The organism is Streptomyces sp. NPDC020983 (assembly GCF_044333485.1).
Taxonomy (GTDB): domain Bacteria; phylum Actinomycetota; class Actinomycetes; order Streptomycetales; family Streptomycetaceae; genus Actinacidiphila.
Window position 1 is genome coordinate 113,312 of record NZ_JBIRRA010000004.1, and the last position, 56,403, is coordinate 169,714.

The 56,403-nt window shown below is 74.7% G+C and carries 49 protein-coding genes and 2 tRNA genes (2 of these 51 only partly in view); 28 read left to right on the forward strand and 23 right to left on the reverse strand.

Features of this window, described 5'->3' with window-relative positions; genetic code table 11:
- The 3 genes from ACH4SE_RS09625 to bcp form a co-directional block, all read right to left on the reverse strand.
- Nucleotide 1 carries a 1-nt sliver of an HNH endonuclease gene (locus tag ACH4SE_RS09625; RefSeq protein WP_398542772.1) on the reverse strand. The gene continues 452 nt to the left of window position 1, outside the view, so just 1 of its 453 coding nucleotides falls inside the window; only part of the start codon is in view: it crosses the left edge, with 1 base visible at nt 1; its stop codon lies off the left edge, out of view.
- A 32-nt stretch (nt 2–33) separates the two neighbouring features.
- On the reverse strand, nt 34–660 hold the full coding sequence (locus ACH4SE_RS09630) for an HNH endonuclease (protein WP_398542773.1): 627 nt from the start codon (nt 658–660) through the stop codon (nt 34–36).
- A 76-nt stretch (nt 661–736) separates the two neighbouring features.
- Nucleotides 737–1,204, reverse strand: coding sequence for a thioredoxin-dependent thiol peroxidase (gene bcp, locus ACH4SE_RS09635; protein WP_398542774.1), 468 nt, complete (start codon nt 1,202–1,204; stop codon nt 737–739).
- A 96-nt stretch (nt 1,205–1,300) separates the two neighbouring features.
- Between bcp and ACH4SE_RS09640 the strand changes: the two genes are divergently transcribed.
- Together ACH4SE_RS09640 and ACH4SE_RS09645 are read left to right on the forward strand one after the other, a co-directional pair.
- A complete protein-coding gene (locus ACH4SE_RS09640) occupies nt 1,301–1,627 on the forward strand; it encodes a DUF3618 domain-containing protein (RefSeq protein ID WP_398542775.1) in 327 nt (108 codons plus the stop codon).
- Between the two features lie 49 nt (nt 1,628–1,676).
- Nucleotides 1,677–1,979 (forward strand): GroES family chaperonin, encoded by a 303-nt coding sequence (locus ACH4SE_RS09645; protein WP_398543182.1) that lies wholly within the window; start codon nt 1,677–1,679, stop codon nt 1,977–1,979.
- A 59-nt stretch (nt 1,980–2,038) separates the two neighbouring features.
- Here ACH4SE_RS09645 and ACH4SE_RS09650 read toward each other — a convergent pair whose 3' ends face one another.
- The 4 genes from ACH4SE_RS09650 to ACH4SE_RS09665 are packed head-to-tail and all read right to left on the reverse strand — an operon-like array spanning nt 2,039 to nt 5,638.
- The gene (locus ACH4SE_RS09650; RefSeq protein ID WP_398542776.1) at nt 2,039–2,935 is read right to left on the reverse strand and encodes a GNAT family N-acetyltransferase; all 897 of its coding nucleotides are present in this window, start codon (nt 2,933–2,935) and stop codon (nt 2,039–2,041) included.
- 17 nt (nt 2,936–2,952) lie between these two features.
- Nucleotides 2,953–3,903: an ATP-binding cassette domain-containing protein gene (locus tag ACH4SE_RS09655; protein ID WP_398543183.1), complete on the reverse strand. Its 951-nt coding sequence runs from the start codon at nt 3,901–3,903 to the stop codon at nt 2,953–2,955.
- Between the two features lie 60 nt (nt 3,904–3,963).
- The gene (locus ACH4SE_RS09660) at nt 3,964–4,842 is read right to left on the reverse strand and encodes an ABC transporter permease (RefSeq protein WP_398542777.1); all 879 of its coding nucleotides are present in this window, start codon (nt 4,840–4,842) and stop codon (nt 3,964–3,966) included.
- Nucleotides 4,835–5,638 (reverse strand): ABC transporter permease, encoded by an 804-nt coding sequence (locus ACH4SE_RS09665; RefSeq protein WP_398542778.1) that lies wholly within the window; start codon nt 5,636–5,638, stop codon nt 4,835–4,837. Before ACH4SE_RS09665 ends, ACH4SE_RS09660 begins: the two co-directional genes overlap by 8 nt.
- A 393-nt stretch (nt 5,639–6,031) precedes the next feature.
- On the opposite strand from ACH4SE_RS09665, the gene ACH4SE_RS09670 reads away from it, so the two are divergent.
- Nucleotides 6,032–8,305: a transglycosylase domain-containing protein gene (locus tag ACH4SE_RS09670; RefSeq protein ID WP_398542779.1), complete on the forward strand. Its 2,274-nt coding sequence runs from the start codon at nt 6,032–6,034 to the stop codon at nt 8,303–8,305.
- Between the two features lie 135 nt (nt 8,306–8,440).
- Here the strand turns inward: ACH4SE_RS09670 and ACH4SE_RS09675 are convergent, their stop codons facing one another.
- Complete coding sequence (locus ACH4SE_RS09675) at nt 8,441–9,547, reverse strand: aminotransferase class V-fold PLP-dependent enzyme (RefSeq protein ID WP_398542780.1); 1,107 nt, start codon at nt 9,545–9,547, stop codon at nt 8,441–8,443.
- Between the two features lie 97 nt (nt 9,548–9,644).
- Between ACH4SE_RS09675 and ACH4SE_RS09680 the strand changes: the two genes are divergently transcribed.
- On the forward strand, nt 9,645–10,949 hold the full coding sequence (locus ACH4SE_RS09680; protein ID WP_398543184.1) for a DUF445 domain-containing protein: 1,305 nt from the start codon (nt 9,645–9,647) through the stop codon (nt 10,947–10,949).
- Nucleotides 10,950–11,143: 194 nt separating this feature from the next.
- Nucleotides 11,144–11,995 carry a fumarylacetoacetate hydrolase family protein gene (locus tag ACH4SE_RS09685; protein ID WP_398542781.1) on the forward strand — a complete coding sequence of 284 codons (852 nt, stop codon included), beginning with the start codon at nt 11,144–11,146 and terminating at the stop codon, nt 11,993–11,995.
- Nucleotides 11,996–12,776: 781 nt separating this feature from the next.
- Here ACH4SE_RS09685 and ACH4SE_RS09690 read toward each other — a convergent pair.
- Nucleotides 12,777–13,259, reverse strand: coding sequence for a heme-degrading domain-containing protein (locus ACH4SE_RS09690; protein ID WP_398542782.1), 483 nt, complete (start codon nt 13,257–13,259; stop codon nt 12,777–12,779).
- A complete protein-coding gene (locus ACH4SE_RS09695) occupies nt 13,256–14,317 on the reverse strand; it encodes a Gfo/Idh/MocA family oxidoreductase (RefSeq protein WP_398542783.1) in 1,062 nt (353 codons plus the stop codon). Before ACH4SE_RS09695 ends, ACH4SE_RS09690 begins: the two co-directional genes overlap by 4 nt.
- A 59-nt stretch (nt 14,318–14,376) precedes the next feature.
- On the opposite strand from ACH4SE_RS09695, the gene ACH4SE_RS09700 reads away from it, so the two are divergent.
- The 5 genes from ACH4SE_RS09700 to ACH4SE_RS09720 all read left to right on the forward strand — a co-directional run bounded on the left by ACH4SE_RS09700 (nt 14,377) and on the right by ACH4SE_RS09720 (nt 18,430).
- Nucleotides 14,377–15,495 (forward strand): ROK family protein, encoded by a 1,119-nt coding sequence (locus tag ACH4SE_RS09700; RefSeq protein WP_398542784.1) that lies wholly within the window; start codon nt 14,377–14,379, stop codon nt 15,493–15,495.
- 144 nt (nt 15,496–15,639) lie between these two features.
- Nucleotides 15,640–16,419, forward strand: coding sequence for an HAD-IIA family hydrolase (locus tag ACH4SE_RS09705; RefSeq protein WP_398543185.1), 780 nt, complete (start codon nt 15,640–15,642; stop codon nt 16,417–16,419).
- Nucleotides 16,420–16,537: 118 nt separating this feature from the next.
- A complete protein-coding gene (locus ACH4SE_RS09710; RefSeq protein WP_398542785.1) occupies nt 16,538–17,182 on the forward strand; it encodes a hypothetical protein in 645 nt (214 codons plus the stop codon).
- A 5-nt stretch (nt 17,183–17,187) separates the two neighbouring features.
- On the forward strand, nt 17,188–17,838 hold the full coding sequence (locus ACH4SE_RS09715) for a class F sortase (RefSeq protein WP_398542786.1): 651 nt from the start codon (nt 17,188–17,190) through the stop codon (nt 17,836–17,838).
- A 31-nt stretch (nt 17,839–17,869) separates the two neighbouring features.
- Entirely contained in the window at nt 17,870–18,430 is a 561-nt protein-coding gene (locus ACH4SE_RS09720; RefSeq protein WP_398542787.1) for a DUF6886 family protein, read from the forward strand.
- Between the two features lie 22 nt (nt 18,431–18,452).
- Here the strand turns inward: ACH4SE_RS09720 and ACH4SE_RS09725 are convergent, their stop codons facing one another.
- The gene (locus tag ACH4SE_RS09725; protein WP_398542788.1) at nt 18,453–19,253 is read right to left on the reverse strand and encodes a GAF and ANTAR domain-containing protein; all 801 of its coding nucleotides are present in this window, start codon (nt 19,251–19,253) and stop codon (nt 18,453–18,455) included.
- A gap of 225 nt (nt 19,254–19,478) precedes the next feature.
- On the opposite strand from ACH4SE_RS09725, the gene ACH4SE_RS09730 reads away from it, so the two are divergent.
- The gene (locus tag ACH4SE_RS09730) at nt 19,479–22,421 is read left to right on the forward strand and encodes an FAD-binding and (Fe-S)-binding domain-containing protein (RefSeq protein ID WP_398542789.1); all 2,943 of its coding nucleotides are present in this window, start codon (nt 19,479–19,481) and stop codon (nt 22,419–22,421) included.
- 112 nt (nt 22,422–22,533) lie between these two features.
- Here ACH4SE_RS09730 and ACH4SE_RS09735 read toward each other — a convergent pair whose 3' ends face one another.
- On the reverse strand, nt 22,534–23,688 hold the full coding sequence (locus ACH4SE_RS09735) for a PP2C family protein-serine/threonine phosphatase (protein WP_398542790.1): 1,155 nt from the start codon (nt 23,686–23,688) through the stop codon (nt 22,534–22,536).
- A gap of 267 nt (nt 23,689–23,955) precedes the next feature.
- Between ACH4SE_RS09735 and ACH4SE_RS09740 the strand changes: the two genes are divergently transcribed.
- Nucleotides 23,956–25,365, forward strand: coding sequence for a M1 family metallopeptidase (locus ACH4SE_RS09740; RefSeq protein ID WP_398542791.1), 1,410 nt, complete (start codon nt 23,956–23,958; stop codon nt 25,363–25,365).
- Nucleotides 25,366–25,499: 134 nt separating this feature from the next.
- The gene (locus ACH4SE_RS09745) at nt 25,500–26,327 is read left to right on the forward strand and encodes a pentapeptide repeat-containing protein (protein ID WP_398542792.1); all 828 of its coding nucleotides are present in this window, start codon (nt 25,500–25,502) and stop codon (nt 26,325–26,327) included.
- Nucleotides 26,328–26,392: 65 nt separating this feature from the next.
- Here the strand turns inward: ACH4SE_RS09745 and ACH4SE_RS09750 are convergent.
- Both ACH4SE_RS09750 and ACH4SE_RS09755 read right to left on the reverse strand, forming a co-directional pair.
- Nucleotides 26,393–26,469 (reverse strand) — tRNA-Lys (locus tag ACH4SE_RS09750).
- Nucleotides 26,470–26,539: 70 nt separating this feature from the next.
- A complete protein-coding gene (locus ACH4SE_RS09755) occupies nt 26,540–27,295 on the reverse strand; it encodes an IclR family transcriptional regulator (protein ID WP_398542793.1) in 756 nt (251 codons plus the stop codon).
- 459 nt (nt 27,296–27,754) lie between these two features.
- On the opposite strand from ACH4SE_RS09755, the gene ACH4SE_RS09760 reads away from it, so the two are divergent.
- Both ACH4SE_RS09760 and ACH4SE_RS09765 read left to right on the forward strand, forming a co-directional pair.
- A complete protein-coding gene (locus ACH4SE_RS09760) occupies nt 27,755–28,870 on the forward strand; it encodes an LLM class flavin-dependent oxidoreductase (RefSeq protein ID WP_398543186.1) in 1,116 nt (371 codons plus the stop codon).
- A 252-nt stretch (nt 28,871–29,122) separates the two neighbouring features.
- Nucleotides 29,123–30,907, forward strand: coding sequence for a glycosyl hydrolase family 18 protein (locus tag ACH4SE_RS09765; RefSeq protein WP_398542794.1), 1,785 nt, complete (start codon nt 29,123–29,125; stop codon nt 30,905–30,907).
- A gap of 187 nt (nt 30,908–31,094) precedes the next feature.
- Here ACH4SE_RS09765 and ACH4SE_RS09770 read toward each other — a convergent pair whose 3' ends face one another.
- Entirely contained in the window at nt 31,095–32,876 is a 1,782-nt protein-coding gene (locus tag ACH4SE_RS09770) for a putative bifunctional diguanylate cyclase/phosphodiesterase (protein WP_398542795.1), read from the reverse strand.
- 322 nt (nt 32,877–33,198) lie between these two features.
- Between ACH4SE_RS09770 and ACH4SE_RS09775 the strand changes: the two genes are divergently transcribed.
- Nucleotides 33,199–34,542, forward strand: coding sequence for a M6 family metalloprotease domain-containing protein (locus tag ACH4SE_RS09775; protein ID WP_398542796.1), 1,344 nt, complete (start codon nt 33,199–33,201; stop codon nt 34,540–34,542).
- The gene (locus ACH4SE_RS09780; protein WP_398542797.1) at nt 34,535–35,833 is read left to right on the forward strand and encodes a M6 family metalloprotease domain-containing protein; all 1,299 of its coding nucleotides are present in this window, start codon (nt 34,535–34,537) and stop codon (nt 35,831–35,833) included. Before ACH4SE_RS09775 ends, ACH4SE_RS09780 begins: the two co-directional genes overlap by 8 nt.
- An 11-nt stretch (nt 35,834–35,844) precedes the next feature.
- On the opposite strand, the gene ACH4SE_RS09785 is transcribed toward ACH4SE_RS09780, so the two are convergent.
- The 3 genes from ACH4SE_RS09785 to ACH4SE_RS09795 all read right to left on the reverse strand — a co-directional run bounded on the left by ACH4SE_RS09785 (nt 35,845) and on the right by ACH4SE_RS09795 (nt 37,782).
- The gene (locus ACH4SE_RS09785; protein WP_398542798.1) at nt 35,845–36,273 is read right to left on the reverse strand and encodes an OsmC family protein; all 429 of its coding nucleotides are present in this window, start codon (nt 36,271–36,273) and stop codon (nt 35,845–35,847) included.
- Nucleotides 36,274–36,391: 118 nt separating this feature from the next.
- The gene (locus ACH4SE_RS09790) at nt 36,392–36,985 is read right to left on the reverse strand and encodes a histidine phosphatase family protein (RefSeq protein ID WP_398542799.1); all 594 of its coding nucleotides are present in this window, start codon (nt 36,983–36,985) and stop codon (nt 36,392–36,394) included.
- A 107-nt stretch (nt 36,986–37,092) separates the two neighbouring features.
- Nucleotides 37,093–37,782: a TetR/AcrR family transcriptional regulator gene (locus tag ACH4SE_RS09795; RefSeq protein WP_398542800.1), complete on the reverse strand. Its 690-nt coding sequence runs from the start codon at nt 37,780–37,782 to the stop codon at nt 37,093–37,095.
- A gap of 275 nt (nt 37,783–38,057) precedes the next feature.
- Between ACH4SE_RS09795 and ACH4SE_RS09800 the strand changes: the two genes are divergently transcribed.
- The 8 genes from ACH4SE_RS09800 (at nt 38,058) to ACH4SE_RS09835 (ending at nt 47,167) form a co-directional block, all read left to right on the forward strand.
- Nucleotides 38,058–39,020, forward strand: coding sequence for a phosphatase PAP2 family protein (locus tag ACH4SE_RS09800; RefSeq protein WP_398542801.1), 963 nt, complete (start codon nt 38,058–38,060; stop codon nt 39,018–39,020).
- A 114-nt stretch (nt 39,021–39,134) separates the two neighbouring features.
- Nucleotides 39,135–40,226, forward strand: coding sequence for a hypothetical protein (locus tag ACH4SE_RS09805; RefSeq protein ID WP_398542802.1), 1,092 nt, complete (start codon nt 39,135–39,137; stop codon nt 40,224–40,226).
- A 31-nt stretch (nt 40,227–40,257) separates the two neighbouring features.
- A complete protein-coding gene (locus ACH4SE_RS09810) occupies nt 40,258–41,889 on the forward strand; it encodes a hypothetical protein (RefSeq protein WP_398542803.1) in 1,632 nt (543 codons plus the stop codon).
- A complete protein-coding gene (locus ACH4SE_RS09815) occupies nt 41,886–43,244 on the forward strand; it encodes an AAA domain-containing protein (RefSeq protein ID WP_398542804.1) in 1,359 nt (452 codons plus the stop codon). Before ACH4SE_RS09810 ends, ACH4SE_RS09815 begins: the two co-directional genes overlap by 4 nt.
- 88 nt (nt 43,245–43,332) lie before the next feature.
- Entirely contained in the window at nt 43,333–43,725 is a 393-nt protein-coding gene (locus ACH4SE_RS09820; RefSeq protein ID WP_398542805.1) for a hypothetical protein, read from the forward strand.
- A gap of 111 nt (nt 43,726–43,836) precedes the next feature.
- Complete coding sequence (locus tag ACH4SE_RS09825; protein ID WP_398542806.1) at nt 43,837–44,439, forward strand: bifunctional DNA primase/polymerase; 603 nt, start codon at nt 43,837–43,839, stop codon at nt 44,437–44,439.
- 55 nt (nt 44,440–44,494) lie between these two features.
- Nucleotides 44,495–44,568: transfer RNA gene (locus ACH4SE_RS09830), tRNA-Lys, on the forward strand.
- A gap of 109 nt (nt 44,569–44,677) precedes the next feature.
- Nucleotides 44,678–47,167: a phosphatidylglycerol lysyltransferase domain-containing protein gene (locus ACH4SE_RS09835; protein WP_398542807.1), complete on the forward strand. Its 2,490-nt coding sequence runs from the start codon at nt 44,678–44,680 to the stop codon at nt 47,165–47,167.
- An 834-nt stretch (nt 47,168–48,001) separates the two neighbouring features.
- Here ACH4SE_RS09835 and ACH4SE_RS09840 read toward each other — a convergent pair.
- On the reverse strand, nt 48,002–49,546 hold the full coding sequence (locus ACH4SE_RS09840; RefSeq protein WP_398542808.1) for an alpha/beta hydrolase: 1,545 nt from the start codon (nt 49,544–49,546) through the stop codon (nt 48,002–48,004).
- 648 nt (nt 49,547–50,194) lie between these two features.
- Here ACH4SE_RS09840 and ACH4SE_RS09845 point away from each other — a divergent pair.
- From ACH4SE_RS09845 to ACH4SE_RS09855, 3 genes are all read left to right on the forward strand, one after another.
- The gene (locus tag ACH4SE_RS09845; RefSeq protein ID WP_398542809.1) at nt 50,195–50,578 is read left to right on the forward strand and encodes a hypothetical protein; all 384 of its coding nucleotides are present in this window, start codon (nt 50,195–50,197) and stop codon (nt 50,576–50,578) included.
- A 24-nt stretch (nt 50,579–50,602) separates the two neighbouring features.
- A complete protein-coding gene (locus ACH4SE_RS09850) occupies nt 50,603–51,472 on the forward strand; it encodes a spermidine synthase (RefSeq protein WP_398542810.1) in 870 nt (289 codons plus the stop codon).
- 146 nt (nt 51,473–51,618) lie between these two features.
- The gene (locus tag ACH4SE_RS09855; protein WP_398542811.1) at nt 51,619–52,305 is read left to right on the forward strand and encodes a response regulator transcription factor; all 687 of its coding nucleotides are present in this window, start codon (nt 51,619–51,621) and stop codon (nt 52,303–52,305) included.
- A gap of 100 nt (nt 52,306–52,405) precedes the next feature.
- Here ACH4SE_RS09855 and ACH4SE_RS09860 read toward each other — a convergent pair whose 3' ends face one another.
- The 4 genes from ACH4SE_RS09860 to ACH4SE_RS09875 form a co-directional block, all read right to left on the reverse strand.
- Nucleotides 52,406–53,890: a GH1 family beta-glucosidase gene (locus ACH4SE_RS09860; protein ID WP_398542812.1), complete on the reverse strand. Its 1,485-nt coding sequence runs from the start codon at nt 53,888–53,890 to the stop codon at nt 52,406–52,408.
- Nucleotides 53,891–53,985: 95 nt separating this feature from the next.
- Nucleotides 53,986–54,909: a carbohydrate ABC transporter permease gene (locus tag ACH4SE_RS09865; protein ID WP_398542813.1), complete on the reverse strand. Its 924-nt coding sequence runs from the start codon at nt 54,907–54,909 to the stop codon at nt 53,986–53,988.
- Nucleotides 54,910–54,912: 3 nt separating this feature from the next.
- The gene (locus tag ACH4SE_RS09870) at nt 54,913–55,914 is read right to left on the reverse strand and encodes a carbohydrate ABC transporter permease (RefSeq protein ID WP_398542814.1); all 1,002 of its coding nucleotides are present in this window, start codon (nt 55,912–55,914) and stop codon (nt 54,913–54,915) included.
- A gap of 163 nt (nt 55,915–56,077) precedes the next feature.
- Nucleotides 56,078–56,403: the 3' end of an extracellular solute-binding protein gene (locus ACH4SE_RS09875; RefSeq protein ID WP_398542815.1), read on the reverse strand. It continues 1,024 nt past the right edge of the window; only the last 326 of its 1,350 coding nucleotides appear in the window; its start codon lies off the right edge, out of view; it ends in the stop codon at nt 56,078–56,080.

Genomic DNA, 56,403 nt, shown 5'->3' on the forward strand with positions numbered 1-56,403 from the left:
CCTCGGCGGCATCCGGCGGTGTCCGCCGCCCGCTCACCGGCGCCGCCCGCGGTAGGTGTCGGTCGTGGCATGGCAGTTGGGGCACAGCAGCCGCAGGTTCTCGCGGCGGTTGTTGCGCCAGTCGCCGTCCGTGTGGTCCACCTCCAGGGGGAGGGGGCGGCCCTGCCAGAAGGGTTCCGTGCCGCACAGGGCGCAGTGTTCCGGGACGCCCGTCTCGCGCAGGGCGCGTTTGAGCTGGGTGCCCGGGAGGCGCCGGGGATGGTCCGCGGGAAGCTGCGCCAGGACCTGGGCCGGCGTCCTCCGCCGCGCTCCCCGTGCGGGTGCGGGCTTGGTGAAATGAGCCGTGCTGATGCCCAGCGCCCGGACCCGGCGGGCGATGTGCGTGTGCCGGCCGCCCGTCACGTCCAGGCCCAGGTGGCGCAGCGTGCCGGCGAAGGAGGTGGCCGCCGAGACGGCCGCCTCCAGGGTGTCCCGGCTCCACCGGGTGCCCTCGCGTTCGAGGTGTGCGGTGTCCACGCCCAGGGACCTGATGCGTTCTCGCAGGTACTTGCGCCGTGGCGCGTCCTGTGGGTCGACGCCGAGCGTGGCGAGGGCCTCGGACAGCGTCCGTGACGACGCGACCGCCTCGGCCAGTACCTCGCGTGTGTACCTCGTGCCCACATCCACCTCCGTACCAGGACGTGTGTTCGCCCCTCGTACGGAGTAACGCTCCGCCGCCCTCCCGGTTACGGGCTGCTCAGACGCCCAGGTCGCGGAGGAGTTTGGCGACGTGGCCGGTGGCGCGGACGTTGTAGAAGGCGTGGGCGATCGTGCCGGACTCGTCCACCACGAAGGTGGAGCGGATGACGCCCATGGTCTTCCTGCCGTAGTTCATCTTCTCGCCGTAGGCGCCGTAGGCGGTGAGGGTGGCGCGGTCGGGGTCGGAGAGGAGGGTGACGCGGAGGGATTCCTTGGTGCGGAAGGCGGCGAGCTTCTCGGGGGAGTCGGGGGAGATGCCGAGGACGTCGTAGCCGGCGGTGGCGAGCTGGTCGAGGTTGTCGGTGAAGTCGCAGGCCTGCTTGGTGCAGCCTGGGGTCATGGCGGCGGGGTAGAAGTAGACGACGACCTTGCGTCCGCGGTGCTCGGCCAGCGAGACGGGCTTGCCGTCGGCGTCCTGGAGGGTGAAGTCGGGTGCGGGGTCGCCGGGGGACAGGCGCTCGGCCATGGGAAGCTCCTCAAACGGGGGTGCCGACGAGGCGCGGGCCGCGTCGAACTGACAGACTGTCCGAACGGTACCTAATCAGCCGATGGAGGATACGCGGTGTCGGACGACGTCAGGACGCCCGCTCAGATCGAGGGGGACATCGCCCGCAGGCGGCAGGATCTCGCGGAGACGCTGGACGAGCTCGCGGTGCGGGTGCATCCGGCGACGATCGCGGCGGACACGAAGGCCAAGGCCATGTCCGCGGTGGACCGCACGGCCGGGCGGGCGTACACGAAGGTCAACGAGGTGGTGAGCCGGGCGGCCGCGCCTTTCGTGGGGGCGGACGGCGCGCCGCGGCTGGAGCGGATCGTTCCGGCGGCGCTCGCGGGCGTGGCGCTGGTCGTGGTGGTGGGTGGTCTCTCGTCGTGGCGGCGCCGCCGGTAACGTCGTGCGGGTGAGTTCGAACAGTGAGCACGACAAGCTGCCCATCCGGATGCTGCACGACCGCGTCCTGGTGCGGCACGAGGCCGGCGACGGCGAGCGCCGCAGCGGCGGTGGCATCCTGATTCCGGCGACCGCGGCGATGGGCCGGCGGCTGGCGTGGGCCGAGGTGGTCGCGGTGGGGCAGAACGTCCGTACGGTGGAGGTCGGGGACCGGGTCCTGTACGACCCGGAGGACCGGGCCGAGGTGGAGGTCCGGAGCGTGGCGTACGTCCTGATGCGCGAGCGCGACCTGCACGCGGTGGCCGCGGAGCGCCTCAAGGGAACCGACGACTCCACCGGCCTGTACCTGTGACCTCCTGACCGTTCCCGGTGCCCCGGGCCGCGTCGCGCGGTGTCCGGGGCGCCGTCCTCTCAGCCGAGTTCGAGCGTCGTCGTCCCGTAGACCGCCTCCTGCCGGGAGTACGGCGCCGGGCCGGTGTACATGCGGGTGAAGCGGGCGGCCGGGGTGAGGCCGCGGGACGTCACCAGATCGAGTGCCGCCGTGTTGTGGTCGGGTACGTCCACGCACACCTGCGCCGTGTCCGGCAGGTCCTCGGTGAGGGCGTCCAGGAGGGCCGCGGCGCCGGCCGGGGTGTCGGCGAAGAGCGGGCCGACGCGGTGGCCCTCGTGGGCGGGGCGGATGACGCCGTAGCCGGTGACGTGTCCGGCGTCGTCGAGCAGCACGCGGGCGGTGTGGCCGGCGGCGGTGAGCCAGCGGCTCAGGAAGGCGTGCCGTTCGGCGGGGAAGCACCCGCTGTCGTAGGCGCTGATGGCGTCGAGGTGGTAGGGGGTGACGGCCCGTACGGTGGTGCCGGCGGGGGCGGTGCCGGGGGTGCCGCGGCGGGGGCGGCCGGTGTGCCGGATCTGGTCGTGGGCGGCGGTGAAGCCGGAGCGCTCGTAGGTGGCGCGCTGTTCGGGCACGGCGTCGAGCCCGATGAGGCGGTTTCCGGCGTGCGGGATCGCGGCCTTCCAGGTGGCGATGCCGAGGCCGGTGCCGCGGTGGTCGGGGTGGACGAGGTAGAAGCCGAGGAAGGCGAAGTCGGGCGAGTAGGCCACGACGGAGACGGCGGAGACCAGGCGGCCGCCGAGCCGCCCGGCCAGGAAGCCGGCCGGGTCGGTGGGGCGGAAGCAGGCCGCGTCGCCGTGGCCGGGGTTCCAGCCCTCGGCGGCGCACCATCGGGTGATCTCGTCCCAGTCGGCGGCCGTCGCCTCGGCGACGGTGAGGTCCTCCCGCACATGAACTCCCTTGTTCTCGGTGCCGGTCCGCACGGACGGTTCGGGGGATGTTACGCCGCCCCGTACATGCGGGCGATGACATCTTCGATGGCGGGTTCGCGGACGGACAGGTCGACGAGCGGGTGGTCGGCGGCGAGCGCGGCGACGAGCGGTGCGGCGCTCTGCCCGGCGGGGAAGGCGAGCCACTGGCGGGGGCCCTCGGTGCGGATCCAGCGGGCGCCGGGGATGTCGACGGCGGGCAGTTCGCGGGCGAAGTCGACGACGAGGGTGCGTTCGGAGTCGCCGACGGCGTGCAGGCCGGCGAGGCCGCCGTCGTACATGAGCCGGCCGTGGTCGATGACCATGACGCGGCTGCACAGCGTCTCGATGTCGGTGAGGTCGTGGGTGGTGAGCAGCACGGTGGTGCCGCGTTCGGCGTTGACGGTGGCGAGGAACTCGCGGACCTTGGCCTTGCTGACGACGTCGAGGCCGATGGTGGGCTCGTCGAGGTAGAGGACGTCGGGGTCGTGCAGCAGGGCGGCGGCGATGTCGCCGCGCATCCGCTGGCCGAGGGACAGCTGGCGTACGGGGACGTCGAGGAGCGGGCCGAGGTCGAGGAGTTCGACGCAGGTGCCGAGGTTGCGGGCGTAGCGGGGCTGCTCGATGCGGTACATGCGGCGGACCAGCTCGTAGGAGTCGCGCAGCGGGAGGTCCCACCACAGGGTGGTGCGCTGGCCGAAGACGACGCCGATGCGGCGGGCGAGCCGGGTGCGGTCGCGGGAGGGGTCGATGCCGGCGACGCGGACGGTGCCGCCGCTGGGGGTGAGGATGCCGGTGAGCATCTTGATGGTGGTGGACTTGCCGGCGCCGTTGGGGCCGATGTAGCCGACCATCTCGCCGCGCGGCACGCTGAAGGCCAGGCCGTCGACGGCCCTGACCTGGTGGCGTTCGCGGCGGAGGGTGCGGCCGGGGGCCTTGCGGCGGACGTCGAAGACCTTCTCCAGGCCCTCGACGGCGATCATGGGGTCGGTGTCCGGGGTGCTCGGGGTGCCTGGGGCGGCGGCGGTCTCGGTCAACGGATCTCAGCTCCCGGTACTGCGGTAGGAACGGACACCGGCGCGCCAGGCGAGCCCGGCCAGCGCGCAGCACAGCACGGCGACGGGCGCGCCGAGGTAGTCGGCCCAGCCGGGCAGGCCGAGCGGGTCGGGGCGGCCGAGGATGTGCAGCACCGGCATCCAGTTGACGAAGGCGAGGGGGACGACGAAGGTCACGCCGCGCACCAGTTCCCGGCCGAAGATCCCGGGCGGGTACTGGAGCAGGGTGTTGCCGCCGTAGGTCACGGAGTTCTGGACCTCGGAGGCGTCGCCCGCCCAGAACTGGAAGGCGGCTCCGGTGACGAAGACGGCGCAGAAGATCGCCGTCCCGGCGAGCAGGGTGACGGCCAGCAGCGCGGCGCCGGCCGGGGTCCAGCCGACGTCCACCCGCAGCACCCCCCAGCCGAGCACGGCGGCGCCCTGGGTGACGCGGCCGAGGCGGCGCAGGGCGAAGCGGTCGGCGGCGACCTGGGCGACGAGGGGGGCGGGGCGCAGCAGGAGGATGTCGAAGGTGCCGTCGCGGACCCGGTCGCCGAGTGCCCCGGCGTTGCCGGCCAGCAGGTCGGACAGGCCGAAGGAGACGCTGGTGGTGCCGTAGAGCAGCGCGATCTCGGGCAGGCCGAAGCCGCCGAGGGCGTCGATGTGGGAGAACATCAGCACGACGGTGACGAAGTCGAGCGCGGTCGCGGCGAAGTTGCCGAGGGTGGTGAAGGCGAAGGACGTGCGGTAGGCCATGGTGGAGCGCATCCACATCCGCACGATGAGCAGGTAGGCGCGGACGCCGTCGCGTACGGAGCGGTGGGCGGGGGCGGGGCGCGCCGCGGGCGGCTGTCCGGCGGCGGCCGGGGCGTGTGCGGTGTCAGCCACCCTGGACCACCACCCGGCGGGTGGCGGCGCCCTGGAGGAGCCGCCCGGCGGCCAGCAGCGTGGCGGCCCAGCCGGCCTGGAGGGCGAGCGCCCGGACCGCTCCGGCGCCGTGCCGGCGGCCGAGGAGCACGTCGGCGGGGGTCTGGAGCATCGCCGACCAGGGCAGCGCCTGCGCGAGGCCGGCCAGCGCGCCGGGGAAGGCGTTGAGCGGCAGCAGCATGCCGGAGAAGAACAGGGCGACGATCCCGGCGATCTGCATGACGCCGGCCCCGTCCAGCAGCCAGAAGGCGCTGAGTGCGATGAGGTAGCGGATCGCGAAGCTGACCAGCAGGCCGAGCGTGACCGCGGCGGCGAACAGCAGCCAGGGCAGGGCCGAGCCGGGCAGTGCCAGGTCGAAGACCAGGGCGCCGGCGACGCCCGGCAGGATGCCGCGGCCGAGCAGCTGGAAGCCGGCCCGGCCGAGGTCGGAGGCCAGCCACCAGCCCTGGAGGTCGGCGGGCCGGTAGAGGTCGACGGCGATGGCGCCGGAGCTGATCCGGGCGATCATCTCGCGTTCGAAGCCGCCGCCCATCTGGGCCATGGGCGCGAGCAGCCCCTGGCCGATCCACACGTACGCCAGCGCCTGCGCCTCGGTGTAGCCGCCGAGGTGGGGGCGCTGGCTCCACAGTGCGATGTAGCTGTAGGAGATGATCAGTCCGAAGACCGTGTTGGTGACGACTCCGGCTGCCGTGGCGATGCGGTAGGTCGCGAAGCGCCGGAAGCCGCGGACCATGACGGCGACGTAGAAGCCGCCCATAATCTCCGCCTCTCTCTCCCTTGTGCCGTTGTTCGAAGGCCGTGAGATGGGCCACATTCCGCGGCGCGCCCCACGGCACACAAGCGCAGGAGCCTAGCGGCCGGGCGGCCGGGCCCTCCACTGCTTTTCGCCCCGGAATCCGGCCGCGGGCCCGGCGGTTTCGCGCCGGGACGGGTCCGCCGTGGTGTGACCGCCCTGTCACAGGCCTGTCACGGATGGGCGGCCGGATGCCCGGGCGGACGGGGGATGCGCCAGTGTGGGAGAAGTGTGCGCCCTGGGGCGTACGTACGATTACGTGCATGTCCGGACCGTTTCGGACCGGTCTTTTTGGGTTTAGGTTTTTCGGCTTCCGCCGCGGACAACCCCGGCGGCGGATGAGGAGTCCCTACTGATATGAGCGACGCGCACTTCGGGGCGGCGGGAGGCGCCGCCGGCGGTTCCGGCCGGGCCGGCCGTACGGGATGGCGTCGGCTGCTGCCGACGTGGCGGGTCGTCCTGGGGACGTTCCTCGGTGTCATGGTGCTGCTGCTGGGCGGCTTCTTCGCCGGCTACGCACTGGTGTCCATCCCGGACCCGAACGCCGCGGCGGTCGCCCAGAGCAACGTCTACTACTACGCCGACGGCAAGACCGAGCTGGCCCGCGACGGCGCGGTCAACCGGCAGAACGTCTCGCTCGCCGAGGTCGCGAAGACCGCGCAGCACGCGGTGCTCTCCGCGGAGGACCGCAGCTTCTACCACGAGTCCGCGGTCAGCCCGAAGGCGATGGTGCGGGCGGCGTGGAACACCGCCACCGGCAAGGGCCGGCAGTCGGGTTCGACGATCACCCAGCAGTACGTGAAGAACTACTACCTGAACCAGAACCAGACGGCGTCGCGGAAGATCAAGGAATTCTTCATCGCGATCAAACTCGACCGCAACGTGACGAAGGACGAGATCCTCGAGGGCTACCTCAACACCAGCTACTACGGGCGGAACGCGTACGGCATCCAGGCCGCCTCGCAGGCCTACTTCCACAAGAACGCCTCCGACCTGACGACGGCGGAGGGCGCGTACATCGCGACGCTGCTCAACGCTCCCAGCGAGTACGACCTCGCCGCCCACCCCGAGAACGCGCGGGCGGCCAAGGCGCGCTGGAACTACGTCCTGGACGGCATGGTCAAGGAGCACTGGCTCAGCGCGTCCGAGCGCGCCACGGTGAAGTTCCCCACCATCGGCCGGCCCACCCCGCTGGCCAGCAAGGCCGGCCAGCGCGGCTACATCATCGAGGCCGTCAACGACTACCTCGACGCCAACCACATCGTCGACGCCGACTCGCTGCGCCGCGGCGGCTACCGCATCGTCACCAGCATCCAGAAGGGCAAGGAGGACGACTTCGTCAAGGCGGCCCGGACCCAGGTCTACGACAAGCTCGGCAAGAACAAGGCCGACACGTACGTACGGGCCGGCGGGGTGTCCATCGACCCCGCGACCGGCGAGGTCGTCGCCCTCTACGGCGGCATCGACTACACCAAGCAGTACGTCAGCAGCGCCACCAACGCCACGTACACCCCCGGCTCGACCTTCAAGCCCGTCATCCTCGCCGCCGCCCTCCAGCACGCCTCCAAGACGCAGGACGGCAAGCGGATCACCCCGAAGACGGTCTACGAGGGCGACAACAAGCGGCCCGTCGTCGGCCCGGACGGCCCCGTCGGCTACGCGCCGGAGAACGAGGACGGGCACAGCTACCCGCACATCAACGTCACCCGCGCGATGGACAAGTCCGTCAACTCCGTCTACGCCCAGATGGCGCAGGACGTCGGCACGGACAAGGTCATAGACACCGCGCACGACCTCGGCATGCCGGAGTCGGTGAAGATCCCGACGACGCCCGCGATGGCCCTCGGCTCCTTCGGCGCCAGCCCGCTGGACATGGCGCAGGTCTACGCGACCCTCGCCAACCACGGCAAGGAGATCCCCTACACGCTGGTCAAGAAGGTCAGCAGGGACGGCGACGAGCTGCCGCTGCCCGACCGCGACGCCCACCAGAACGTGCCGCGCGAGGTCGCCGACACGGTGACGCAGGTGCTGCGCAGCGTCGTCGAGAGCTCCGGCGGCACCGCGACCGTCGCGCAGGACTCCGGCTGGCCCTCCGCCGCCAAGACCGGCACCGCGGAGAACGACACGGCCGCCTGGTTCGCCGGCTACACCCCGAAGCTCGCCACCGTCGTGGCCCTGCTCGGCATGGACCCGGCCGACGGCAAGCAGAAGCCGATGTACCACGCGATGCACACCGACCGGATCAACGGCGGTGGGCCGCCCGGCGCCGTCTGGGCCGCCTACACCGCGGCCGCGCTCGACGGGGTGTCCGTCTCCGACTTCGACCTCGACACGGCCGACGACGTGCCGACGCTGCCGCCGGTCCCGGACGAGCCGTCCGACGAGCCGACGTCGCCGGCGTCGGACGAGCCGACGACCGCGCCGCCGTCGCACACCGCGCCGCCGCCGTCCTCCGCGTCGCCGCCCGCGGATTCGGGCGGGTCGACGGGTGAGCCGACGACTGAGCCGCCCCCCACGTCGGAGCCGCCGCCGACGCAGCCGACGTTCGACCCGCTGGGCGGCCTGACCGGCGGGGGCGCGGGCCAGTCGGGCGGCACGCCGCGTCCCGGCGCCGCCGGCGGGGCCGGGTAGCCGCACTGTCCTTCGCGCTGCTCGCGGGCGCGCCGCGGTCCGCCGCGCGACCCTGCGGCGGGGGGTGGGCTGCCCGCACGGTCCCTCGCTCCCGGTGTCGCCCGGCGGGGCAGCGCGCCCGGCCGGGGGGCGGGGTCAGCGCAGGGAGGCGAGGGCCTTCGCCAGCTGGGGGGCCACCCAGGCGGGGGTGGAGGCGTGGGGGGAGAGCCGGAGGGAGTCGGCGCGGACCGTGGGCGTCAGCTCGTGCGCGTGGAGGGCGGCGGCCACCTCGGCCGGGGCAACGCCGGGGAGGCGGAAGGAGAGGATGCCGGCACGGCGGGGACGGGCCGTCTCGGAGAGCACCTCGGCCCCCGCGGAGCGCACGGCGTCGAGCAGCTCGTCGATCCGCGCGGCGACCGCGGACTCGATCGCCGGGACCCCCGCGGACTCCACGATGCCGAGCGCCGCGGCGAGGGCGGCGGCCGCGACCGGGCTGAGGTTCGTGAGGCTGAAGCGGCGCGCCCCGGCGGCGGGCGGGTGCTCGGCGCCGTCGAAGAGGGCGACGTCCTCCACGCCCGTCCACCCGGTGAGGGTGGGGGCGAGCCGTTCGAGCGCGCGGTCGGAGAGCGCCGCGAAGCCCGTGGACCAGCCGGCGCGCAGCCACTTCTGGCCGCCCGCGACGACGACGTCGGCCGCCTGCCAGGGCATGTCCGCGACCCCGAAGCCCTGGATGGCGTCGACGACGAGCAGCCGGTCGGGCCCGATGACGTCGCGGATCGCGGCGAGGTCCGCGCGGTGGCCGGTGCGGAAGTCGACGGCGCTGAGGGAGACGGCGGTGACGTCGGCGGTGAGCGCGTCCCGGACGGCCTCCGGGGTGGGCCGGCCGTGCAGCCAGCGGGGCTCGGCCAGGCCCGCTGCGGCGGTGCGCCGCCAGGGGTAGTGGTTCGCGGGGAAGTCGCCCTCGGGGACGAGGACGGTGCCGGAGGGCACGCCGAAGGCGGCCTGGAAGAGCCCGGTGGTCGTGTTGGGCAGCAGCACGGTGTGGTCGGGGTCCGTGCCGGCCAGCCGGGCGGCGGACGCGCGGGCGCGGGCGTCGGCCCGCATGAGGTCGTCGACGGTGGTGTGGTCGGCGCGGGCGGAGCGGCCCAGCGCGTCGGCGGTCGCGTCGAGCACGGCGCGCGAGGGCGGCCCGTAGCGGGCGAAGTCGAGATAGCCCGCCGGAGCGTCGAAGAGGCCGGCGTAGCCGGAGGTCGCGTCGTCCATCGGGGTTGCGCTCCTGTCCGCGGGGCGGCGCGGGAGGCACCGGGAACCCGCCGTTCGTTCCACTTCCGTCAGCGCTGGCGACAATACGCAGGTGGATATGCGGGTGGAGCAGGTGGACCAGGAGGACACGTCCGTGAGCGTGGCGGGGACGGTGGACCCGGACGCGGAGCGGCGCCGCGGGGTACGGCGGATGAAGCTGATCGCGACCGGCTTCCTCGCGGTCGCGACGGCCGTCTACGCCCTGGCGAAGTGGGCGGACGCGCGCGGGTCGGGCGCGTGGGCGGGCTACGTCGCGGCCGCGGCCGAGGCGGGCATGGTCGGCGCGATGGCCGACTGGTTCGCGGTGACGGCGCTCTTCCGGCACCCGCTGGGCCTGCCCATCCCGCACACCGCGATCATCCCCACCAAGAAGGACGCGCTGGGCGCGAGCCTCGGTGACTTCGTGGGGGAGAACTTCCTGTCCGCGGAGGTCGTGCGGGCCCGGCTGCGGGCGGTCGGCGTCGGTGCCCGGCTCGGTGCGTGGGTGTCGGAGCCGGCCAACGCCGACCGTGTCACCGAGCAGGCCGCGGCGACCCTGCGGGGCCTGCTGACCGTGCTGCGCGACTCCGACGTCCAGGCCGTGGTGAGCGAGGCGATCACCCGGCGGGCCGCGGGCCAGGAGGTCGCCCCGGCGCTCGGCAAGCTCCTGGAGCGTACGGTCGCGGACGGCGGCCACCGGCGGCTGGTGGACCTGGTGTGCGTACGCGCCAGGGACTGGCTGGTGGAGCACTCCGACTCCGTCATGGCCGCCGTCCAGGGCGGCGCGCCCGGCTGGACCCCGCGCTTCGTGGACCGCAAGGTCGGCGAGCGCGTCTACAAGGAGCTGCTGCGCTTCGTCACCGAGATGAACGAGTCGCCCGAGCACCCCGCGCGCGGCGCCGTCGACCGCTTCCTGCGCGACTTCGCCGGGGAACTGCAGGACGACCCCGACACGCGCGGGCGTGTCGAGCGGCTCAAGAACGACCTGCTGGGCCGCCCCGAGGTGCAGGAGCTGATCGCCTCGGTGTGGGGGTCGGTGCGCGCCATGACGGTCGCCGCCGCCGAGGACGAGCACAGCCAGCTGCGGACCCGCACGCGCGCCTCGCTGCTCACCCTCGGCCGCCGGATGTCCGCCGAGCCGCGGCTGCGCGAGAAGGCCGACGGCTGGCTGGAGGACGCGGCGGTCTACCTCGTCACCACCTACCGCGACCAGATCACCGCGCTCATCAGCGAGACCGTCGCCGGCTGGGACGCGGAGCAGACCTCCCGCAAGGTCGAGGCGCACGTCGGGCGCGATCTGCAGTTCATCCGTATCAACGGCACGGTCGTCGGGGCGCTGGTGGGCCTGCTCATCTACGCCGTGTCCCAGCTCGTCGGAGGGTGAACCGCGCCGGGGTGAACCGCGCCGTCCCGTCCGACGTCTGGGCGTACCGCGGTGGCGGTACGCCTCCCCAGTCCAGCCCGTGAACAGGGCTTGCGCTGGTCCGCTGCCGGTCGGAGGATCGGACAGACATCCGATGACACCTCCGCGTGCGCCGTCCTCCGCCGCGGACACCCTAGGCATTACGGAGTAACCCTGTGAAGCTGCTGCGAGTCGGACCCGCCGGGGCGGAGCGCCCTGCCCTGCTCGACCGGGACGGGGTCGTCCGCGACCTCTCCGGGCTCGTCCCCGACATCGACGGCGCGCTGCTCGCCGACGCCGGCGCCCTCGCCCGGGTCGCGGCCGCCGACCCCGCCGCGCTCCCCGTGCTCGACTCCTCCCTGCGCGTCGGGCCGCCGCTCACCGGCATCGGCAAGATCGTCTGCATCGGCCTCAACTACCACGACCACGCCGCCGAGACGGGCGCCCAGCCGCCCGCCGAGCCGGTCGTCTTCATGAAGGCGCCCGACACCGTCGTCGGCCCCGACGACACCGTGCTCGTGCCGCGCGGCAGCACCAAGACCGACTGGGAGGTCGAACTCGCCGTCGTCATCGGCCGCGAGCTGCGGTACGCGGCGAGCCACGAGGAGGCGCTCGCCGCCGTCGCCGGATACGCCGTCGCGCACGACGTGTCCGAGCGCGAGTTCCAGATCGAACGCGGCGGGCAGTGGGACAAGGGCAAGAACTGCGAGACCTTCAACCCGCTCGGCCCCTGGCTCGTCACCGCGGACGAGATCCCCGACCCGCAGGCGCTCCCGCTGCGGCTGTGGGTCAACGGCACGCTGCGGCAGGACGGTTCGACCCGCGACCAGATCTTCCCGGTCGCGGAGGTCGTCCGCTACCTCAGCCACTTCATGACCCTCTACCCGGGTGACGTCATCAACACCGGCACGCCCGCCGGCGTCGCCCTCGGCCGGCCCGAGCCCCGCCCGTACCTCCGGCCGGGCGACACGGTCGAGCTGGCGATCGAGGGGCTGGGGCGGCAGCGGCAGGTGCTGGCTTCGGCGTAGGGGGCGCATGCCCCGCCGGGGGGGGGCGGTTCGCCGCTCCCCCTTGGCGGGGGCCGAGCGCGCGGTTCCCCGCGCCCCTGGGGGGGGGTGCCACTTGCGGTGGGCGGTTCGCCGTTCTGCCGGTGGGGGCTGGTCGCGCAGTTCCTCGCGCCCCTGGGGGGTGCCGCTTGCGGTGGCGGTTCGCGTTTCTGCCGGTGGTGGGTTGCTCGCGCAGTTCCCCGCGCCCCCGGGTTGCCCGGCGGGGCATCGCGCACTCCGTGCGGGGGTGGGGTCGGGTGCCACTCCGGGGGTACCTCCTCGGAATGCGCGTCTGGCCTCTCCCGCGTCCGGTGAACGGCGGGGTGCGCATTCCTGCGGGGGCACCCCCGGATCGTCCCCCTCCCGGTGTCTCGTGGGCGGCTGCCTGCCGGTGGGGGTGAAGTCCTTCAGGGAGTGCGGTTCGCCCCCGACGGCGAATGCGCCCCACAGGTGGACCGTCAGTCGACGTCGTATCTGCACGGGTGGTGGGGGTGGGAACACCCCGCGCCGCCAGGCGCGGGCACCCGCGGCGGCGGGTCAGCCGCCTACGCACCCCCGGGCGGGCACCGCCCGACGCGGCCCCCGCGGCGGGCAGCCGCCAGCCCCACCGCAATCGGCACCGCCCGGGCGCGCCGCCCAAGCGCGGGCACCCCGGCGGCGGGTCAGCCGCAAACGCACCCCGGGCGGGCACCGCCCGAGGCGTCCCCCGCGGCGGGGCAGCCGCAAGCCCCACCGCAATCGGCACCGCCCGGGCGCGGCGCCGTCAGGGGCAGGGAGGCGTCAGGAAGCGGGTGAGGGCGTCCACCAGGAGGGCGTGGTCCTCGACCTGGGGGAGGCCGGAGACGGCGGCGACGCCGATGACGCCGGCCCCGGCGACGCGGAGGGGGAAGGCCCCGCCGTGGGCGGCGTAACGGGCGGGGTCGAGGTGGGACACGGCCTCGAACGTCGTGCCCTTCGCGCGGAAGCGCTCGCCCACCGCGAGCGAGGAGGTCCCGTAGCGCAGGACGACGCGGGACTTGCGGTCGAGCCATTCGTCGTTGTCGGGGGCGGTGCCCTCCAGGGCGCAGTGGAAGAGCCGCTGTTCCCCCCGGCGGATGCCGATGGCGACAGCGGCGTCCCGTTCGCGCGCGAGGTCGACGAGGAGGCAGCCGAGCCGCCAGGCGTCGTCGTGGGTGAAGCGGGGCAGGACGAGGTCGCGCTCCTGTGCGGCGAGTTCGGCGGGGTCGACGAGGTGGGTGGGGGTCACAGCGTCACCGCCTGGCCGGTGAGGGCGGACTGGCGGGCCGCCTCGATGACCTCGATGGTGGCCGCGGCCTCCCGGGCGGTGACGGGCGGGGGAGTGCCGTCCCGCAGGGCGGTCGCGACGGCGGCGTAGAAGGCCGGGTAGTCGCCGGGTTCGGAGGGGACGGGACGGGCGGCCTCGTCGGTGCCGGCGGTGCCCCAGGCGTCCTCGGGTTCGGCGCCCCAGCCGGTGCCCTCGCCGGGGCGCCGGCCCTCACGGAGGGCCGCTTCCTGGGGGTCGAGGCCGTAGGTGACGTAGCCGCCGATGCTGCCGAGCACGCGGAAGCGCGGGCCGAGGCGGGAGGCGGTGGCGCTCATCCACAGGTGGGAGCGGACGCCGTTGCGGTGGGTGAGGGCGATGAAGTCGTCGTCGTCCGCGGCGGCGGCGGGCCGCCGTACGTCCGATTCGGCGTAGACCGTGCGGACGGGGCCGAAGAGGGTGAGGGCCTGGTCGACGAGGTGGCTGCCGAGGTCGTAGAGGAGGCCGCCGATCTCCCCGGGGTCGCCGGATTCGCGCCAGCCGCCCTTGGGCTGCGGGCGCCACCGCTCGAAGCGGGACTCGAAGCGGTGGATCTCGCCCAGTTCGCGGTGTGCCAGGAGTTCGCGCAGGGTGAGGAAGTCGCTGTCCCACCGGCGGTTCTGGAAGACGGTCAGCAGCAGGCCGCGGTCCTCGGCGAGCGCGGCCAGAGCGCGGGCCTCGGCGGCGGTCGCGGCGAGCGGTTTGTCGACGACGACGGGCAGGCCCGCTTCGAGGGCGGCGGTGGCGAGCGGCACGTGCGTGCGGTTGGGGGACGCGATGACGACGAGGTCGAGTTCGGCGGCGCGCGGCCACAGCTCGTCGGCGGTCTCCGCGAAGGTGACCCCCGGATGCCCGGCGCGCGCCTGCGCGCGCCGCTCGCGGTTGCCGGTGACGATGGTGTCGAGGTGCAGCCCGGGGGTGGCGGCGATCAGCGGGGCGTGGAAGAACGAGCCGGCCGGGCCGTAGCCGACCAGGGCGACGCGGAGGGGGGCGGCGGTGGTCATGCAGCTCACTTTGGCAACAGTGTTGCCGAAGTGCAAGCGCGCGCCACAATGAGGGGGTGATGACGCCTTCGGACCGCGGGTACCCGCCGCGTACGGCCGCCCGCCCGGGGGACGCGGCCGGCGGTGCGCGGGGCGGGCTCAACCTGCCCGGGCTGCGCAGCCACAACGCCGCGGTCGTGCTCGGGCTGCTGCGGGAGGCCGCGGGCGGTCTCAGCCGGCCGGAGCTGGCCGCGCGGACGGGGCTCACGCCGCAGGCGGTCAGCAAGATCACCGCCAGGCTGCGGGCGGAGGGCCTGGTCGAGGAGGCGGGGCGGCTCGCTTCCACCGGGGGCAAGCCGCGGACCGAGCTGCGGCTCGCGGCGGGGGCCGGCTACGCGGTCGGGGCGCATCTGGACGGGGAGGCGCTCACCGCCGTCGTCGCCGATCTCGCCGGGCGCACCGTCGCCGAGCACGCCGTGCCGCTCGACCTCGGGCCGCCCGTGCCGGAGGGGCTCGCCGCGATGGAGCGCGAGCTGCGTGCCGCCGCGGTGCTCGCGCCCGGCCGGGTGCTGGGCGTGGGTGTCGGCATCCGCGGCCCGCTCGACCACCGCACCGGCACCCTGCACGGCGTCACGGGCTACCCGCACTGGTCGGGGTGCGTGCTGCGGGAGGAGCTGGAACGGCGGCTCGGGCTGCCCGTCGCCGTCGACAAGAACACGAACGCCGCGGCGCTGTCCGTCCTGGTGGCGGAGGCCGGGCCGGGCGGCGGCTCGTTCGCGTACCTCCACCTGGGGACGGGGCTCGGGGCGGCGCTCGTCCTCGGCGGTGAGCTCTACCGGGGCGGGGCCGCGGGGGCGGGGGAGTTCGGGCACCAGGTGGTGCAGCTGGACGGGCCGCCGTGCAGGTGCGGGCGGCGCGGCTGCCTGGAGGCCCTGTGCCTGGCCGCCGCGGCCCGCGGTGACACGGGCCGGGCCGCGTACCTGCTCGGGGTGGGGGCGGCGAACCTGGTGGCGCTGCTGGACGTCGACCGCATCGTCCTGGGCGGCCGTACGGTCCTGGCCGCGCCGGACGCCTTCCGCTCCGGCGTCGCCGCCGCGGTCGCCCCCGTCCCCGTCACGTCCGCCGCCCCCCGCGCCACCGCCGAGGGCGCCGCCCTCCTCGCGCTCGCCCCCTTCTTCGCCACCGCCGCCCTCCCCTGACGGGCGCGGGCCCGGACCGGCTTCCGCCCCGCCGGCAGCTGACGTCCCACCAGGCCGCCCAGCAGCCGAGACGGCCGGGGCGGGGCTCCTCCGCCCCGGTTACGCTGGGGCACCACGCAGGCCATGACGACAGGAGAACGACCGGTGTCGACCCGCAAGCCCATCGACTCGTGGCTCACCGACATGGACGGCGTGCTCATCCACGAGGGCACCCCGATCCCCGGCGCAGACGCCTTCCTCAAGGGGCTCAAGGAGTCCGGCAAGCCCTTCCTGGTGCTGACCAACAACTCCATCTACACCCCGCGCGACCTGCACGCCCGGCTGTCCCGGATGGGCCTGGACGTGCCGGTGGCCAACATCTGGACGTCCGCGCTCGCCACCGCGAAGTTCCTCGACGACCAGCGCCCCGGCGGCACCGCGTACGTCATCGGCGAGGCGGGCCTGACCACCGCGCTGCACGACGTCGGCTACGTCCTCACCGACCACGACCCCGACTACGTCGTGCTCGGCGAGACGCGCACCTACAGCTTCGAGGCGCTCACCAAGGCCATCCGGCTGATCCGCGGCGGCGCCCGCTTCATCGCCACCAACCCCGACGAGACCGGCCCCTCGACCGAGGGCGTGCTGCCCGCGACGGGTTCGGTGGCCGCGCTCATCACCAAGGCCACCGGCCAGGACCCGTACTTCGTCGGCAAGCCCAACCCGCTGATGATGCGCGCCGGGCTCAACGCGATCGGCGCGCACTCCGAGACCAGCGCGATGATCGGCGACCGCATGGACACCGACGTGCTGGCCGGGCTGGAGTCGGGCATGACGACCTTCCTGGTGCTCACCGGGCTCACGGCGGTGCCGGACATCGAGCGCTACCCGTTCAAGCCGTCGCGTGTGGTCAACTCCATCGCCGATCTGGTCTCCGAGATCTGATCACGCCGTGTAGTGACCGGGTCACCCTGATGGACCTGCGAGCGTGCGGGCCGGGGCGTCCGCGGGGATCTTCGTAAGTACCGGGTGCGAGTCCCCGCCCGGCCGAGCGGAGGTCCCCATGTTTGGTCTGAAAATGCCCGTCGTCGCCGCCGCCGGTGCTCTCGGCGTGCTCGCCCTGGGGGGCGTGACCGGGCTGCCGAAGCAGGCTCTCGCGGACGAGGGGGGAGGTGGGGCGTCCTCGTCGTCCTCCTCGTCGTCGGCGGCGTCGTCCTCGGCGTCGGCGTCCGGGATGGACGTCTCGCCCGCGACGGTCGCGCCCGGCGGGGTCGTCAACCTGCACCTGAAGGCCTCCTGCAAGGCGGGCGCGACGGCGCAGGCCAGCGCCGAGGTGTTCGTGGACGCGGTGACCCTCGCGCCCGCCGGGGACGGCTGGGACGGCACGGCCTTCATCAAGTCCGACGCGACGGACGGCTCCTACTCCGTCTCCGTCCGGTGCAACGGCTCCACCAGTTCCGCGTCCGCGACCGTGACGGTCACCAGCGGCGGCGGTGGCGGCCACTCCCCGCTGGTGCCCGTCAACCCCGTCCCCGCAGGCGGCGGCGGCACCGCGAAGGTCCTCACCCACGGCGGTCCGGCGCAGCTCGCCGCCGGCCCCGCCGCCGCCGGCACCAGCACCGGCCCGCTGCTCGTCACCGGCGCCGTGGCGGCGGCCGGCGTCGCCGGGCTGGTCGTCCACCGGCGCCGCGGCGCCGCCCGCGGCTGAACGGCATGGCGGAGGGGGCGGACGGCAACGGCAGGACCTGGGCCACCGCGGTCGTCGTCCTGGTCCTGCTGGCCGCGTGGCTGCTCGGCCACGGCGGCCACCTGCCCGGCACCACCGCGCCGCCGGGCGGCCGCGACCTCGCCGCCGCGGCCGCCGACCACCCCCCGCAGGTCTACGCCGCCCACGTGCCGCTGCGCGCCGCCGTCCCGACGCGTATCGACATCCCGTCCGCCGGTATCCACGCCGGGCTCGTCGCCCGCGGCCTCAAGGACGGCGCCGTCGACCCGCCCCCGTACTCCACCCCGGACGTCGCGGGCTGGTACCGCGGCGGCCCGGCTCCCGGCGCGTCCGGCGCGGCCGTCATCGTCGGCCACGTCGACACCGAGACGCAGCCTGCCGTCTTCTACGGCCTGAGCACGGTCACCCGCGGCGCCCTCGTCTCCGTGACCCGCGACGACGGCACGGTCGCCGATTTCGCCGTCGAGGCCGTCGAGACCGAGGAGAAGGCGCATTTCGACGCCCACCGCGTCTACGGCTCCGCGGGCCGCCCCGAGCTGCGCCTCATCACCTGCGGCGGCTCCTTCGACGAGACCGCCCAGACGTATTCGGCGAACGTCGTCGTCTACGCGGCACTGACCGGCTCGCACCGGGCCTGAGCGCCCGCGGCCGTGCGGTAGAACGGACCCCATGCGCCCTGGCCCCGGAGAGGTCCTGCACTTCTCGGAAGACCCCACGATCACCGTGTTCCACCCGCACGTCGCGGCCACCGCCCAGCAGCCCGGGGCGTACGTCTGGGCCGTCGACGACGCCAGGTGCCCCGACTATTGGTTCCCCCGCCAGTGCCCGCGCGCGATGGCCTGGACCCTCCCGACCACCACCCCCGCCGACCGGGAGCTCGTCCTCGGCCCGGGCGGCGGCGAGCGCGTCCACGCCGTCGAGTACGCCTGGCTGCCCCGCCTGACGGCCGTCCGGCTCTTCGCCTACCGCCTCCCCGCGGCCCTCTTCCGCCCCTTCGGCACCCCCGTCCCGCACGCCCACGTCGCCACCACCTCCGTGGAGCCGCTCGGCCCCCCGGAACCCGTCGGGGACCTGCTCCGCCTCCACGAGGCCGCGGGGATCCAGCTGCGCGTCCTCCCCGCGCTGCACGCCTTCTGGTCGGCGGTGACGGCCACGACCCTCGGCTTCAGCGCGATCCGCCTGCGCAACGCGGGCCGGGGGCCGGACGCAGTCCCCCGGGCCGGCGGCTGAGGGCGGGCCCCGGGCGCGAGCCCTACGGGGGACCCGGCACGGACGCCGAGCCGTCGAGGAGGCCGAGCGCGAGGTCGGCGACCCGGAGGCGCCGGGCGCGGGCGTGCGCGCGCAGCAGGTCGAAGGCGGCGTCCACGGACACGTGGAAGCGCTCGGCGAGCAGGCCCTTGGCCTGCTCCACCGGCACCCGCGTGTCCAGCGCGGTCTGGAGCTGGGCGGCGAGGCGCGCGTGGTGGCGGCGGGTCCGCCGCTGGAGGACGCCGAGGGCGGCGGCGCCGGCCAGCGCGCGGGCGACGTCCGCGCGGTCCGGGTCCAGCGGTCCGGGCACCGCCCGGAAGAGGACGAGCGCCCCCACCGTCTCCTTGCCGTGCCGCAGGGGGAGGGCGAGGACGGCGCGGTAGCCCGCGCGCAGCACCCGCCGTGCGTACTCGGGCGGGAAGGCGCCCGGCCCGCGCTCCAGGTCGGGGGCGGCCGCTTCCGCCCCCTCGTGGAAGCTGCCGGGCCCGGGCCCCTGCCCGGCGAGCAGCCGCGCCGGCTCGCAGGACGCGCCCACGACCCGCAGGTCGCCGTCCTCCCCGGCGAGGAGCACGCCCGCCGCGGCGACGCCGGCCAGCCGCGGCAGCCGGGCGGCGAGCAGCCGCAGCGGCGCGTCGTCCCCGGCCTCGTCGTCGAGGCCGTCCCCGAGCCCGAGGAGCGTGTCCGCGAGCAGCCGCTCCCGGCCCGCCGCCCCGCCCCGCGAACCGGCGCCCGCCGCCCCGCCCCGCGATCCCGCCTCGTCCCGCCCCGCGGGTGACCCCCACCCGTCCGGCAGATCTATGTGCACGCCGTTCCCCTTCCCCCGTCGGACCGGCTCCGGCCTTGAGTATTGCCGCTGACCGGCGCCGTCCGCCTCCGTCGCAGGACGGAGAAGGACGGGCCGCGGGCGGCGCGGCAGCAGGCGGAGCCCGCGCGGCACGCGCCGCCCGCGCATATCCTCGCCAAAGGTGTGAAAGGAATGTTTCTCCGCCAGGTCCGGCCCCCTCCGGGGCCGCCCGCCGAGGAGGTCCCGATGCCCGTGCTGCAACCGAAGGGCGGCGCCGCGCTGCGGCCGTCCCCGCCGGGGGAGGCCGCGCCGGACCGGGTGGTGGAGACGCTCGCGGGCGGGACACCCGCCGAACTGCGGACCGGCCTCGTCCGGCTGCTGGGCGAGGACCGGGTCCGCACGAGCCTCACCGACCTGGTGGCGTACGCGTCGGACGCGAGCCCGTACCGCTTCGTGCCGCAGGCGGTGGTGGTGCCCAGGAGCGTGCAGGACGTCGTGCGGCTGCTGGGCTTCGCCCGCTCCGAGCGGCGCCACCTGGTCTTCCGGGCCGCGGGCACGAGCCTGAACGGGCAGGCGCAGGGCGAGGACGTCCTCGTCGACGTGCGCCGCCACTTCACCGGCGTGGAGGTGGAGGCGGACGGCGACCTGGTCCGCGTCCTGCCCGGCACGGTGCTGGCCCGCGTCAACGCGGCGCTCGCCCGGCACGGGCGGGTGCTGGGGCCCGACCCGGCGAGTGCGAGCGCCGCGACCGTCGGCGGGGTCCTCGCCAACAACGCGTCCGGGATGACCGCGGGCACCGCCCGCGACTCCTACCGCACGGTCGCGTCGCTGACGGTCGTCCTGCCGAGCGGCACGGTGGTGGACACCGCCGACCCGGACGCGGACGCGGCGCTCGCCGCCGACGAGCCGGACATCTACCAGGGCCTGCTGGACCTGCGCGACGAGATCGAGGGCGACGCGGAGCTGACCGCCCGCATCCGGGCGAAGTTCGCGGTCAAGAACACCAACGGCTACCGGCTGGACGCCTTCCTGGACGCGGACAGCCCCGTCCAGATCCTGCGCGGCCTGATGATCGGCTCGGAGGGCACCCTCGGCTTCGTCGCCGAGGCGGTCTACCGGACGCTGCCGCTGCTCCCGGCCGCCTCCGCGGGCCTGCTGTTCTTCCCGTCGCTGCCCGCCGCGGCCGCCGCCGTACCGCACTTCGCCCAGGCGGGGGCGGAGGCGGTGGAGCTGATGGACGGCAACGTGCTGCGGGCGGCGACCGCGGTGCCGGGCGTGCCGAAGGAGTGGGCGCGGCTGCCGGAGAGCTGCGCGGCGCTGCTGGTCGAGTTCCGGGCCGCGGACGACACGCAGCTCGCCGCGTACGAGCGGGCAGCCGGGCACGTCTGCGCCGACCTGGGGCTCGTCCCGCCCGTACCGGCGGGGGAGGGCTACGGCGGCTTCACGCGGGACCGGGAGCGGATCGCCGCGCTGTGGCGGGCGCGGACGGCCTTCGTCACGGCGGTCGGCGGGGCGCGCCCGTCCGGCACCACCCTCGTCACCGAGGACTTCGCCGTGCCGCCCGCCCGGCTCGCCGAGGCCTGCGAGGAACTCCTCGCCCTCCAGCGGCGGCACGGCTTCGACGCCGCCGTCGCGGGCCACGCCGCACACGGCAACCTGCACTTCCTGCTCACCTTCGACGCCTCCCGCCCCGAGGACGTCGAGCGCTACGGCGCCTTCATGGCCGACTTCTGCCGCACCGTCACCGAGCGCTTCGACGGCTCCCTGAAGGCCGAGCACGGCACCGGCCGCAACATCGCGCCCTTCCTGGAGCAGGAGTGGGGGCCCGCGGCGACCGCGCTGATGTGGCGGGTCAAGGCGCTGCTCGACCCGCAGGGCGTGCTCGCCCCGCACGTGGTCCTGGACCGCGACCCGCGCGGCCACCTGCGCGGCCTCAAGACGATCCCGGCCATCGAGCCGGTCGCGGACGCGTGCATCGAATGCGGCTTCTGCGAGCCCGTCTGCCCCAGCCGCGACCTGACCACCACCCCGCGCCAGCGCATCGTGCTGCGCCGCGAGATGCTGCGCCAGGGCGCCGGCTCCGCCGTCCTCGGCGCCCTGCTGGACGGGTACGGCTACGCGGCCGTCGACACCTGCGCCGGGGACTCCGGCTGCAAGCTGGCCTGCCCGGTCGGCATCGACACCGGCGCGCTGATGAAGGCCTTCCGGCACGCCCGGCACGGCCGCGCCCAGGAGCGCGCCGCCGCGTCCGCCGCCCGGCACTGGCGGGCGGGCGAGCGCACCGCCCGCGGCGCGGTCGCCGCCGCCGGCGCCGTACGGGACAGGGTCGGGGACCGGCCGCTGACGGCGGCCACGTCGCTGGCGCGGCGGGCGGCGGGCCGGGAGCTGGTGCCGGAGTGGCTGCCGGAGATTCCCGGCGCCGCGCCGGGCGCCCTGCCCCGCACGGCGAGGGACGGCGCCACCGCCGTCTACTACCCGGCGTGCGTCAACCGCATCTTCGGCCCCGCCGACGAGGGCGCGGGCTGGCTGCCGAGGGCGCTGGTCACCGTCTCGGCCCGCGCGGGCCTTCCGGTGTGGATACCCCCCGACGTCACGGGCACGTGCTGCGCCACCATCTGGCACTCCAAGGGCTACGCGGCCGGCAGCGCGCTCATGGCCAACCGCGCCGTCGAGCACGCCTGGGCGTGGACCGGGGGCGGCCGGCTCCCCGTGGTCGTGGACGCGACCTCCTGCACGCTCGGGCTCGCCCGCGAGATCGTCCCCCACCTCACCGAGGCCAACCGCGAGCTGCACCGCGAGCTGACCTTCCTGGACTCCACGGTGTGGGCCGCCGAGCACGTCCTGCCCCGGCTCACCGTGACCGCGCCGCTGGACTCCGCCGTCCTCCACCCCACGTGCTCCGCCCAGCACCTCGGGGCCCCCGTGCCCGCGCTCGCCGCCGTCGCCGCGGCCCTCGCCCGCGAGGTCGTCACCCCCGACGACGCCGGGTGCTGCGGTTTCGCCGGCGACCGCGGCATGCTCCACGAGGAGCTGACCGCGGCCGCGACCCGGCCGGAGGCCGACGAGGTCGCCGCCCGCCCGTACGGGGCGTACCTGTGCGCCAACCGCATGTGCGAGGTCGGCATGGCGCGGGCGACGGGCGAGCCGTACGAGTCGGTGATCCTCGCCCTGGAACGGGCGACGCGCTGAGCAGCGGCCGGGCTCCCGCCGGGGCTCCCGGCCGCCGCCCGTACCGCACGCGGACGCCTGACGCGGCGCGGGCGGCCCGGCCCGCGCGGCACGCGGCCTGCCCGGGCGGCCGCTACGCCGGCAGCGGCGGATCCGGGGGGTGGACGGGCAGGGGGCGGGGCTGGGGGGTGAGGAGAAGCAGGACGACGTCGTCGGAGAGGGAGCCGCCCGCGTGGCGGAGGAGGTCCGCGAAGACGCGCTCGACCGCCGCGTCGAGATCGTGCCCGGCGGCGGCCACGAGGGGCCCGACCCGTTCGGCCAGCGGGTAGAAGGTGCCGTCGAGCGGGCTGCGCGCCTCGATCACACCGTCGGTGCACAGCACCAGCACGTCCCCCGCGGCGAGCGGGACCCGCCACGCGACGGGCCCGGCGTCGCCCGGCACGAGGTCGGCGAGGCCCAGCGGCGCCCACGGCTCGGGCGGGTCGAGCGTCTCGACCCGCCCGTCGCGCGCGACCCGCAGCGGCGCCACGTGCCCGTAGTGCAGCAGTTCGACGGAGCCCGGCGTGTCGAACTGCGCGAAGAGCGCGGTGATGAAGTCCCCGGTGCTGACGTGCCGCCCCACGCTGGTGTCGACCCGCCGGGCGACGGTGTCGAGCCCGCCCTCGTCGAACGCGGCCTCGCGGAAGGCGCCGAGCACGACCGCCGAGGTCTGCACCGCGGGCAGGCCCTTGCCGCGCACGTCGCCGATGAGGGCCCGCACCCCGTGCGGGGTTTCGAGCACCGCGTAGAGGTCGCCGCCGATCTGCGCGGCGTCCGCGGCGGACACGTACCGGACGGCGAGCCGGACGGGGCCGACGCGCGGCGCGGGCGGCCGCATCAGGGCGTGCTGCGCGGCCTCGGCGACGGACGCGATGGCGGTGAAGGCCTTGGCGCCCGTCTCCCGCCGCCACGCGATGTAGACGCTGAAGAGGCTGACGAGCGCGTACGCGAAGGCCTGGCCGAAGAAGACGTCGTGGTCGGGGATGTCGGTGATGCCGTCGTAGGGGGCGAGCGCGGCCTGGACGAGCAGGCCGAGCACGCCGACGAAGGCCGTCCTGCGCCAGGTGACGGTGATCGCGGCGAGCGGAGGGGCGACGACGATGCCGGGGGTGAGGAAGTGGTCCTGCCCGGCGATCAGGTCCGCGACGACGACCAGCCCGATGGAGGCCAGCGGCAGCGACAGGCCCATGCGGGCCAGGTACTCGCCCTCGACCCGCTGGAGGGCCTTCCGCAACCAGACAATCTTCACATGGTGAACCTATCCGCCCGTACCCGCGGCCGTCAGCTACGCCCGGGGTGATCGACACCGCTCCCTTCCGGAACGGCCCGGAGGGGCACCCGGTTCCCGTGCGGCCCATGTGACGGCACGTCACCCGGTACTGAGGGGGCGTCATGTGTTGCGCCGGGTGAAGTTTCTGCGACAGATGGGGGCGACGGGGTGGCAGGGACCGGGGCCGCCTCCCTACGGTCGACGTGTCCCTGTCACTTCATCACGTCCCGCACGGGAGGACACTCGGTGCGAAAGAGCCTGCTCGCGACCGCCACCGCCGCCGTACTCGGCTACCTGCTGGTGATCCCCGCGTCCGCCGCGTCCGCCGGACCCGGCGCGCCCGGTATCGGCGACCCGTACTACCCCACGTACGGGAACGGCGGTTACGACGTCTCCCACTACGACCTCGACCTGCGCTACCGGCCCGCGACCGACACCCTCTCCGGCACGGCCACCATCCGGGCCACCGCCACCCAGGGCCTCACCTCCTTCGACCTGGACTTCGCCCTCACGGTCGGCAAGGTCACCGTCGACGGCCGCCCCGCGCGCTTCGCGACCTCCGGGGAGCAGGAACTCGTCGTCACCCCCGGACGCACCCTCCCGCGCGGCCGCCCCTTCACCGTCACCGTCACGTACTCCGGCGTGCCCTCCGCCGTGCAGCGCTACGGGTTCACGTCCTGGCAGCGCACCGCGGACGGCGGGGTCGCCGCCAACGAGCCCGAGTCGGCCTGGTGGTGGTTCCCCAGCAACGACCACCCGCTGGACAAGGCCACCTACGACGTGACCGTCCGCGTCCCCGAGGGCGAGCAGGCCATCAGCAACGGCCTGCTCGTGTCGCAGCGCACCGCGGGCGGCTGGACCGGCTACCACTGGCGGCAGGACGCCCCGCAGGCCACCTACCTCGCCACGCTCGCCGTCGGCCACTTCGACATCACCCGCAGCCGCACCCGCACCGGCGTGCCGGTCGTCAACGCCTACAGCACCGCACTGCCCGCCACCACGGCGGCCAACGCGCGCAAGGGGGTCGAGCAGACCGCGGACATCATCGACTTCCTCAGCACCTGGTTCGGCCCCTACCCCTTCGACGCGGCCGGCGGCTACGTCCCCGACGTCCCCTCGCACTTCTCCCTCGAAGCCCAGACCCGGGTCTTCTACAGCCCCGCGGTCTTCGCCACCGCCGACGGCAACGGCACCGTCGCGCACGAGCTGTCCCACCAGTGGTGGGGCGACGACGTCTCGCTGGAGCGCTGGTCCGACATCTGGCTGAACGAGGGCTTCGCCACGTACGGCAGCTGGCTGTGGTCCGAGCACCGGGGCGTCGCGACGACGCAGCAGATCGCCCGGCAGACGTACGACTCCCACCCGGCGGACGACCCCTTCTGGACGGTCGAGCCCGGCGACCCGGGGCCGGACAAGCAGTTCGACGACGCCGTCTACGACCGCGGCGCCGTCGCCATCCAGGCGCTCCGCACCACCATCGGCGACCCCGCCTTCCGCGCCCTCCTCAGGGCCTGGCCCGCGCAGCACCGCTACGGCAACGGCACGATCGCGCAGTTCCGCGCGCTGGCGGAGCGGCTGTCCGGCCGCGACCTCGGCGACTTCTTCACGACCTGGCTCTACACGCCCGCCAAACCGGCCACCCTGCCGGGCGCGTAAGCGGGCAGGCGCCCCCGGGCCGCCCCCCGGGGGCGGACCGCGCGGCCTTCCGCCGCCGCCAGCGGCGGAAGGCCGGGACGGGGGACGGGGCGGCCCGTGGGGCGGGAGGCGGTGGCGTGCGGGGGTGCGGCACCATGGGGGCCGGGCGACGGAAGGGGCCGGGGACGGTGGACGCGCTGCAGGCGGACTGCGAGGAGTGCTTCGGGCTGTGCTGCGTCGCCCTCACGTTCACGCGCTCCGCGGACTTCCCGCGGGACAAGGCCGCCGGCGAGGCGTGCGAGCACCTCGACGGCTCGCACCGGTGCGGGATCCACGCGCGGCTGCGGGACCGCGGTTACGCGGGCTGCACGGCCTACGACTGCTTCGGCGCGGGGCAGAAGATCTCCCGGCACACCTTCGGCGGGCGCGACTGGCGCGACGCCCCCGACGGAGGGCGGGCGATGTTCGCCGTGCTCCCGGTGGTGCGCCAGCTGCACGAGCTGCTGCGCTACCTCGCCGACGTCCGGGCACTGCCCGCGGCCGCGCGCCTGCACGCGGCGGCCGCGGCCGCCGCCGGGCGGGTCGAGGCGCTGAGCCTGGGCGGCGCGGACGAGCTGCTCGCCCTGGACGTCGCCGCCGAGCGCGCCCTGGTCGTGCCGGTGCTGCGGGAGGCCTCGGCGCTCGCCCGCGCCCGATTCCCGCGCGCCCGGTCCCTCGGCGGCGCGGACCTCATGGGGGCGAAGCTGCGCCGGGCCGACCTGCGCGGCGCGGAACTGCGCGGCGCCCTCCTGGTGGGCGCGGACCTGCGCGGCGCGGACCTGCGCTCCGCCGACCTGATCGGCGCGGACGTGCGGGGCGCCGATCTGCGCGGGGCGGACCTGCGCGGCGCGCTCTTCGTCACCGCGACCCAGCTCGGCGCGGCGGCCGGCGACGGGACGACCCGCCTCCCGGACGGCCTCGCCCGCCCCGCGCACTGGGCCTGATCCGCCCCGCGCGCGGACGGACGGCGAACGGAAGAAGGCCCGTACGCTGGGCGTACGGGCCTCGGTGGTGCGCCGCCAGGGACTCGAACCCCGGACCCGCTGATTAAGAGTCAGCTGCTCTAACCAACTGAGCTAGCGGCGCAACGAGGACAACTATACGTCCTCCGTGAGGGTGCTGATGACCACCCTTCCGGCGGATCGGTGCGGGCGGCTCAGATGCTCATCGACAGCAGGACGGGGGCGGCGCGCTCGTTGAGGGTGTCGACGGCCGGGCGCAGCCGGTGGGCCTTGGCGAGCGGCATCGACAGGGCCAGGCACGCCACCGTCTTGCCTATGGTGACGGGGATCGCGGCGCACACCGTGCCGACGGCGTACTCCTGGAGGTCGAGCGTGGGCACGCTCGCGGGCTGCCGCTCCAGCTTGGTGAGCAGGGCCCGGTCGTCGATCTCGGTACGCGAGGTGAAGCGGGCGGGGCGGTGCCGGGAGAGGTGCTCCAGCCGTGCCTTGTGGTCGAGCTGGGCGAGCAGGCACTTGCCGACGGCGCTGGCGTGGGCGGCCGAGCGGAAGTCGACCCACTCGTTGACCTTGGGGGCGTCCGGGCCGTCCGCGAAGTCGATGATGTTGACCTCGCCGTCGTCGTAGCGGCTGAAATACACCGCGGCGCCGACCTCGTCGCGCAGTTCGACGAGAATCGCCCGCAGTTTTTCGGCGAGCGCGCCGTCGTGGTTCGCGGCACCGAGCAGCACGAGGGATTCGCCGACGACGTAGCCGCCGCCGGGCAGGAATCCGAGATAGCGCTCGCGCCGCAGCATGGCGAGGAGCTGGTTGAGGTACGCGACGGGCACCCCGATCTCCCTGGCGAGCTGTTCGGCGGTGACGCCGTGCCGGTGCGAGTCGACGGCCTCCAGCACGCGCAGGGCGTGCTGGGCCGCGTAGACCGGCGCGGTCTGTCGGTGCTCAAGCGCCACGGTGGCCCCCTGCAGGTGTGACCGTTTGCGTCCTGGTCGTCGCTGCTGGTCACGACTCGGGCCCGGGTGTGGGTGGAGCCGGCAGTTCGACCGGATTCCACGATAACCCCAAAGGCGTTATCGGAAGAGGAGGTTGGCGGCTTCTTCCCGGGTTCTCAGGCGTATATGCAGGAAGGGGGCACGCTGGCATATGCCGTCGGCATTGCCCGATTTCCTGGTGCAGCGATTTCCGGCCGGGAACAACCCCGCGGCCGCTCCGGTTGTGCCTTTCCGGACCATTCCGCGCGCCCGGCGCGCGGCCGAGCGTGACGAGCGCCACGCACGAGCGACGAGGAGGCACCGGCTGTGGGTGACGAGCAGGCCCGGGCGGACGGCGGTAGGGACGGCGTGACGGGCGAGCGTGCGGACGGACGTGCGGGCGGCGGCAGGCAGCGGGAACGGCGCCCCGCCGGGCACGGGATCCGCGGAGCCGTCCACGGCACCGCGCCGGTGGTGCTGTCGGTCCTGGACCTGGCGACGGTCGGCGCGGGCTACACCGCCGCCGACGCCCTGCGCACCAGCGTGGAGCTGGCCAGGATCGCGGAGACGCGCGGCTACCACCGGATGTGGGTGGCCGAGCACCACTCGATGCCCGGCGTGGCCAGCTCCTCGCCCGCGGTCATTCTGGCCCACCTCGCCGCCCACACCCGCAGGCTGCGGCTGGGCTCGGGCGGGGTGATGCTGCCCAACCACGCGCCGCTGGTGATCGCCGAGCAGTTCGGCACCCTGGAGGCGCTCGCGCCCGGCCGGATCGACCTGGGCCTGGGCCGCGCGCCGGGTACGGACGGGGCGACGGCGGCGGCGCTGCGCCGGACGGAGGGCCTGCACGAGGGCGCCGACGACTTCCCGCAGCAGCTCGCCGAGCTGACCCGCTTCCTGGACGACGACTTCCCGCCCGGCCACCGCTTCGCGCGCATCCACGCGGTGCCCGGCCCCGTGCAGGGCAGCGCGGCGGGCGGGGTGCAGTCGCCGGACCGGCCGAGCATCTGGCTGCTGGGCTCGTCCGGCTTCAGCGCCCAGCTGGCCGGCGCGCTGGGGCTGCCGTTCTCCTTCGCGCACCACTTCTCCGGGCGCAACACCGTCCCGGCGCTCGCCCTCTACCGCGAGTCCTTCCGGCCCTCGGAGGTGCTGGACCGCCCGTACGCCTCGATCGGGGTGTCGGCGCTGGCGGCCGAGGATCCGGAGGAGGCCCGCCGCCAGGTGAAGGCGGTCGCGCTGGGGATGCTGCGGCTGCGGACGGGCCGGCCGGGCCTGACGCCGTCGCCGGAGGAGGCGGCCGCCTACTCCTTCAGCCCGATGGAGGAGGAGTTCGTGGGGAGCTGGACGAACGACGTCATCCACGGCGACCCGCAGACGGTACGGGCGGGGCTCGACGAGCTGGCCGCGCGGACCGGCGTGGACGAGATGGTGATCACCGCGAGCGCGCACACGCCGGCCGTCCGGCTGCGCTCCTACGAGCTCGTCGCGGACGCGTACGGCCTCCCGAAGGACGCCGGGGTGGAGGGGATCCCCCAGGAGGGCGCCGCCGCACGTTAATTGCCGGTAACCCGTGGCCCGGTGGTCCAACGCCGAACCGACCGCGGGCCCGGGCATCACGCAGGGTCAAAGCCGCTCGTCACCGCGCTGACGAGCGGCTTTGCTCATGTCGTGAACCCCGGGAGGGCCGCGCCGGGCCGGGAAATTGGTCTAGTCCTGGCTTTGGTTCAGACCATTGACGTGCACTTGATCAGAGGACTATCCATACCCCGCAGCCCCCTGTTGTTCCTCCTTCTCCCCCCGGAGGTTCTCGTGCAGTCCAGGAAGAGAGCGCTCGTGGCCGCGGCCACGAGCGCCGCGCTCGCCCTCGGCGCGCTGACCGCGCTCGTCGGCGGACTCGGCACCGCGCAGGCGCAGTCGTCGCCGGCGGCCCAGCCCGCCGCCGCGGCGGCGTCGTCGAGCGGCGGCGTCAACATCGCCTACTACGACCAGTGGAGCATCTACGGCAACGCCTTCTACCCCAAGAACCTCGACACCGAGGGCATCGCCGGCAAGCTCGACATCCTCAACTACTCGTTCGAGAACATCGACCCGACGAACCTCACCTGTTTCGAGGCCACGAAGGCGTCGGACTCCACGAACGAGAGCAACCCCAACGCCGGTGACGGCGCGGGCGACGCGTTCGCCGACTACCAGAAGTCCTTCGGCGCCGACATCAGCGTCGACGGTGTGGGCGACACCTGGAACCAGCCGCTGGTGGGCAACTTCAACCAGCTGAAGAAGCTCAAGGCGAAGTACCCCAACCTGAAGATCCTCGTCTCGCTGGGCGGCTGGACCTACTCGAAGTACTTCTCGGACGCCGCCGCGACCGACGCCAGCCGCAAGAAGCTGGTCAGCTCCTGCATCGACATGTTCATCAAGGGCAACCTCCCCGTGCAGGGCGGCTACGGCGGCACCGGCGCGGCCGCGAACATCTTCGACGGCTTCGACCTGGACTGGGAGTACCCCGGTTCGGCGGGCGGCCACGTGGGCAACCACTACAGCCCGAACGACAAGGCCGACTTCACGAAGCTGGCCCAGGAGTTCCGCACCGAACTGGACGCCTTCGGCGCGGCCAACGGCGGCCGGAAGATGCTGCTCACCGCGGCGATGCCGTCCGGCCAGGACAAGATCGCGAACATCGAGACCGACAAGATCGGGCAGTACCTCGACTACGCGAACATCATGACCTACGACATGCACGGCGCGTGGGACGCCACCGGTCCCACCAACTTCCAGGACCCGCTGTACGAGGCGCCCGGCGACCCGTCCAACCCCGTCGCCCCCGGCACCGAGAAGTACAGCGTCGACCACGCCGTCACGGCCTGGACGAAGGGCGACGCCGCCTACGGCATCCCCGGCGGCTTCCCCGCCGGCAAGATCACCATGGGCTACCCGACGTACTACCGCGGGTGGACCGGCGTGACCGCGGGCAGCAACCACGGGCTCTACCAGGCGGCTTCCGGGCCGTCCCAGGCGCGCGGGATCAGCCAGGTCGCAGGCACCGCGTACTACAAGGAGCTGACCGGAGTCGTCGACAACGCCGCCGACACCTTCTACGACCCGGCCACGCAGTCCAACTGGTTCTACAACGGCAACGAGTTCTGGACCGGACTCGGCGCCCAGGCGATCCAGGCCAAGGCGGACTACGCGCACTGCCACGGGCTCGGCGGCTCGATGATGTACTCGCTGCTCGACCTGGACCCGGCGGCCACCCTGTTCAACAAGATCGTCGCGGCCACGAAGGGCTCCACCTCGGGCTGCTCGTCCCCGACGACCCCGCCGACCACCCCGCCCACGACGCCGACGACCACCCCGCCCACGACGCCGACGACGACCCCGCCGACGACGCCCCCGACCACTCCGCCCACGACGCCCCCGACCACCCCGCCGGGCGGCACCTGCACCCTGCCCTCCTGGTCGGCCTCGGCCGTCTACGTCGGCGGCAACCAGGTCTCCTGGAAGGGCCACAACTGGCAGGCCAAGTGGTGGACCACTAACGAGGAGCCCGGCACGACCGGGGAATGGGGCGTCTGGAAGGACCTCGGCGCCTGCTGATCCCCCCGGGGGCCGGCCGATGAGCCGCCGGCCCCCGGACCCGGGGCCCGCGTCCTCCCTCCCCCCGGGGACGCGGGCCCCTTCCGCTGCCGGAGGGGGCCCGTCGGGGGCGCCCGGCACCGCGCGGCCGGACGGCGGGGGCGGCGGGACGGCCCGGGGACGGCCCCGGCGCGGCGGCCCGGGCGGCTCAGCGGATGAGCGCGGCGATCGCCTCCGGCGCGACGGGCCGGGAGTAGTGCCACCCCTGCCCCGTGTCGCAGCCGATACGGCGCAGGCGTTCCGCCTGCTCCGCGTTCTCGACGCACTCCGCCGTGACCGTCAGGCCCAGCCGGTGGGCCAGGTGGACGAGCGCCTCCACGATCGTCTCGTCCGCGGGGTTGGGGTGCTCGGCGGAGCGGAAGCCCTGGACGAAGGAGCCGTCGAGCTTGAGGGCGGAGACCGGCAGGCGGCTGAGGTAGGCCAGGTTGGAGTAGCCGGTGCCGAAGTCGTCGATGGCGATGCGCACGCCCATCTCGTGCAGCGCGTGCAGTGCCTGGAGCGGCCGCCCGGCGGAGCCCATGAGCGCGGACTCGGTCAGTTCCAGCTGGAGCAGCCGCGGCGGCAGGCCGGTCTCGTCGAGGATCGCGGCGACGTCCGCGACCAGGTCGGAGTCCCACATCTGGCGCACCGCGACGTTGACGCTGACCGCGAGCGGCGTGCCGGGGTGGGCGAGCTGCCAGGCGCGGGCCTGCCGGCAGCCCTCGGCGAGCACCCAGCGGCCGAGCTGGACGATCGACCCGTCCTCCTCGGCGAGCCCGATGAAGCGGTTCGGCGACAGCCGCCCGAAGTGCGGGTGCTCCCAGCGCACGAGCGCCTCGACACCGCGCAGTTCGCCGGTGTCGAGGGCCACCAGCGGCTGGTAGTCGAGGACGAACTCGCCGCGCTCGACGGCCTGCCGCAGGGTGCGGCTGAGCGCCTGGCGGGTCATCCGGTGCTCGTTGCGCTCGGGGTCGAAGAGCGTCCAGCGGGCCTTGCCGTCGGCCTTGGCCCAGTACAGCGTGGTGTCGGCGGCCTGCATGAGCCCGGTCGCGGAGCTGCCGGGCGCCTCGCGTTCGACCACCCCGATGCTCGCCGACACCGCGAGCCGCTGCCCGGCGATGTCGAAGGGCTGCTGGAGGGCCGTCAGGACGGACTCGGCGAGCGCGGTCGCCTGCCCGGTGCCGGTGGAGTCGCGGACCAGCAGCGCGAACTCGTCGCCGCCGAGCCGGGCGACGAGGTGCCCGCCGGGCTCGGCGCAGGCCTGGAGCCGGCGGGCGACGGCGGCGAGCAGCTCGTCGCCGACCCGGTGGCCGAGGGTGTCGTTGACGGCCTTGAAGCCGTCGAGGTCCAGGTAGCACAGCCCGATACGGCCGGCGCCGCGCCCCGCCGCACTGTCGCACGCGTCGGTGAGGCGTTCGAAGAACAGCGCCCGGTTGGGCAGCCGGGTGACCGGGTCGTGCATCCGCAGATGCCGCAACTGCTCGCGCAGCGCGTCCCGTTCGCCCACGTCCTCGACGGTCAGCAGCAGCGGGCGGGCGCCGGTGCGGGACAGCGTGATCTCGGCGAGCAGCGCGCCGCCGTCGTCCTGCCGGGTGATCCGGCGGGTGCAGCGCAGCTTGTCGCGGCGGCCGGTCAGCACGTCGTGGAAGGCGGCCCGGGCGTGCGGGTCGCCCGCGAGTCCGAGCAGCGGGCCCGCCCCGACCGCCGCGAGCCGCTCGGGCGCGGCGCCCAGCAGGGTGGCGAGCGCCGGATTGGCGGCGAGCACGTCTCCCTCGGGGGAGAGCAGCGCCATCGCGGCCCTCGCCACGGCGAAGGCGGCCCGGTAGTCGCGCAGGTCGGCCTCGTCACGGCCTGAGGTGCCGCGCGGGCGTGGGGCAGAAGTGTGACTGTGCGTGATGGTCTGTGCTGTGCTGTCGGGGTCGACGCCGGGGCCGCCCGCGGGTCCGCCCATGGCCTGCTCCCCGTGTCGCGCTCGTCTCGCACGCGATCATATGGGCTGGCGGAGCAGGCGATCCAGCGTCGCCGTGGTGATTCTCCGCACGCACTCCGGCGCACCGACCGTTTCTGCGCGAATCGATGACGGTCCTGATCGAATTCCCCGGATCGTCACGGAACGTAGTGCCGCTCGCCGTGCGGGTGTTCGGCTCCCGGCGGCCGTGGGCCGCCCCGCGCGCCACCCGCCTGGAGCAGCCGAACTCCGCATATCGCAGCAAAACGCCGCAGAGTGGACGAGGTGTCCCGAACGGGCTCGCGAACCCTCCCCGGAGGTCCATGTGCGGCGGTCAGGCATTCCGGCAGGCGACACGCCGGACGGCGGCGGCGTCCGCTCCGCGCGTGCCGCGGCGGACGCGCCGGAGCGCCCGCGCGGGGCGCGTGCGCTGGCCGCCGGGTCGTGCGTGCTGGGCGCGATCGTCGCCTGGACGCTCGGCACCGGACCTGCCGCGCACGCGGAGCCGGTCGCCGCGTGCCTGCTGCCGCGCACCGCGGCGCACCACTCCGAGGGTGTCGTGGACCCCGCGGGCGCCACCCCGGCCGGCACCGCCCCCGCGGGCTACCCGCGGGCCCAGGGCGACGTGAACGCGCTCATGGTCTTCCTGTCCTTCCCGGACGCCCCGCCCGCGCTCGACCCGCAGGCCGTCGCCGCCGACCACTACCCGGCGACCGCGCGGTTCTGGTCCGCGGCCTCCGGCGGGCGCTTCCGGCTGCACCTGCACACCGTGGACCGCTGGCTGACGATGCCGCGCCCCGCCACGGCGTACCGCATCAACCGCGACTGGCGCGGCGCCGACCGTACGGCCTACCTGCGCGACGCGCTCACCGTCGCCGACCCCGAGGTCGACTTCCGCGGCTACGACGTCGTCTACCTCGTCGCCGACCCGGAAGCGCCCGGCGTGGACTCCGACGCCACCAAGGTCGTCAACCTCGCCCGGCCCGTCACCCTCGACGGCAACCCGCTCGCCCGGCTCGTGACGGTGTTCGAGCGCCACCCGCCGGACCGCAACGTGCTCGCGCACGAGACCGGCCACGTCTTCGACCTGCCCGACCTCTACGACCGCCCGCCGCCCGGCAGCACCGCCGACTGGGACACGCAGGTCGGCGACTGGGACCTGATGGGCAGCCAGTTCGGCCTGGCCCCCGAGCCCTTCGCATGGCACAAGTGGAAGCTCGGCTGGCTGCGCCCCGGCCAGGTCGCCTGCGTCACCGGGCCCGGCACGTCCTACTACGACCTGGCCCCCGACGAGTCGCCCGGCGGCGGCACCAAGCTGCTCGTGCTGCGGACCGGCCCGGACAGCGTGCTCGCGGTCGAGGCCCGCGGCCGCGGCGGCAACGACGCGGACGCGTGCCGCACCGGCGTGCTGCTCTACCGGGTCCGCGCCGACCGCGAGTCCGGCGACGGGCCCGTCACCGTCGTCGACGGCCACCCGGGCAGCTCGGCGTGCGCGGCGACGTCCGTCTACCCGCCGCTGGCCGACGCGCCCCTCGGGGTGGGGGAGTCCTACGCCCTGCCCGGCGGCGCGGCCCGCGTCACCGTCACCGGCCGCGAGCCGGACGGCGACTGGGCGGTCAGGGTCACACAGCGCACGGCCGGCGCCCGGGACGCCGGCCGCGATGCCTGACGGGCCCGCCCCGGGCCTGCCGGGCAGCCCCGGCGGCGGGCGGAGGGCCGCCGTGCAGGGGCTGCGGCGCGGGGTGCGGCTCGCGGCGCTGGGGGCGGCGGGGATGCTCGCCGTCGGCAGTTCGGTGCCGGGCGCCGACGGGCCGCCGGCGATGCCCGCCTCCCCGCCCGCGGCCCGGCCCTGCGCGCTGCGGGCGGTGCCCGGCGTGGCGATGTCGGAGGGCTTCCCCGACTCCGCGCCCCGCGGCCCGGACGCCGAGTTCGCGCCCTCCACCGGCACCGTGCGCGCCCTCACCCTGCTCATCGACTTCCCCGACGCGCGCGCCCCGTACAGCGCCGCCGAGCGCTACGCCGAGTACTTCCCGGCGGTCAGGCAGTGGTACGCCACCGCCTCGTACGGGCGCCTCGACTACGAGTCCACCCCCGTGCTGCGCTGGATACGCATGCCGCGGCCCTTCAGCGCGTACGGGATAGGCCGCGGCTACGGGTGGGACGCGCACACCGCGATGATGCGCGACGTGCTCAAGGCGGCCGACAGGAGCATAGATTTCCGCGGCTACGACCTGGTCAACGTCCTGGTCACGCCCAACGCGGGCCCGCCCGCCGACGAGGCGGTGCTGTCGGTCACCTGGACCGGCGCCTCCGCCGTCACGACCGACGACGGCGCGCGTCTGAACAAGGTCTCGCTGATATACGGCCACGACCAGTCCGGCTCGCGCGTCCTCAGCCACGAGAACGGCCACGCCTTCGGGCTGCCCGACCTCTACTCCGCCGACGACTTCCCGCGCACCGACCGGCTCGCCGGGCAGTGGGACACCATGTCACTCGACTGGGGCCTGCAGGGCGACCTCTTCGCCTGGCACAAGTGGCGGCTCGGCTGGCTCTCCGACCGGCAGGTCTCCTGCGTCGCCTCGCGCGGCTCCGCCACCTACACCCTCAGCCCCGTGGAGGTCCCCGGCGGGCGCAAGGCCGTCATCGTCCCGTACGGCCCGACCCGGGTCTTCGTGCTGGAGGCGCGGGCCGCGGCCGGCGACGACAACGACGCCTGCCGGCAGGGGATACTCGCCTACCGGGTGCGTACCGACGTCGACTCCGGGAAGGGCCCCGTCACCGTCGTCGACGGCCACCCCGGCACCTCCGCCTGCGACTTCAGCAGCGGCGCCTTCAACTCCCTCAACGACGCGCCCTTCACCGCCGGCCAGACGTACACCGACAGGGCGTCAGGGGTGGACTTCCGGGTGCAGCGGCGCGACGCGGCGGGCGACTGGACGATACGCGTCACCCGCCGCTGAACGGCCTCAGCTCAGCTGAGCAGTTCGGCCTCGAGGGTGATGTTCACGCCCGCGAGCGCCTTGCTGACCGGGCAGTTCTCCTTGGCGTTCTGCGCGGCCGCCTGGAAGTCCTCGGCGGACAGGCCGGGCACGCGGGCCTTGACCGACAGCGCGATCCCGGTGATGCCCTCGCCGGGCTGGAAGGTCACGTTCGCCTGCGTCTCCACGCTCTCCGGCGGGGTGCCCGCACCGGCCAGGCCGTGCGAGAGCGCCATCGAGTAGCAGGACGAGTGGGCCGCCGCGATCAGCTCCTCGGGGCTGGTCTTGCCGTTGGCCTGCTCGGCGCGCGACGGCCACGACACGTCGTACTTGCCGACGCCCGACGAGTCGAGCGAGACGGTGCCTGCGCCGCCCATCAGCGGGCCACTCCACTGGGTGGTGGCGGTGCGGGTGGTTGCCATGTTCAAGCCTCCATCGGATACGGACCGTCGGTCGCGGCTGCGCCGCGCTGTGAACGCTACCCGGTCCGTCCGGTGTTCCCTCCCGCAGCCCGCCCGCGTCCGCGGGCGCGCCGGTGCGTCAGCCCAGGTGCCCGGTGTCGTTCCAGCGTTCGACGGCCGGCTGCCCGTAGGCCCACCCCAGCACCGACAGCGAGGCGGGGTCCAGCCGCAGGGACGCGCCGAAGGACGGGGGCAGGCCGAGCCAGCGCGCGCCCAGCATGCGCAGCATGTGGCCGTGCGCGAAGACCAGCACGTCGTGGTGCCCGGAGCGGACCCGGTCGATCACCTCGTCGGCGCGCGCGGCCACGTCGCCGGGCGACTCGCCGTTCGGCACGCCGTCGCGCCAGATGAGCCATCCCGGGCGCAGCGCCTGGATCTCGGCGGGCTTGAGGCCCTCGTAGTCGCCGTAGTGCCACTCCAGGAGCGCGTCCCACTCCTTGGCCTCGTCCCCGAAGCCGGCCAGCTCGCACGTCTCGGAGGCCCGCACCAGCGGGCTGGTGCGCACCTCGCTGCCGGGCAGGCCGTGCCAGGGCGTGTCCGCGAGCCGCGCGCCGAGCAGCCGCGCGGTGCGGCGGCCCTCGTCGGTCAGCGGGATGTCGGTGCGCCCGGTGTGGCGGCCGGACAGGGACCATTCCGTCTGGCCGTGCCGGACCAGAAGGATGCGCGCAGCCATGCGGTGCGGCCTCTCGTGTCGTGCGAAGAACGGAAAATCCCATCATCGCTCAGACCTGCGCGGCACGCCCGCGGGGGGCGGCGGGACGCCTTCCGCGCGGGGCGCCGTCAGGCCCGCGGGGTGCGCGGCAGCAGGCCGCCGAGCAGGCCGTCGAGGCCGTACTCGAACTGCGCCGTGCCCTCGTTGCGGGCGCACAGCAGCTCGGGCCCGAGGGCCACCAGCGCGGGGTAGGCGTCCGCGTCCAGCGCCGCGATCTTGGACAGCACCCGCTCGCGCATGCCCTCCGTGCCGAGCACCCGCGAGCGGCGGGTGTTCCACAGCGCGGAGCCGACCGTGTACTGCATGAGCGCCACGTGCGCGTGGGCCGCGTCCTCCCGGCTCAGTCCCGCCTGCTGGAGGAGCGCGAGCATCCGGTCGATGAGCCCGATCGCGTCGTCCCCGCGCAGCGGCCGCCCGGCCAGCAGCTCCAGCGCCGACGGGTGGTCGGTGAACAGCCGGTAGACCCCGAGGCACACCTCGCGCAATTCACCGCGCGGGTCGCCGGAACGCCCCTGCGGAAGCTCTATCGTGTCCAGCAGCCGCTGGGCGACGGCGTCGCTGATCTCGTCCTTGCCCCGGAAGTGCGAGTAGACGGCCATCGTGCCGACACCGAGCTGCTGGGCGAGGCCGCGCATGGTGAAGGCCTCGGCGCCGTCGCGGTCCAGCAGGGTGAGGGCGGCGTCGAGGATGCGGTCCGGGTTGAGCGAGTTGCGGGGGGCGCGGCGCCGTGGGGAGCTGACCGGCTGGGTGGCGGGCATCGGCTTGTCTGGTTCACGTCCTTCACGATCACACGGGGCGGGGAGGGCAACCCGGAGCGTGCCCCTCGCGTCCTCCGCGGTGCATGCATACCCCCCGGTACTGGTGGTTGAACACCGTACGAGCGTCGAACGCGGCATAAACTCGGGGTTTCATCGCTTCTGCCGGGGTGGTGTGCGTACGGTTTACCGTACGTCGTACGGTAGAGGGTACGCCACAAGTCCATGACCGCCGCATGCGGCCTTCGGCCTTCGGAAGACCTGGAGAGACGCCCGCAATGACGATCACCGCCGCTGCGCCGCGAGCTGCCGCCTACCGCGGCCGGCTGCGCTGGTGGACCGAGCTGCCGCTGATTGCCGTGGTCTACGCGCTGTACTCCGGCGCCCGGCTGCTGGTACGCGGTGACGTGGACGACGCGGTCCAGCACGGCGCGGACATCCTGCACTTCGAGCAGCTGACCCATCTCGACCCGGAACGCTGGTTCAACCGGCTGTTCACGCACCACGCCTTCCTCGGCGTCCCCGCGGACTTCATGTACGCGTCGATGCACTACATCGTCACCCCGGCGATCCTGGTCTGGCTGTGGCTGCGCCGCCCCACCCACTACCGGCAGGCCCGCACCTGGCTGATGATCTCCACGCTCATCGGCCTGGTCGGCTTCACCACGATGCCGACCGCGCCGCCCCGGCTGCTGCCCGGGGCGCACGGCTTCATGGACACCATGGCGCAGTACGGCAGCTACGGCTGGTGGGGCACCGACGCGAGCGCGCCGCGCGGCCTCGGCCACCTCACCAACGAATACGCCGCCATGCCGAGCCTGCACGTCGGCTGGTCGCTGTGGTGCGGCATCATGCTCTTCCGCTACGGCCGCAACACCTTCGTCCGCGTCCTCGGCGTGCTCTACCCGCTGACCACGGCGATGGTCGTCATGGGCACCGCCAACCACTACCTGCTGGACGCGGCCGCGGGCGTCGCCACGATGGGCGTCGGCTTCCTGCTCGCCAGGCCCGCGCTGCGGGTGCTCGACCACTACCAGGCCAAGCTGCGCCCGACCGCAGCCGCCACGGCGGCCGCGGAGGCACCCGGCGCCACTGCGCCGGCGAAGGTCCCCGCCCCCCGCCCGGCGAGCTCCTCCGCCGCGTCCCCCGGCACCCCGCCGAAGGCCGCCGGGTCCCCGGCCCCCGGCCCGGACCCGGACGGCACGGGGACGCAGGGCCAGGACGCCCACAGCAGGGCGTAGGGCGTGTCCCCAGGGCCCGCCGGACGGTTCCGTCCGGCGGGCCCTGGGCGTCTGCGGGGGGCCCGCGGGGCGGCGTCGGGACGGTTGTCGTAGGGGAGTGCCACACTTGCGCGGGTGAGCACTACGCACCACACACTGCGGGAGCGGCTGGCCGTGCTGCGCGGCCCCGACATCGCCGCGCGGCCGCTCGACGCGAGGGCGCTCGCCGCGCTCGCCGCCAACCCCGGCTGCCGGCGCCGCTCCCTGCTGGACGCCGCGGGCGTCGACAAGGGGGCCGTCGCCGAGGCGCTCGGCGCACCCGCGCGGTTCGGCCAGTCGCGCTTCGCCTTCTCCCGAGGCCACGCCTTCGAGGCCCGCGTCAAGGCGGAGGGCTGCGCCGAACTGCTGCGGCTGCTCGGTGCGGACGGGGAGAGCGCGGAGGTCCCCGACCTCGCCGCGGCCGGCCCCGAAGGCCGCGCCGCCCGCACCCGGCTGGCCCTCGCCGAGGCCCCGCGCGGCCGCTGGACGCTCCTCGACCACCCGCTGCTCGCCCTCGACGTCGCCGGCTCCACCGTCTTCCTGGAGCCCGACGCGGTCGCCGTCGCCCCGGACGGCGCCTGGACCGTCGTCGAGATCAAGTCCTTCCCGATCCTGGACGGTTCCGCCGACGCCACGAAGGTCGGCGCCGCGGCGCGGCAGGCCGCGGTGTACGTCCTCGCGCTGGACGCCGTCGCCCCCGGCCGCACCCGCAGCGACATCCTGCTCGTGTGCCCGAAGGACTTCTCCAACCTCCCCACCGCCGAGGCCGTCGACGTCCGCAAGCAACTCGCCGTCACCCGGCGCCAGCTGACCCGTCTCACCCGGATCGAGGAGATCGCGGCGCTGCTCCCCGAGGGCACGACCTTCGACCCCGCCGCCCCGCTCCCCGCCCTCGCCGCCTCCGTGGAAGCCGTCCCCGCCGCCTACGCCCCCGAGTGCCTGTCCAGCTGCGAGCTCGCCTTCCACTGCCGCGAGCGCGCCCGCGCGGCGGACTGCGTGGACGCGCTCGGGCGCGCCCTGCGCGCGGACCTGGGGGCCCTCACCACGCTGGCGGCCGTCCGCGCGGCCGCCCGCCCGGAGCCCGGCGCCGACGCCGACGACCCGGACGACCCGGCCGTCCTCGCCCTCCGCCGCGCCGCCGCCCTCCGCGCGGAGGCCCTGGCCGCGGCGGCCGGGGCGGCGTCATGACCGGGCGGCAGCCGCTGCGCGGGGAGCCCGCGTGAGCCTCATGAACGTGCTGGCCCGCGCCGAGGCCGCGGGAATCGGCCGGGCGGTCGCCGCCGCGACGGTACGGCACCGCCACCTGGCGCAGAGCCCCGTCGTCCTCGTGCCGCTCACGACCGCCGGCGAGGCCGGCGCGCCGCTGGGCGCGATGGTGGGGACCGATCGCGCCGAGCCGGAGCTGCTGGTCGTCCCGCAGCCGCTCGACCGCGAGCAGCGGTTCGCCTTCTTCGCCGGGCTCGCCGCCGCGATCCTGCCCGTCATGGACGCCTACGCGGACGACGTCGAGACCGAGCCCGCGACGCGCAACCGCGAGGAGACCGAGGTCTGCGCGGACGCCCCCCAGCTCATCGTGCCGAACGGCGCGGCCCTGGAGTACGTGCGGCTGCTGGGCCGGTCGACGCGCTACCTGCGCACCGTCGAGGACACCGAGGCGCCGCACCCGGTGCCGGTCCCGGTACCTCTGCTGGGACGCTGGCTCACGCATTACGCGGAGCGGGCCCGCACCCCCGGCAGCGCGCTGCTCGTCGCGATGACGGACCTGCTCACCCGGCACTGGGCGACGGGCCAGAGCGCGATGGAGGACCAGCACCTGGGCGCGCTGCTCGGGTGGATCGACCCGCCCGCGGGAACGGACGGCCCGGCGGCCGCCGCCCGCGCGCAGACCGGGCGCGGCCCGGACGGCCTGCTGCTGAGCCCGCCCGCGGGCCCGGCGACGGATCCGGTGTTCGACAACCGCGTGCTCGCCCCGGCCCTGGAGCGGTACGACGCGGCGCGGGCCGCGGGCGCGACCGGCCCGATGCGGGTCGCGGAGGCCGACGTACGGCGGCTCGTCGCGTCGCAGCTGCGGCCGACGTGGGAGGACGTCTGGCGCGGTGTCGACCTGCTGCGGGCGCTCCCTGAGGGCGCGCACGTCGCGGAGCGGTGGAAGCGGGACCGCTGGTCCTTCACCGGCCACCGGGACCGGCTGCGCGCGGGGGAGCCCCCGCAGCCGCGGCGGGACGACGCCGTGACGGCGGCGCAGAAGCTGGCCGGGCGGGAGACGGCCCAGGCCCGGCTGTACGCGCAGGAGGCGCTGGACGACCCGCTGGTCATGGCGGCGCGGCGGCTCGCCGGGGAGGCGTTCAGCGGCACGGTGCGGGAGGTGGAGATGGCCTACGCGGAGGGGCGCCGCCCCATGCCCCGGCCCCTGGTGACGCTGGTGACCTCCGACTTCCCGCAGGCCGAGCCCGGCACGCGCGCCTTCCGCGCCGTCCCGGACGCGAAGTCCGCCCAGACCGCCGACCTGGTGGCCGTCACCCCGGCACACCCCGTACCGGCCCCCCGCCCGGAACCCGGCCCGCCCGGCGCCGATTCCGCGGCCCCGGCGGGCGGCACCCCCGCCGAGTGGCTCGTCACCGTGCGGCTCACCGGCGGCATGGGTGCGGGCAAGGCGCCCCGCGAGGGCTCCGTGCCGGCCCCGGGCGACCGGGTGACCTTCACCTTCTTCGCGCACGACCCGCGCGGCGGCCCCGCTCTGCCTGACCAGGAGGCGACGCCCTGGACGCACGGGGGGCCGCCGGGCGGGTCCGCGCAGCAGCCGCTGCCGGCCGAGGCTCCGGACACCGTGACCGCGGAGGACTTCCTGTGACGCAGGGCTCCGGTGGCGCCGCCACCGACGACCGCTTCGCCCCCGGGGCGGAGGCCGCGGCGGCGACCGCGGCGATCCTGGCCGGCACCATGAGCGGCGCCGCCCGCGGTGTGGTCGTGGACTCCCCGCCGGGCGCGGGCAAGTCCACCCTCGTGGTGCGCGCGGCCCGCGAACTGGCCGCGGCCGGCGAGCAGCTGATGATCGTGGCGCAGACGAACGCGCAGGTCGACGACCTCGCCGACCGCCTCGCCACGGCCGACCCCGAGCTGGCCGTGGGCCGGCTGCACGGCGCGGACTCGCTGCCGGACCCGGTCCTCGACCGGCACCCGCAGATCGCGAAGTCCTCCTCGGTCGCGGAGCTGCGCGACCGCGCCGTGGTGATCGCGACGGCGGCGAAGTGGGCGTACGTCAAGGACGTCGAGCCGTGGCGGCACGCCATCGTGGACGAGGCCTACCAGATGCGGTCCGACGCGCTCCTCCAGGTCGCGGGCCTGTTCGAGCGCGCCCTCTTCGTCGGCGACCCGGGCCAGCTGGACCCCTTCAGCGTGGTGGGCGCCGAGCAGTGGGCGGGGCTGAGCTGGGACCCGTCGGCGAGCGCGGTCGTGACGCTGCTGGCCCACAACCCGGGCCTGCCGCAGCACCGGCTGCCGGTGTCCTGGCGGCTGCCCGCGTCGGCGGCGCCGCTGGTCTCGCGGGCCTTCTACCCGTACACCCCCTTCCGCAGCGGTACGGGCCACGGCGACCGGCGGCTCGTCTTCGGGGTGCCGGGCGAGGGCGACGGGCCCGACCGGGTGCTGGACGAGGCCGCGGAGTCCGGCTGGGGCCTGCTGGAGCTGCCCGCCCGCCACACGCCGCGTACCGACCCGGAGGCCGTACGGGCGGTCGCCGCGGTCGTCCGCCGGCTGCTGGACCGCGGCGGCCTGACGTACTCCGAGCGCGGCCCCGGCCCCGCACCGCTGACGGCCGACCGGATCGCCGTCGGCACCGCGCACCGCGACCAGGCCGCCGCCGTCCGCTCGGCGCTCGCGGCGACGGGCGTCGCCGGTGTGGCGGTGGACACCGCGAACCGGCTCCAGGGCCGGGAGTTCGACGTCACGGTGGTCCTCCACCCGCTGTCCGGCCGCCCCGACGCCACGGCCTTCCACCTGGAGACCGGCCGCCTGTGCGTTCTGGCCTCCCGCCACCGCCACGCCTGCATCGTCGTCTGCCGCGCGGGCGTCGCCGAACTGCTCGACGAGCACCCCTCCTCCGACCCCGTCCGCCTCGGCGTGACGGTGAAGTTCCCCGACGGCTGGGAGGCCAACCACGCGGTGCTGGCGCACCTGGCGGAGCACCGGGTGTCCTGGCGGCCGTGACGGCCGTGGGAGTACGGGCCGTGCCCCTCCTGCGCGCGCGGGACAATGGGGGGTCGGCAAGCGGAACGGGTCAGGCGGAGGTCAGCGTATGTCCGAGGGGCGGCAGGGGAGTTCGGGCCGGGAGGGCGACGGCGGCGAGGAGGGGCGGGCGGAGCGGCCCAAGCGGCCCGCGCGGCTGCTCTTCGAGCCGGGGGCGCCCGTGGGCGACGAGGGCGGTGACCGCTTCTTCGAGCTGGAGTCCATGGAGGACCCGCGGGAACTGCTGACGCGGGCGAGCGAGCTGGAGCAGGCCTTCCGCAGCGCGGCCGAGCGGGCGGCGGAGTTCCAGGCCATCGCGGCCGCGCAGCTCACCGATCCGCGGCGTTTCGACCGGCTCGGCACCGACGAGGTCGCCCGGCAGGCGGGCTGGTCGGAGGACTACGCGCGGAAGATGGCCGAATGGGGCGCGGCCCTGATCGCCGACGGCGGCACCACCCCGTAGCGGCGCGGTCGCACCGTGTGAGGAGGGAAGGGTACGCCTTCCCTCCGCCGCTGTCCCGCGTTCGGCCGATTCGCCCGGACGGTGCCCGCCCGGCGGGTACCTGTAGACGGCATGGACGAATGGCAGGGGAACACCCCAGAGGGAAGTGTCGTCGGCATAGTCACCGAGGCCCAGCGGCGCCGGCACACCGCGTGCGTCACCTCCGAGGGCGCCGCCTGGCTGGCCTCCGCGAGCGCCTTCCCGCGCAGCGTCGAGGCCCTGTGGTCGGCCCGGCCCGGCGCCCCGAGCGTCCTGCCGTGCGGGAGGGCCTTCGACGTGGTCAACCTCACCCCGCTGTTCGGCCGCCGTGTGCTGGAGCAGCTGTGGGCGGTGGGCCCGGGCAGCGGCCCGGTCGCCGTGCACCGCGGCCGGGTGCTGCTGCTCGCCGCCCCCGGTACGGCCCAGCGGCTGCCGGCCCTGCTGGACTGGGAGGAGTGGGCCGGCGCGGTGCCGCCGATGCTGTGCCACGGCGCGGGCGACGCGGTGACCGTGCCGCCGCTGCACCCCTTACCCGCCGGTGACGACCCGGCGCAGTCACGCTGGGTCGTCGCGCCGGACACCCGCCACCCCTGGCTGCCGGGCCCCGACGTCCTGCTGTGGGCGTGCCTGCGGGCCGTCCGGGAGGCCCGCCGGGCGGCCCCGCCCGTCCTCGCCGAGGTCCCCGGGAGCGCGTGAGCCTATCGATTTCCCAGGTCGCCGCGGGGGGTGCTAATGTCTTCCTCGTCAGCAGGCGCCGCTAGCTCAGTTGGTTAGAGCAGCTGACTCTTAATCAGCGGGTCCGGGGTTCGAGTCCCTGGCGGCGCACCTGATCCGAAGGCCCTCCGTGTTCGCGGAGGGCCTTCGGCGTTGCACAGCACACGGGAAGACGGCGCGCCCGCTTGGCCGGGTGTGCCCTGGAACGCACCCTGGGACGATGGGCCACTGGTCGCTGTCGGACGCCGTCCGCGTACACATCTCCGGCACCGGTGGCCGCACCCCGCTCTTCCTGCTCCTCGCGGGCCTGCTCGGCTCCTTCCTCTTCATCCGCTTCAGCGTCCGGATGATCCGGCGGGGCGTGTCCTGGTGGCCGGGCAACGTCCAGCCCGGCGGCCTGCACATCCACCACGTCGTCTTCGGCCAGATCATGATGATCGTCGGCGGCGTCGGCTCCTTCGCGGTGCACGGCGGCCCGCTCGCCCACGACATCCTGGCCGTCGTCTTCGGCGCGGGCTGCGGCCTGGTCCTGGACGAGTTCGCGCTCGTCCTGCACCTGGAGGACGTCTACTGGCGCGAGGAGGGCCGCAGATCCGTCGACGCGGTGATCCTCGCCGTGTCCGTCATCGGCCTCATGCTCATCGGCCAGGCCCCGCTCGGCGGCTACGTCGGCGGCACCTCGTGGACCACCTACCTGGTCGCGGCCGTCCTGCTCGGCTTCGTCGTGCTGTGCCTGGCCAAGGGCAAGGTGTGGACCGGGCTGCTCGGGGTCATGCTGCCCTTCCTCGCCGTCGTCGGCGCCCTGCGGCTCGCCCGCCCCGGCAGCCCCTGGGCCCGCTGGCGCTACGGCAGCAGGCCGCGCCGGATGGCCCGCGCCGAGCGCCGCGAGGAGCGCATCCACCGCCGGCTCGTGGCGTGGAAGACCCGCGCCATGGACGCGGTCGCCGGCGCGCCCAGCCCGGTGTCGCTCAGCAAGGCGGCGCCCACCGGGCCCACCATCGTCGACATCCCGCCCTCCCGCCTCGAAGTGCTGCTCGGCCGGGTGCTGCGCCCGCTGCGCGCACCCGGTGCGACCGCCGCCGTCTGGTACCTGCGGCTGGCGACCGCCGTCAACGTCGTCACCGGCCTCGTCGCCCCCTTCCGCAACCGGGTCCGGGCCGCCACCGACGGCGAGTACGTCACGGCCTTCCTGATCAGCCCCGGCTTCACCGGCGCGGTCCTCGCGCTGCTGCTCTCGGTGAGCCTGCGCCGCCGCAAACGCGCCGCCTGGATCCTCACCACCGTCCTCGCCGCCGGCTACACGCTCATCCTCGTCGGCACCCTCGGCGCCGTGTCCGCCTCCCGCGGCCACGCCGTCAACTGGCTCGCGCTCGCCCTCACCGTCGCCTTCCTGGTGGCCCTGCTCGTCTCCCGCCCCGTCTTCAACGTGCGCGGCGAGCGCGGCAACGTCGCCCTCGGCCTGACCAGCCTGGTCGTCGGCGCGGTCGTCGCCGTCGGCCTCGGCACGCTCCTCGTCCACGCCACCGACCGCACCCCGCCCCGCGAATGGGCCGCGAGCCTGCGCTACGCCTCCGTCCGCGTCCTGACCGTCTCCGGCCTCTTCGACCTGCCCGGCATCACCGTGCCCGGCTGGACCGACCTGGCCGTCAACGTCCTCAGCGTCGCCCTCATGCTCGTCGTCCTCCTCGCCTTCTTCCGCGCCCCCCGCGGCCGCGCCCGCCTCCAGCCCGCCGACGAGCGCCGGCTGCGCGAACTGCTGCGCGCGTACGGGCGGCGCGACTCCTTCGGCTACTTCGCCCTGCGCCGCGACAAGTCCGTGTGCTGGTCCCCCGACCGCGACGCGGCGATCCTCTACCGCGTCGTCAACGGAGTCGCCCTCGCCTCCGGCGACCCCCTCGGCCCGCCCGCCGCCTGGCCCGCCGCCGTCACCGCCTGGCTCGACCTCGCCGGCGCCCACGCCTGGGTCCCCGCCGTCACCAACGCGGGCGCCGAAGCGGCCGCCGCCTACCAGGCCGAGGGCTTCCACGCCTACACCTCCGGCGGTGAAGCCGTCGTGTCCCCCCGCGCCTTCGCCTCCGCCGACGCACCCGCCCTGCGCAACGCCCACGACCTGCTCTCCGCCGCCGGCTACACCGTCCGCGTCCGCGCCCAGCACGAGGTGCCCCCCGACGACCGGCGCCGCCTGCGCCAGCTCGCCGACGCCTGGCGCCGCCACCCCGCAGAACGCGGCTTCGCCGTCGCCCTCGGCCGCCTCGGCGACGACGCCGACGGCGACTGCCTGCTCGCCGAGTGCCTCGACCCGCACGGCCGCACCTGCGCGCTCCTCGGCTTCGTCCCGTGGGGCCCGGACGGCCTCACCCTCGACCTCGTCCGCCACGACCGCGAATCCGGCCGCGCCCCCACCGACTACCTCCTCACCGACCTCCTCCTCACCGCCGCGCGGGCCCGCCCCGGCCCCCTCGCGGCCGTCACCCGCGTCTCCCTCAACACCACCGCCTTCCGCTCCGCGGCCACCTCACGCGGGCCCCTGCGGCTGCTCGCCCGCCACTGGAACATCGCCGAACGCTCCCGCACGTACTCCGCGTACGGTCCCGCGTGGCATCCCCGCCACCTGCTGTGCGAGCGCCGGCTCGACCTCCCCCGCGTCGCCGCCGCCACCGCCGTGGCCGAGGGCTTCCTCTTCCCCCGCCGCTTCCCCGGCCACCCCTGACCCCCCGCCCCTCCGGCCGGTGCCTGCGCCTGGCGGCGCCGCGCTCGGGCGGTGCCCCCTCACGGTGGTGCTTGCGGCTGCCCCGCCGCGCCGCTTCGGGCGGTGCCCGCTTGCCGGTGCGTGGGCGGCTGACCTCGCCGCGGGGGCTTCCCGCGCCTGCCGGCGCCCCGCTCGGGCGGTGTCCGCCCGGGGTGCGTGGGCGGGTGTCGCGCCGCGGGTCCCCGCGCCTGGCGGCGCGCCGCTTCGGGCGGTGCCCGCCCGGGGTGCGTGGGCGGCTTGCCCTCCGCGGGAGTTTCCCGCGCCTGGCGGCGCGGGGTGTTCCCACCCCCACCACCCGTGCAGATGCGATGTCGGCTGACGGTCCACCTGTGGGGGTGCGCCGCCGTCGGGGGCGAACCGCAGTCCCTGCAGAGACTTCACCCCCACCGGCAGGCAGCCGCCACACCGGCCCGGGAGGGGGACGATCCGGGGGTGCCCCCGCAGGAATGCGCACCCCACTGCCCCACGAACACGTCATGACGTCAGACGCGCATTCCGAGGAGGTACCCCCGGAGTGGCACCCGACCCCACCCCCCGAGCAAGGGCGCGATGCCCCGCCGGATGACCCCAGGGGCGCGAGGAACTGCGCGAGCAACCACCCACCGGCGGAACGGCGAACTCCCACTGCAAGTGGCACCCCCCTCAGGGGCGCGGGGAACGGCGTGACCAGCCCCCACCGGGCGAAAGGCAAACCGCCCACCGCAGGGAGCAGCGCTCGAAGGGGCGCCGGGAACGGCGCGACGAGCCCCCGCCGGGTGAAGGGCGAACCGCCCGGCGCAAAGGGGCGGCGCCCCCTCAGCACACCGCGCCGGAGGCGGGAAGCGTGCCCTCCACCACATACGCCTCCACAGAGGCGCGTACGCACCGGTTGTGCGCGAAGTACGCGCCATGCCCATCCCCCCGGTACGTCAGGACCCGGCTTCCGTTGCCGAGCGCCGCGGCCATGTGCGCGGCCCCTTCGTACGGTGTCGCGGGGTCCGCCGTCGTGCCGACGAGCAGCGCCTGGGGTGCCGTCGGTGCCGAGACCTCGCGGGTCGCGGTGTCGCCGGGCGGCCAGCCGGTGCACGCCAGGAGCGTCGCCTCGATGGACGGCCCGAACACGCTGGAGGCCGCGGAGAAGCGTCCGTCCAGGCGGTGCACGGCGGCGACCGTGCGCCGTTCCGGGGTGTCCCGGCAGTCGATCGCGAGCTTGGCCATCTCGTAGTTGTCGGGCACCGCCCAGTCCGGTCCGGCGCGCGAGCCGGCGGGCCGCAGCGGCGGGAGGCCGGCCCGCCCGAGGATGCCGCTGCCGGCACCGCTGCCGCTGCCGCCACCGCTCAGCTCACCCATCTGGCCCGGGTAGGCGAGCTGCATCATCGGCTCGCCGTCACCGGTCCGCAGCGCGCTCAGCGCTTCCCGCAGGTCGGGCCAGTCGTCCTTGGAGTAGAGCGCGTTCTGCACGCCCTGCACGAAGCCGTCGTGGTCGAGCTGTCCGGTGACGGTCGCGACGCCGCCGCTGTCCAGGGCGTGGCCCTGCTCGGCGATGCCCGCCACGATCTCCTGCGCGGAGTGCCCGGCGATCGGGCAGGAGTGTGCCGCGCAGTCCGCGGCGAAGTCGGCCAGCGCGTGCTGGAAGGCGGCGCTCTGGGCGAGCGCCGTCCCGACGTCGTCGAGCGTCGGGTCCGGCACCCCGTCCAGCACCATCCGCCCGGTGTGCTGCGGGAACTCGTGCGCGTAGACGGAGCCGAGCCGCCCGCCGTAGGAGAACCCGAGGTAGGTCAGCCGGTCGTCGCCCAGGGCCGAGCGGATGACGTCCATGTCGTGCGCGGCGTTCCGCGTGCCGACGTAGGGGAGGAGTCCGCCGGAGTGCGCGCGGCAGGCCTGGGCCACCTGGCGCGCCTGGGCGGCGGCGTCCCGGGCCGTGACTCCGGAGAGGTCGCCGCAGTCCACGGGCGTGCTGCGGCCGACTCCGCGCGGGTCGAAGCCGACGAGGTCGTAGCGCTGGTTGAGCCGGGCGAGGTCGCCGTTCGCGGCGACGGCCGCGAGTTCCGGGATGCCGGGGAGGCCGGGGCCGCCGAAGTTCACCAGGAGCGAGCCGAGGCGCGGGCCGGGGCCCGTCGCCGGGATGCGGCTGATCGCGAGGTCGAGGCCGCCCTTCTCCGGGCGGGCGTAGTCCCGGGGGACGCTGAGGGTGGCGCACTCCATGGTCTGCGGGCCGGCGGTGTTGTCCGGGCAGCCGGCCCAGTTCGGGGACTGGTCGTAGGGGGTGCGGGCGGCGGAGCCGTTCGCCGGGTGCGGGGCGGCGAGGAGGGCCACCGTCAGGGCCGCGGCGGCGGCGGTGAGTATGCGCAGACGGGCCATGCTTCTCACGCTAGGCCGGGTGGGGCTGCCGCGCCCGCCGCCGCTGCTCCGCCCGGGGGGCGCCCCCGGCGGGCCTCCCCACAGGGGGCAGCGCATCGCCGGGCGGACAGGCCCCGGGTCCCGCGTCCCCCAAGCCGACCCGGCGGGACGCCGCCCACCGTCGGGCGGAGAGGCCGCGGGTCCCGCGTCGCGCAAGCCCCCGGCAGGAGGCCGCCCACCGTCGGGCGGCAGGGCCCGGGTTCCGCGTCGCGCAAAGCCGCCCCCCCCCGCAGGGGGCAGCGCATCGTCGGGCGGACGGGCCCCGGGTCCCGCGTCCCCCAAGCCCCCCGGTGGGACGCCGCACGCCGGGCGCGGCGGCGAAGGCCCGGGTCCGCGTCCCCCAAGCCCCCCCCGCAGGGGGCGGCGCATCGCCGGGCGGACGGGCCCCGGGTCCCGCGTCCCCCAAGCCCCCCGGCGGGACGCCGCACGCCGGGCGCGGCGGCGAAGGCCCCGGCCCGCGTCCCCCCACCCCCCCGGAGGGGCAGCGCATCGTACAAAACGGATATCCCACCCATGATTCGCCAGGCAACGCCACCCCTGGCGAAGCGCATCCGAACCGCGCTCCCGCGTTGTACGGGTGTGGCACATCCCGTCGTGAGAGGAGCCGTGGTGGACACGAGCGGTACGCACAGGTCGGGCCCCAGCCCGGAGGGCAGCGAGCTTCCGGTGTCGTGCGAGCTGGTGACGGTACCGGCCCGGCAGGGCTTGGAAGCGGTCGACCTGCTGCGCCACGGCAGCGGCGTCGGGCCGGTGCTGCACGCCGGTGACGGCGCGAGCCTCGGCTTCCTCGTGCCGCCGGGGACGGCGGCCGGCTGGGACGTGCCGGGGAGTTCCTGCACGAGCGCGGTGGCGCCCGGCGCGGACGGTGGCTGGCTGGTGCCGCCGCGGGAGGAGACGGCGGTGACGGACCCGGCGGTGCTGCGGGACGCGCTCGGCCGGGCGGCGCGCACGATCGAGCTGGCGGACGGTTACCTGGGGCTGCGCGCAAGGTAGCCGCCGTGCCCGGATAATCGGCGCATGGCAGGCAGAAGAGAGCGCGGCGGCCGGGCGCGTACGCCCGAAGCGGTGACGGCGCAGGTCGGCGGCGGTGCCGCGGCGCTGGTACCGGACCGGGAGCGCCCGCGGGCGTGGGCGCTGGTGGTGGACGGGGCGCCGCAGTCGCATGTGGATCTCGCCGTGCCCGATCACCTGGGTTTCTCCTACCAGCGCCGGCTGGGCCATGTCATCGACCTGGTCGCGCCGCCGGGCGCCCCGCTCCGGGTGGTCCACCTGGGGGGAGGGGCGCTGACGCTGGCGCGGTACACCGCGTACACCCGTCCGCGGTCGACGCAGCAGGTCATCGAGCTGGACACCGCCCTGGTGGAGCTGGTGCGGGCGCATCTGCCGTGGGAGCGCGGCTGGCGGATCAAGGTGCGCGGCGGTGACGCGCGTGCGGGGCTGGCGAAGGTGCCGGACGGGTGGGCGGATCTGGTGATCGCCGACGTCTTCGGTGGCGCGCGCACTCCGGCGCACCTGACCAGCGCGGAGTTCCTGGCGGATGTGCGGCGGGTGCTGCGGGCCGACGGCTCCTTCGCCGCGAACCTGACGGACGGCGGCGCCCTGGCCTTCCTGCGCGGCCAGATCGCCACGGCGAGCGCCTGCTTCGCGGAGGTGTGCGTGGCCGCGGATCCCGCGGTGCTGCGGGGCAGACGCTTCGGCAACGCGGTCCTGTGGGCCGCCGACCACTCCCTGCCGGTGCCCGAGCTGACCCGCCGCGTCGCGACGGACCCGCACCCCGGCCGTGTCGAGTCCGGACCCTCCCTGACCGCCTTCGCCGCCGGCGCCCCGGTGGTGACGGACGCGACGGCGACGCCCTCACCCCCGCCCCCTCCGCACGCCTTCGGCTGACTGGGCCGCCAGGGGCGTGGCCGACCGGCATGAGCGGCCCCGCCCGTGCCGGGCCGCACGGCGCCACCGCACGGCCCCGCCGCACGGCGCCACCGGAGCGCCGCAACGCCGGTCCCCGGCGCAGCCGGACGCGCTAAGTTGCCGGGATGGCCGGTGTGCTGGTCGTCGAGGACGACACCTTCTTACGTTCCGCGGTGATCCGTCACCTGACGGACGCCTCGTACAGCGTGCGCAGTGCCGGGACCGCCCTGGAGGCGCTGCGGGAGGTGGGGCGGGGGCGGTTCGACGCGGTCGTGCTGGATCTGGGCCTGCCCGATCTGGACGGCGCGGAGGCGCTGCGGATGATGCGCGGGTTCAGCGACGTGCCGGTGGTGGTGACGGCCACGGGGCGGGAGGAGCCGCGGGCGGTGCGGCTGCTGCACGCGGGGGCGGACGACTACGTCGTGAAGCCGTACGCGGTGGAGCTGCTGGCCGCGCGGCTGGCGGCGGTGCTGCGCCGGGCGCGGGGGCGGGCGGTGCCCGTGGCCGAGGCGGTGATCCGGGTCGGGGGGCTGACGATCGACGCGCGGCGCAGGCTGGCCGAGCTGGACGGGGTGGCGCTGGCGCTGAGCCGGCGGGAGTTCGACCTGCTGAGCTTCCTGGCGGCGCGGCCGGGGGTGGTCGTGGCGCGCCGGGAGCTGCTCGCCGAGGTGTGGCGGCAGTCGTACGGGGACGACCAGACGGTCGACGTGCACCTGTCGTGGCTGCGCAGGAAGCTGGGGGAGTCGGCGGCGCGGCCGCGCTACCTGCACACGCTGCGCGGGGTGGGCGTCAAGCTGGAGCCGCCCCGGTAGCGCGGACGGGGGGATCCGCGGTGAGGTCGGCCCCGGAAAGGCGAAAGGAGCGGTACGGCAGCACCCTCGAACTGCCGTACCGCTCCTTTTTCTCGTCCCCTCAGGACTTCCCGTCCTCCTCCGGGAGGTCCGGAAGGACGTTTGTACGCGCCACCTGGGAGTACCAGTGGGCGCTCTGCTTCGGGATGCGGCGCTGGGTGCCGAAGTCGACGTAGACCGCGCCGAAGCGCTTGCTGTAGCCGTAGGCCCACTCGAAGTTGTCCATGAGGGACCACAGGAAGTAGCCGCGGACGTCCGCGCCGGCGGTGATGGTCTCGTGGACGGCGGCGAGGTGGCCGTGCACGTACGAGATCCGCTCGGGGTCGTTGACCTGGCCCTCGGGCGAGACGTAGTCGTCGTAGGCCGCGCCGTTCTCGGTGATCATCATCGGCAGGCCCGGGTACTCGCGGGTGATGCGGTTGATGAGGTCGCGCAGGCCGGTCGCGTCGATGGACCAGCGCATCGCGGTGGTCTCGCCGGGCGAGAGGTGGAAGGCGACGTGCTCCGAGCCGGGCCACGGGGAGTGTTCGCTGTCGCCGTGGCCGTCGTTGCGCGGCACCTGGGCGCCCTCGGTGTGCGCACGGCTGTCGGAGACCAGCGTCGGGGTGTAGTAGTTGATGCCGAGCAGGTCGATGGGGCGGCTGATCTCGGCGAGGTCGCCGTCCTTGACCAGGGTCTCCCAGTCGACGATGTGCGCGGTGTCGTCGAGCAGGTCGGCGGGGTAGCCGTCGCCGAGGATCGGGCCGAGGAAGACCCGGTTGCCGACCGCGTCGATGCGGCGGGCGGCGTCGAGGTCGGCGGCGGAGTCGGTGAGCGGGCGGACCTGGTGCAGGTTGAGGGTGATCGAGGTCTGCGCTGTAGCGGGGAGAACGGAACGCAGAACCCCGATCGCCCGGCCATGGGCGAGGTTGAGGTGGTGGGCGGCCTTGAGGGCGGACTCCGGTTCGGTGCGCCCGGGGGCGTGCACACCGGAGCCGTAGCCGAGGTAGGCCGAGCACCACGGCTCGTTGAGCGTCGTCCAGTACGGCACCCGGTCGCCGAGGGCGCTCGCGACGATCTCGGTGTACTCGGCGAAGCGCTCGGTGGTGTCGCGGACGGTCCAGCCGCCGACGTCCTCCAGGTCCTGGGGCAGGTCCCAGTGGTAGAGGGTGACGACGGGGGTGATGCCCTTGTCGAGCAGCTCGTCGGTCAGGCGGCGGTAGAAGTCCAGTCCGCGCTGGACGGCGGGGCCGCGCCCGGTGGGCTGGACCCGGGACCAGGACACGGAGAAGCGGTAGGCGCCCAGGCCGAGGTCGGCCATGAGGGCGACGTCGTCGCGGTAGCGGTGGTAATGGTCGGCTGCGATGTCACCGGTGTCCCCGTTGCGGACCCGGCCAGGCGTGTGGCTGAACGTGTCCCAGATCGAAGGCGTCCGGCCGTCCTCGGCTGCGGCGCCCTCGACCTGGTAGGCGGCCGTTGCCGACCCCCAGACGAAGCCGGGGGGGAATCGGAGCGAGGCAGCAGAGCCGGCGGAAAGCTCGGTGCCCTCTGAATGGACAGCTGTCATGACGGGGGACTCCAGGGGAATCAGGGGGTAGTCGGGGGAAGTGGGCTCTCACGGCCCGTACGGCGCAGGGGGTGTTCGCCGTACGGGCCGTGAGGTCAGCTCTTGACGGCGCCCGCGGTGATACCGCCGACGATCTGCTTGCCCAGCACGGCGAAAACGATCAGCAGCGGCAGTGTCGCGACCAGGGCGGCGGTCACGACCACGGCGTGGTCGACGCTGTGGTTGCCGGAGCCGACACCGGCCAGTGCGACCTGCACCGTCGGGTTCTGCTCGCTCAGGGCGATGAGGGGCCAGAAGAAGTCGTTCCAGGCCTGGACGAAGACGAGCATGCCCAGGACGGCCATCGCGGGGCGGGCGATGGGGAAGACGACGTGCCACAGGATGCGCAGGCTGTGCGCTCCGTCGACCCGGGCGGCCTCGATCAGCTCGATCGGCAGCGCCTCGGAGAGGAACTGCCGCATGAAGAACACGCCGAACGCGGCGACCAGCGAGGGCAGGATGACCGACTGGAGGTGGTTGACCCAGCCCACGTTGGTGATGATCTGGTAGAGCGGGATCACGCTGAGCTGCGGCGGGATCGTCATGGTGGCGACGACGACGGTCAGCAGGGCGTTGCGGCCGCGGAACTGCAGCTTGGCGAAGGCGAAGCCCGCCAGCGTCGCGAACAGCACGGTGCTGAGGGCCACCAGGCCCGCCACGATCGTCGAGTTGATCAGGGCCTTGGTCATGTCGACCTGGTCCCAGACGATCTTCATGTTGTCGATCAGGTGGCTGCTCGGCAGCAGCAGCGACGGATGCGCGGCGATGATGTCCTGGTCGGTGTGCGACGCGGCGCTGACCGTCCAGTACAGCGGGAAGAGCGACACCAGCGCGGCGAAGATCAGCAGCAGGTAGGCGATCGGCCCGGCGTTCTGCTGCTTGCCGGGTGCTCCGGCCGCGCCCCGGCGGCGGCGGCGCGGGACGGCGGCGGAGGAGTGGCGCGGCCCGGAGGTCCGCGCGGTCTCGGTGATCTGAGCCATGGGTCAGCCCCCCAGCTTCTTGCGGTTGGAGCGCGCGATCAGCAGGTTGACGGCACCGATGAGCAGCAGGATCAGCAGCATGACCCAGGCGACGGCGGAGGCCCGGCCGAGCTCGCCGACGTTCCAGCCCTGGTCGTACATGTAGAGGCTCAGCGTCTGGTACTGGTGGTCGGTGCCACCGGTGACGCCGACGCCGCCGCCGTACATCAGCGGTTCACCGAACAGCTGGGTCGCGCCGATGGTGGAGACGATGATCGTGAAGAGGATCGTCGGGCGGATCGAGGGGATCGTGACGCTGACGAACTGCCGCCAGCGCGAGGCACCGTCCAGCGCCGCCGCCTCGTACAGGTCGGCGGGGACGGCCTGCATCGCGGCCAGGTAGATCAGCGCGTTGTAGCCGGTCCAGCGCCAGGTCACGATCGAGGAGATCGCTATCTGCGCGGGCCACTTGGACGACTCCCAGTCGATGTGCGAGAAGCCGACCTTGCTCAGGACCTCGTTCACGATGCCGTAGTCCGGGTTGTACAGCTGGACGAAGACCAGCGTGGCCGCGGCGACCGACGTCGCGTACGGGGCCAGGACCGCCACCCGGAAGAAGGAGCGGCCGCGCATCTTGTAGTTGAGCAGGTGCGCGATGCCGAGCGCCATCAGCAGCTGTGGCACCGTGGAGATCACCGCGAGCGTGAAGGTGTTGCGCAGCGCCTTCCAGAAGAACGGGCTGTCCCACAGCGCGGTGTAGTTGTCGAACCCGACCCACGATCCGTGCGTTCCCAGCTCGACCTGGTGCAGCGAGAGCCAGCCGGTCCAGATCAGCGGGAAGAGGCCGAAGGCGGCGAAGACGATGAAGAACGGGGCGACATAGGCGTACGGCGACGCCTTGGTGTCGAAGCGGTAGAGCCGGGCGCGCCAGCCGGGAGGTCGGCTGCCGTCCTGGGATGTGGAGCGCGGGGCGGGCCTGGAAGACGGCGGGCTGCCGTCGGACGTCGCCCTGACGGAGGTGGCCACGAGTGGCGTCCTTCCCGTAGGGGTGCGGGCGGTGAACCGGGGGAGGGGGGAGGGTTGTTCAGAACTTGTAGGGGCCTCGGCCGGATGGCTTCACTTCTCGCAGCCGGCCGTATGACGGGCCGCCCGGCAGGTGGGAGACACTGCCGGGCGGCCCCGCCGTGGGTTACTGAACGACCTTGTCCTTGATCTGGGAGACCACGTTCGACCAGGCCTTGTCCTTGGCCGTGCCGCGCTTCTCCATGTCCATGATGCCGTTCTTGGTGATGATGTCCTTCACGTTGCCGTCCCACGGGCCGATCGGGGCCGGGGTGATGTTCTTGGCCGCGCCCGCGAAGATCTTGCCGATCGGGGTGCCCGGGAAGTACGGGTTCGTGAGGTTCTGGACCGCCGGGTCGTCGAGCGCCGCGACGTTCGACGGGATGTTCCCGAACTTCTGGAAGACCTTGACCTCCTGCTCCTTGGCAGTCAGCCACTGGGCCAGGGCGGTGG

Coding starts and splice junctions, on each gene's coding strand:
- bcp (WP_398542774.1), bottom strand. CDS start 1,204: ATGGCCGAGCGCCTGTCCCCCGGCGACCCCGCACCCGACTTCACCCTC.
- ACH4SE_RS09645 (WP_398543182.1), top strand. CDS start 1,677: ATGCTGCACGACCGCGTCCTGGTGCGGCACGAGGCCGGCGACGGCGAG.
- ACH4SE_RS09655 (WP_398543183.1), bottom strand. CDS start 3,903: ATGATCGCCGTCGAGGGCCTGGAGAAGGTCTTCGACGTCCGCCGCAAG.
- ACH4SE_RS09665 (WP_398542778.1), bottom strand. CDS start 5,638: ATGGGCGGCTTCTACGTCGCCGTCATGGTCCGCGGCTTCCGGCGCTTC.
- ACH4SE_RS09670 (WP_398542779.1), top strand. CDS start 6,032: ATGAGCGACGCGCACTTCGGGGCGGCGGGAGGCGCCGCCGGCGGTTCC.
- ACH4SE_RS09675 (WP_398542780.1), bottom strand. CDS start 9,547: ATGGACGACGCGACCTCCGGCTACGCCGGCCTCTTCGACGCTCCGGCG.
- ACH4SE_RS09680 (WP_398543184.1), top strand. CDS start 9,645: ATGCGGGTGGAGCAGGTGGACCAGGAGGACACGTCCGTGAGCGTGGCG.
- ACH4SE_RS09695 (WP_398542783.1), bottom strand. CDS start 14,317: ATGACCACCGCCGCCCCCCTCCGCGTCGCCCTGGTCGGCTACGGCCCG.
- ACH4SE_RS09700 (WP_398542784.1), top strand. CDS start 14,377: ATGACGCCTTCGGACCGCGGGTACCCGCCGCGTACGGCCGCCCGCCCG.
- ACH4SE_RS09710 (WP_398542785.1), top strand. CDS start 16,538: ATGTTTGGTCTGAAAATGCCCGTCGTCGCCGCCGCCGGTGCTCTCGGC.
- ACH4SE_RS09715 (WP_398542786.1), top strand. CDS start 17,188: ATGGCGGAGGGGGCGGACGGCAACGGCAGGACCTGGGCCACCGCGGTC.
- ACH4SE_RS09720 (WP_398542787.1), top strand. CDS start 17,870: ATGCGCCCTGGCCCCGGAGAGGTCCTGCACTTCTCGGAAGACCCCACG.
- ACH4SE_RS09730 (WP_398542789.1), top strand. CDS start 19,479: ATGCCCGTGCTGCAACCGAAGGGCGGCGCCGCGCTGCGGCCGTCCCCG.
- ACH4SE_RS09745 (WP_398542792.1), top strand. CDS start 25,500: ATGGGGGCCGGGCGACGGAAGGGGCCGGGGACGGTGGACGCGCTGCAG.
- ACH4SE_RS09770 (WP_398542795.1), bottom strand. CDS start 32,876: ATGGGCGGACCCGCGGGCGGCCCCGGCGTCGACCCCGACAGCACAGCA.
- ACH4SE_RS09780 (WP_398542797.1), top strand. CDS start 34,535: ATGCCTGACGGGCCCGCCCCGGGCCTGCCGGGCAGCCCCGGCGGCGGG.
- ACH4SE_RS09785 (WP_398542798.1), bottom strand. CDS start 36,273: ATGGCAACCACCCGCACCGCCACCACCCAGTGGAGTGGCCCGCTGATG.
- ACH4SE_RS09790 (WP_398542799.1), bottom strand. CDS start 36,985: ATGGCTGCGCGCATCCTTCTGGTCCGGCACGGCCAGACGGAATGGTCC.
- ACH4SE_RS09795 (WP_398542800.1), bottom strand. CDS start 37,782: ATGCCCGCCACCCAGCCGGTCAGCTCCCCACGGCGCCGCGCCCCCCGC.
- ACH4SE_RS09800 (WP_398542801.1), top strand. CDS start 38,058: ATGACGATCACCGCCGCTGCGCCGCGAGCTGCCGCCTACCGCGGCCGG.
- ACH4SE_RS09820 (WP_398542805.1), top strand. CDS start 43,333: ATGTCCGAGGGGCGGCAGGGGAGTTCGGGCCGGGAGGGCGACGGCGGC.
- ACH4SE_RS09825 (WP_398542806.1), top strand. CDS start 43,837: ATGGACGAATGGCAGGGGAACACCCCAGAGGGAAGTGTCGTCGGCATA.
- ACH4SE_RS09835 (WP_398542807.1), top strand. CDS start 44,678: ATGGGCCACTGGTCGCTGTCGGACGCCGTCCGCGTACACATCTCCGGC.
- ACH4SE_RS09840 (WP_398542808.1), bottom strand. CDS start 49,546: ATGGCCCGTCTGCGCATACTCACCGCCGCCGCCGCGGCCCTGACGGTG.
- ACH4SE_RS09850 (WP_398542810.1), top strand. CDS start 50,603: ATGGCAGGCAGAAGAGAGCGCGGCGGCCGGGCGCGTACGCCCGAAGCG.
- ACH4SE_RS09855 (WP_398542811.1), top strand. CDS start 51,619: ATGGCCGGTGTGCTGGTCGTCGAGGACGACACCTTCTTACGTTCCGCG.
- ACH4SE_RS09860 (WP_398542812.1), bottom strand. CDS start 53,890: ATGACAGCTGTCCATTCAGAGGGCACCGAGCTTTCCGCCGGCTCTGCT.
- ACH4SE_RS09865 (WP_398542813.1), bottom strand. CDS start 54,909: ATGGCTCAGATCACCGAGACCGCGCGGACCTCCGGGCCGCGCCACTCC.